The 49,341-nt window shown below is 63.6% G+C and carries 44 protein-coding genes, 1 tRNA gene and 1 pseudogene (1 of these 46 only partly in view); 20 read left to right on the top strand and 26 right to left on the bottom strand.

Translation table 11 applies throughout. The features are described from left to right. A partial coding sequence (locus tag DRB19_RS30760; RefSeq protein ID WP_210207471.1) for a hypothetical protein occupies positions 1 to 188 on the top strand: 188 nt, incomplete at its 5' end. A gap of 10 nt (positions 189 to 198) precedes the next feature. On the opposite strand, the gene pheT is transcribed toward DRB19_RS30760, so the two are convergent. From pheT to DRB19_RS13280, 7 genes are all read right to left on the bottom strand, one after another. Then, positions 199 to 2,622 (bottom strand): phenylalanine--tRNA ligase subunit beta, encoded by a 2,424-nt coding sequence (gene pheT / locus DRB19_RS13310; protein ID WP_114186511.1) that lies wholly within the window; start codon positions 2,620 to 2,622, stop codon positions 199 to 201. 33 nt (positions 2,623 to 2,655) lie between these two features. Further along, on the bottom strand, positions 2,656 to 3,066 hold the full coding sequence (locus tag DRB19_RS13305; RefSeq protein ID WP_245439485.1) for an integron: 411 nt from the start codon (positions 3,064 to 3,066) through the stop codon (positions 2,656 to 2,658). Positions 3,067 to 3,077: 11 nt separating this feature from the next. Beyond that, positions 3,078 to 4,160, bottom strand: coding sequence for a phenylalanine--tRNA ligase subunit alpha (gene pheS / locus DRB19_RS13300; RefSeq protein ID WP_114186510.1), 1,083 nt, complete (start codon positions 4,158 to 4,160; stop codon positions 3,078 to 3,080). A 175-nt stretch (positions 4,161 to 4,335) separates the two neighbouring features. After that, on the bottom strand, positions 4,336 to 4,707 hold the full coding sequence (gene rplT, locus DRB19_RS13295) for a 50S ribosomal protein L20 (protein ID WP_114186509.1): 372 nt from the start codon (positions 4,705 to 4,707) through the stop codon (positions 4,336 to 4,338). Positions 4,708 to 4,746: 39 nt separating this feature from the next. Next, positions 4,747 to 4,947: a 50S ribosomal protein L35 gene (gene rpmI, locus DRB19_RS13290; RefSeq protein ID WP_091138934.1), complete on the bottom strand. Its 201-nt coding sequence runs from the start codon at positions 4,945 to 4,947 to the stop codon at positions 4,747 to 4,749. 200 nt (positions 4,948 to 5,147) lie between these two features. Continuing rightward, positions 5,148 to 5,669, bottom strand: a complete 522-nt coding sequence (gene infC, locus DRB19_RS13285; RefSeq protein ID WP_245439483.1) for a translation initiation factor IF-3 — start codon at positions 5,667 to 5,669, stop codon at positions 5,148 to 5,150. A 138-nt stretch (positions 5,670 to 5,807) separates the two neighbouring features. Beyond that, a complete protein-coding gene (locus DRB19_RS13280; protein WP_114186507.1) occupies positions 5,808 to 7,022 on the bottom strand; it encodes a glycosyltransferase family 4 protein in 1,215 nt (404 codons plus the stop codon). 99 nt (positions 7,023 to 7,121) lie between these two features. Here DRB19_RS13280 and DRB19_RS13275 point away from each other — a divergent pair, with 99 nt between their 5' ends. Continuing rightward, positions 7,122 to 7,886, top strand: coding sequence for an alpha/beta hydrolase (locus tag DRB19_RS13275; protein WP_114186506.1), 765 nt, complete (start codon positions 7,122 to 7,124; stop codon positions 7,884 to 7,886). A gap of 49 nt (positions 7,887 to 7,935) precedes the next feature. Here the strand turns inward: DRB19_RS13275 and DRB19_RS13270 are convergent, their stop codons facing one another. The 3 genes from DRB19_RS13270 to argH all read right to left on the bottom strand — a co-directional run bounded on the left by DRB19_RS13270 (position 7,936) and on the right by argH (position 10,210). After that, positions 7,936 to 8,190, bottom strand: coding sequence for a BQ00720 family protein (locus DRB19_RS13270; protein WP_114186505.1), 255 nt, complete (start codon positions 8,188 to 8,190; stop codon positions 7,936 to 7,938). 23 nt (positions 8,191 to 8,213) lie between these two features. Further along, a complete protein-coding gene (locus DRB19_RS13265) occupies positions 8,214 to 8,648 on the bottom strand; it encodes an Hsp20 family protein (RefSeq protein WP_114186504.1) in 435 nt (144 codons plus the stop codon). Between the two features lie 161 nt (positions 8,649 to 8,809). Beyond that, positions 8,810 to 10,210: an argininosuccinate lyase gene (argH, locus tag DRB19_RS13260; protein WP_373867352.1), complete on the bottom strand. Its 1,401-nt coding sequence runs from the start codon at positions 10,208 to 10,210 to the stop codon at positions 8,810 to 8,812. Between the two features lie 199 nt (positions 10,211 to 10,409). Here argH and DRB19_RS13255 point away from each other — a divergent pair, with 199 nt between their 5' ends. The 6 genes from DRB19_RS13255 to DRB19_RS13230 are packed head-to-tail and all read left to right on the top strand — an operon-like array spanning position 10,410 to position 16,731. Further along, a complete protein-coding gene (locus DRB19_RS13255) occupies positions 10,410 to 12,005 on the top strand; it encodes an ABC transporter substrate-binding protein (protein WP_114186503.1) in 1,596 nt (531 codons plus the stop codon). 23 nt (positions 12,006 to 12,028) lie between these two features. Further along, positions 12,029 to 13,069 carry an ABC transporter permease gene (locus DRB19_RS13250; protein ID WP_114186502.1) on the top strand — a complete coding sequence of 347 codons (1,041 nt, stop codon included), beginning with the start codon at positions 12,029 to 12,031 and terminating at the stop codon, positions 13,067 to 13,069. After that, on the top strand, positions 13,069 to 14,001 hold the full coding sequence (locus DRB19_RS13245) for an ABC transporter permease (RefSeq protein ID WP_114186501.1): 933 nt from the start codon (positions 13,069 to 13,071) through the stop codon (positions 13,999 to 14,001). Before DRB19_RS13250 ends, DRB19_RS13245 begins: the two co-directional genes overlap by 1 nt. Next, the gene (locus DRB19_RS13240; RefSeq protein ID WP_114186500.1) at positions 13,998 to 14,834 is read left to right on the top strand and encodes an ABC transporter ATP-binding protein; all 837 of its coding nucleotides are present in this window, start codon (positions 13,998 to 14,000) and stop codon (positions 14,832 to 14,834) included. Before DRB19_RS13245 ends, DRB19_RS13240 begins: the two co-directional genes overlap by 4 nt. An 8-nt stretch (positions 14,835 to 14,842) precedes the next feature. After that, entirely contained in the window at positions 14,843 to 15,622 is a 780-nt protein-coding gene (locus DRB19_RS13235; RefSeq protein ID WP_114186499.1) for an ABC transporter ATP-binding protein, read from the top strand. A gap of 35 nt (positions 15,623 to 15,657) precedes the next feature. Next, positions 15,658 to 16,731: a dipeptidase gene (locus DRB19_RS13230; protein WP_114186498.1), complete on the top strand. Its 1,074-nt coding sequence runs from the start codon at positions 15,658 to 15,660 to the stop codon at positions 16,729 to 16,731. Between the two features lie 11 nt (positions 16,732 to 16,742). Here DRB19_RS13230 and DRB19_RS13225 read toward each other — a convergent pair whose 3' ends face one another. The 4 genes from DRB19_RS13225 to DRB19_RS13210 all read right to left on the bottom strand — a co-directional run bounded on the left by DRB19_RS13225 (position 16,743) and on the right by DRB19_RS13210 (position 20,670). Then, positions 16,743 to 17,582 carry an ABC transporter permease gene (locus tag DRB19_RS13225; protein ID WP_114186497.1) on the bottom strand — a complete coding sequence of 280 codons (840 nt, stop codon included), beginning with the start codon at positions 17,580 to 17,582 and terminating at the stop codon, positions 16,743 to 16,745. Positions 17,583 to 17,585: 3 nt separating this feature from the next. Next, positions 17,586 to 18,449, bottom strand: coding sequence for an ABC transporter permease (locus DRB19_RS13220; protein ID WP_114186496.1), 864 nt, complete (start codon positions 18,447 to 18,449; stop codon positions 17,586 to 17,588). After that, positions 18,446 to 19,531, bottom strand: a complete 1,086-nt coding sequence (locus DRB19_RS13215) for an ABC transporter ATP-binding protein (protein ID WP_114186495.1) — start codon at positions 19,529 to 19,531, stop codon at positions 18,446 to 18,448. The genes DRB19_RS13220 and DRB19_RS13215 overlap by 4 nt, the downstream gene beginning before the upstream one ends. 65 nt (positions 19,532 to 19,596) lie before the next feature. Further along, positions 19,597 to 20,670: an extracellular solute-binding protein gene (locus DRB19_RS13210; RefSeq protein WP_114186494.1), complete on the bottom strand. Its 1,074-nt coding sequence runs from the start codon at positions 20,668 to 20,670 to the stop codon at positions 19,597 to 19,599. Between the two features lie 341 nt (positions 20,671 to 21,011). On the opposite strand from DRB19_RS13210, the gene pip reads away from it, so the two are divergent. Further along, the gene (gene pip, locus DRB19_RS13205) at positions 21,012 to 21,956 is read left to right on the top strand and encodes a prolyl aminopeptidase (RefSeq protein WP_114186519.1); all 945 of its coding nucleotides are present in this window, start codon (positions 21,012 to 21,014) and stop codon (positions 21,954 to 21,956) included. 17 nt (positions 21,957 to 21,973) lie between these two features. Here pip and DRB19_RS13200 read toward each other — a convergent pair whose 3' ends face one another. Beyond that, positions 21,974 to 22,759, bottom strand: coding sequence for a 3-hydroxybutyrate dehydrogenase (locus DRB19_RS13200; RefSeq protein WP_114186493.1), 786 nt, complete (start codon positions 22,757 to 22,759; stop codon positions 21,974 to 21,976). A 222-nt stretch (positions 22,760 to 22,981) separates the two neighbouring features. Here DRB19_RS13200 and pxpB point away from each other — a divergent pair, with 222 nt between their 5' ends. Together pxpB and DRB19_RS13190 are read left to right on the top strand one after the other, a co-directional pair. Continuing rightward, a complete protein-coding gene (pxpB, locus tag DRB19_RS13195; RefSeq protein WP_114186492.1) occupies positions 22,982 to 23,716 on the top strand; it encodes a 5-oxoprolinase subunit PxpB in 735 nt (244 codons plus the stop codon). Further along, entirely contained in the window at positions 23,713 to 24,747 is a 1,035-nt protein-coding gene (locus DRB19_RS13190; RefSeq protein ID WP_114186491.1) for a 5-oxoprolinase subunit C family protein, read from the top strand. Before pxpB ends, DRB19_RS13190 begins: the two co-directional genes overlap by 4 nt. Before the next feature lie 78 nt (positions 24,748 to 24,825). Here the strand turns inward: DRB19_RS13190 and DRB19_RS13185 are convergent, their stop codons facing one another. Together DRB19_RS13185 and DRB19_RS13180 are read right to left on the bottom strand one after the other, a co-directional pair. Further along, positions 24,826 to 26,793 carry a PhoX family protein gene (locus DRB19_RS13185; RefSeq protein ID WP_114186490.1) on the bottom strand — a complete coding sequence of 656 codons (1,968 nt, stop codon included), beginning with the start codon at positions 26,791 to 26,793 and terminating at the stop codon, positions 24,826 to 24,828. A 126-nt stretch (positions 26,794 to 26,919) separates the two neighbouring features. Next, entirely contained in the window at positions 26,920 to 29,121 is a 2,202-nt protein-coding gene (locus DRB19_RS13180) for a malate synthase G (RefSeq protein WP_114186489.1), read from the bottom strand. Positions 29,122 to 29,442: 321 nt separating this feature from the next. On the opposite strand from DRB19_RS13180, the gene DRB19_RS13175 reads away from it, so the two are divergent. After that, positions 29,443 to 30,039, top strand: a complete 597-nt coding sequence (locus DRB19_RS13175) for a hypothetical protein (protein WP_114186488.1) — start codon at positions 29,443 to 29,445, stop codon at positions 30,037 to 30,039. A 316-nt stretch (positions 30,040 to 30,355) separates the two neighbouring features. After that, positions 30,356 to 31,153 carry an outer membrane protein gene (locus DRB19_RS13170; protein WP_308494278.1) on the top strand — a complete coding sequence of 266 codons (798 nt, stop codon included), beginning with the start codon at positions 30,356 to 30,358 and terminating at the stop codon, positions 31,151 to 31,153. Between the two features lie 133 nt (positions 31,154 to 31,286). On the opposite strand, the gene DRB19_RS13165 is transcribed toward DRB19_RS13170, so the two are convergent. Both DRB19_RS13165 and DRB19_RS13160 read right to left on the bottom strand, forming a co-directional pair. Continuing rightward, positions 31,287 to 31,362: transfer RNA gene (locus DRB19_RS13165), tRNA-Ala, on the bottom strand. A gap of 82 nt (positions 31,363 to 31,444) precedes the next feature. Next, the gene (locus DRB19_RS13160) at positions 31,445 to 31,831 is read right to left on the bottom strand and encodes a TIGR02300 family protein (RefSeq protein WP_114186487.1); all 387 of its coding nucleotides are present in this window, start codon (positions 31,829 to 31,831) and stop codon (positions 31,445 to 31,447) included. A 167-nt stretch (positions 31,832 to 31,998) separates the two neighbouring features. Between DRB19_RS13160 and aroA the strand changes: the two genes are divergently transcribed. From aroA to DRB19_RS13140, 4 genes are read left to right on the top strand one after another with little or no spacing between them, the layout of a single operon-like run. Then, positions 31,999 to 33,348 (top strand): 3-phosphoshikimate 1-carboxyvinyltransferase, encoded by a 1,350-nt coding sequence (aroA, locus tag DRB19_RS13155; protein WP_114186486.1) that lies wholly within the window; start codon positions 31,999 to 32,001, stop codon positions 33,346 to 33,348. A gap of 7 nt (positions 33,349 to 33,355) precedes the next feature. Then, positions 33,356 to 34,003 (top strand): (d)CMP kinase, encoded by a 648-nt coding sequence (gene cmk / locus DRB19_RS13150; protein ID WP_114186485.1) that lies wholly within the window; start codon positions 33,356 to 33,358, stop codon positions 34,001 to 34,003. Between the two features lie 46 nt (positions 34,004 to 34,049). Continuing rightward, positions 34,050 to 34,856, top strand: coding sequence for a DUF1194 domain-containing protein (locus tag DRB19_RS13145; RefSeq protein ID WP_308494277.1), 807 nt, complete (start codon positions 34,050 to 34,052; stop codon positions 34,854 to 34,856). Positions 34,857 to 34,863: 7 nt separating this feature from the next. Next, positions 34,864 to 35,259, top strand: coding sequence for a methylglyoxal synthase (locus DRB19_RS13140; RefSeq protein WP_114186483.1), 396 nt, complete (start codon positions 34,864 to 34,866; stop codon positions 35,257 to 35,259). Positions 35,260 to 35,261: 2 nt separating this feature from the next. Here DRB19_RS13140 and hrpB read toward each other — a convergent pair whose 3' ends face one another. The 3 genes from hrpB to DRB19_RS13125 all read right to left on the bottom strand — a co-directional run bounded on the left by hrpB (position 35,262) and on the right by DRB19_RS13125 (position 40,834). Continuing rightward, complete coding sequence (gene hrpB, locus DRB19_RS13135) at positions 35,262 to 37,730, bottom strand: ATP-dependent helicase HrpB (RefSeq protein ID WP_114186482.1); 2,469 nt, start codon at positions 37,728 to 37,730, stop codon at positions 35,262 to 35,264. Positions 37,731 to 37,774: 44 nt separating this feature from the next. After that, entirely contained in the window at positions 37,775 to 38,386 is a 612-nt protein-coding gene (locus DRB19_RS13130; protein WP_114186481.1) for an HAD family hydrolase, read from the bottom strand. Positions 38,387 to 38,545: 159 nt separating this feature from the next. Next, the gene (locus DRB19_RS13125; RefSeq protein WP_114186480.1) at positions 38,546 to 40,834 is read right to left on the bottom strand and encodes an NADP-dependent malic enzyme; all 2,289 of its coding nucleotides are present in this window, start codon (positions 40,832 to 40,834) and stop codon (positions 38,546 to 38,548) included. 151 nt (positions 40,835 to 40,985) lie between these two features. Here DRB19_RS13125 and mutS point away from each other — a divergent pair, with 151 nt between their 5' ends. Next, positions 40,986 to 43,709, top strand: a complete 2,724-nt coding sequence (gene mutS, locus DRB19_RS13120; protein WP_114186479.1) for a DNA mismatch repair protein MutS — start codon at positions 40,986 to 40,988, stop codon at positions 43,707 to 43,709. Between the two features lie 83 nt (positions 43,710 to 43,792). Here mutS and DRB19_RS13115 read toward each other — a convergent pair whose 3' ends face one another. After that, the gene (locus DRB19_RS13115) at positions 43,793 to 44,242 is read right to left on the bottom strand and encodes a response regulator (RefSeq protein ID WP_114186478.1); all 450 of its coding nucleotides are present in this window, start codon (positions 44,240 to 44,242) and stop codon (positions 43,793 to 43,795) included. Then, the gene (locus tag DRB19_RS13110) at positions 44,232 to 44,642 is read right to left on the bottom strand and encodes a hypothetical protein (RefSeq protein WP_114186477.1); all 411 of its coding nucleotides are present in this window, start codon (positions 44,640 to 44,642) and stop codon (positions 44,232 to 44,234) included. The genes DRB19_RS13115 and DRB19_RS13110 overlap by 11 nt, the downstream gene beginning before the upstream one ends. Before the next feature lie 220 nt (positions 44,643 to 44,862). Between DRB19_RS13110 and DRB19_RS13105 the strand changes: the two are divergent. Then, positions 44,863 to 46,400, top strand: a pseudogene (locus tag DRB19_RS13105) (YifB family Mg chelatase-like AAA ATPase). Positions 46,401 to 46,544: 144 nt separating this feature from the next. Beyond that, the gene (gene olsB, locus DRB19_RS13100; protein ID WP_114186476.1) at positions 46,545 to 47,486 is read left to right on the top strand and encodes a l-ornithine N(alpha)-acyltransferase; all 942 of its coding nucleotides are present in this window, start codon (positions 46,545 to 46,547) and stop codon (positions 47,484 to 47,486) included. Here olsB and DRB19_RS13095 read toward each other — a convergent pair. Continuing rightward, complete coding sequence (locus tag DRB19_RS13095) at positions 47,453 to 48,334, bottom strand: SDR family oxidoreductase (protein ID WP_114186517.1); 882 nt, start codon at positions 48,332 to 48,334, stop codon at positions 47,453 to 47,455. The two genes, olsB and DRB19_RS13095, sit on opposite strands and share 34 nt — an antisense overlap. Further along, positions 48,331 to 49,341, bottom strand: partial view of a tRNA epoxyqueuosine(34) reductase QueG gene (gene queG, locus DRB19_RS13090; protein ID WP_245439481.1) — the 3' portion only. Its footprint extends 240 nt past the window's final position; only the last 1,011 of its 1,251 coding nucleotides appear in the window; its start codon lies off the right edge, out of view; the stop codon is at positions 48,331 to 48,333. Before queG ends, DRB19_RS13095 begins: the two co-directional genes overlap by 4 nt.

Here is a 49,341-nt window from a genome sequence, read left to right as displayed (position 1 = left end):
TGGGACGCCTCCCGACCGACTACAACCAGCCCAATGGAATCAGCGATCCCGATTCCACGCAACCGCTGCACGCTCTAGCCCCAAGCTGTCATCCCGGACGCGGCAAAGCCGCGATCCGGGATGACAGGACGAGAAAAGCGCCCTATTCGGAGAACGATCCCGGGTCTCGCTGCGCTCGCCCGGGATGACCATTCCAAATCAGCTACGCAACACCGCGCCGGTCTTCTTCGCAACTTCACCGACGATCTTGGTCGAAACGGCTTCGATTTCCGTGTCGGTCAGGGTCTTCTCGGTAGGCTGCAACGTCACCGCGATGGCGACGGACTTCTTGTCCGGGTCGATGCCTGCGCCCTCGTAGATGTCGAACACGTCGACGCTCACGACCAGCTGACGCTCCGCCGCTTGCGCCGCCTTGACGATGTCGCCAGCCTGCACCTGCCGCCCCACCACAAAGGCAAAGTCGCGGGTGATGGGCTGGAAGTCGGACAAGGCCAGCTTCGGCTTCATCTTGGTGGGCTTGGCCTTCGGCGGTGGGAGAGCATCAAGGTTGATCTCGAAGGCGACGAGCGGCCCCTTGAGATCGAGCGCTTTCAGCACCTTCGGGTGGATCTCGCCGAAGGCTCCGACCACGTTCTTGGGTCCGAACTGTAGGGTGGCCGAACGCCCAGGGTGAAACCAGGCCGGCCCACCGGCCACCACTTGTAGGCCTCCGGCCGGAATGCCGAGGGTAGCGAGCAACGCCATGACGTCCGCCTTGGCATCGAAGGCATCGACGCTCTCAGCGCCCCCGTCCCAATGACGACCAACGCCTTCCGCCCGCGCGGTGCCACGACGGACGGCCGCCGCCTTGATGTTTTGGCCTTCAGGCCTGTCGGACGCGAAGGTCTGGCCGACCTCGAACAAAGCCACATCACCGAAGCCGCGATCCGCGTTGCGCTGAGCCGCTTTGAGGAGGCCCGGCAGCAGGCTTGGGCGCATGTCCGAGAGATCGGACGCGATGGGATTGGCAAGCGCCAGCGCAGCATCGCCGCCGCCGAACAGTTCCGCCTCGGTCTTGGCGATGAACGACCAGGTGACGGCCTCCACCAGCCCGCGCACCGCTAGGGAGCGCTTGGCAAGACGGGTCCGCTTCTGAATCAGGGTCAGGATGGGCTTTGCCACCGTGGCCTCCAGACGCGGCAGGGGCTTCGGCTCGATGCGGTCGACGCCTGCGATGCGGATGACCTCCTCGACCAGATCGGCCTTGCCCTCGATGTCGGGACGCCAGGACGGCGCCTTGACGCTGACACGCTCCCCAGAGCCGGAAACCGCGAAGCCGAGCTTCTCGAGGATCTGCTTGGACTCAGGCGGCTGAACATCAAGGCCGGACAAGCGCGAGACCTCAGACCAGGGGAACTCGATGACAAGGTCGGACTGAGGCACGGAACCTGCGACAATCGCCTGGGTCGGCTCGCCGCCGCAGAGATCGACGACCAGCTTGGTCGCCAGTTCGAGCCCTGGGACCGTGAACGCCGGATCGACGCCGCGCTCGAACCGGTAGCGCGCATCGGTGATGATTCCGAGCTTGCGGCCGCTTTGCGCGATGTTGAGCGGATCCCAGAGAGCGGACTCGATCAGCACATCGGTCGTGTTCTCGTCGCAGCCCGAATGCTCGCCGCCCATGATGCCCGCAATCGACTCGACGCCGTTTTCGTCCGCGATCACAACCGTGCCGGGATCGAGCTTGTAGGTACGCCCGTCGAGCGCCAGCACCTCCTCGCCCTCCTTGGCGCGACGAACGGTGAGGTTGCCCTTCACCTTCTTGGCGTCGAACACGTGGAGCGGACGGCCCTGATCGAAAGTCATGTAGTTGGTGATGTCGACCAGCGCGTTGATGGGGCGCAGGCCGATGGAGAGGAGCCGGCGCTGCATCCATTCCGGCGATGGGCCATTCTTGACGCCGCGCACGAGACGAAGAGCGAAAGCCGGGCACAGATGCTCGTCACCGGCAGCGAAGTCGAGCGTCACGGAAACGGGGCACGCGCCTTCGCCGGAGACGGACGGAGCCGCATCGTTCTTGAGCGTGCCGAGGCCCGCCGCCGCGAGGTCGCGGGCGATGCCGTGGATGGAGGTACAATCGGGCCGGTTCGGCGTGAGGTTGATCTCGATCACCGGATCATCCAACCCGGCATAGGCCGCGTAGGCCTGGCCGACAGGCGCATCTTCGGGCAGGTCGATGATTCCGTCGTGATCGTCGGAGATCTCGAGCTCCGCCGCCGAGCACAGCATGCCCCGGCTCTCGACGCCGCGGATCGTGCCGACGCCGAGCGTGATGTTCTTGCCCGGAATGTAGGTGCCCGGAGGCGCGAACACGCTCTTCATGCCGGTGCGGGCGTTCGGTGCGCCGCACACGACCTGGATCGGCGCGCCCTCGCCCGTGTCGACCACGCAGATGCGCAGGCGATCGGCGTTGGGGTGCTGCTCGGCCGACACCACATAGGCGACCGTGTAGGGCGCCAGCGTTTTGGCCTTGTCCTCGACGCCCTCGACCTCGAGGCCGATGCGGGTGAGCGTCTCGACGATCTCGTCGAGGGGGGCTGTGGTGTCGAGGTGATCCTTGAGCCAGGAGAGGGTGAATTTCATTGTTACACTCGTGTGCCTTGCAGGCTTGTTCGGCTATCCAGCAACGATCTGGACATAACGGGAGTGGATCCAGCCTGAACGGCAGGGTCCGGTATAAGGCTGACGAACCGGCCAGGGCGTACTGACACCGCATGTTCCATCGGCCGACTGACCGTATACGACCGCGAGCCAGGGGCCCTTGTCGTGGCAGACGAAAACCTGGTTGCCGTTGTAGAGGCGGTCGATCTCACGGTACGGCTTTCCACCGGGTCCACTTCTGACGGACAGGAATCCGTCACCGCGTGGATCGAGCCCAATGATCTGGCCCACGGAGGCGCATCCGTCGAGGACGCCCGTACCGCCGACCATCACCGGGACATCGATGCGAGCCCTAGGTTGCGCCAAGGCATCCAAAGCCGAAACCGAGACGGCGCATCCCAGAAGCACGGCGGAGAAGTACCGCATGACCAGAGCCCTTAGCTCGTCAGACCACCAACAAGGGACGGAATGTCCAGTGGACGGAACCCATAGTGGTTCAGCCAGCGCACATCGGCCTCGAAGAAGGGGCGCAGGTCCGGCATGCCGTATTTGAGCATGGCGATACGGTCGATGCCCATGCCCCAGGCAAAGCCCTGGTACTCATCGGGATCGAGGCCGCAATTGCGCAGCACGTTCGGGTGGACCATGCCGCAGCCCAGGATCTCGAGCCAATCCTCGCCCTCGCCGAAGCGGATCTCACCGCCTTTGCGCGAGCACTGGATATCCACCTCGGCCGAGGGCTCCGTGAAGGGGAAGAAGGACGGGCGGAACCGCATCTTCACCTGATCGACCTCGAAGAAGGTCTTGCAGAACTCTTCCAGGATCCACTTGAGGTGCGCGATGTTGGCCTGCTTGTCGATGACGAGGCCTTCCACCTGGTGGAACATGGGCGTGTGGGTCTGGTCCGAGTCATGACGATAGGTCCGGCCCGGAATGATGACCCGGATCGGAGGCTTCTGAGACGTCATGGTGCGGATCTGGACCGGCGAGGTGTGGGTGCGCAGCACCTTGCGCTCGCCCTTCTCGTCAGGGGCAAGGAAGAAGGTGTCGTGCATCTCGCGGGCCGGGTGGCCGACCGGGAAGTTGAGCGCCGTGAAGTTGAGGTAGTCGGTCTCCACATCTGGCCCTTCGGCGACCGAGAAACCCATATCGGCGAAGATCGCCGTCAGTTCCTCGATGACCTGGCTGATGGGATGAATCCGGCCGCGGGTCTCGGGCCCCTCCTGCACGGGAAGGGTGACGTCCACCCGTTCAGCGGAAAGCCTGGCGTCGAGGGCGGCCTCGGCCAGGGTTTCCTTCTTGGCCACAATTGCCGTCTGCACTTTGTCGCGCAGGCCGTTGATGAGGGGGCCACGTTCCTTCCGCTCCTCCGGCGTCATGGCGCCGAGGGTCTTGAGCAGTTCGGAGACGGAGCCCTTCTTGCCGAGCGCCGATACGCGCACGGTTTCCAGAGCCGCTTCGTCGCCGGCGGCTTCGACCTGGTTGAGCAGGTCATGTTCGAGATGGTTGAGATCGGTCATCGGTCCCTTGCCCAGATGCAAGCGCTTGAGTGATGCGCGGCGCGGGAACCGTCAAGCCTACCGAGCCGCAAAAAGGCCATCGACAGCCTGAAAAGCCGTCGGCGCGGATGGTCTCGGAAGCGGGAATGGGGCCGGCGCGGTTGGTTGAACCAGCCGCGCCGAAGCCAGGTTGTCCTTAGGCGGCCTGCTGCTGCGGCAGCGAAGCCTTGGCGCGCTCCACGTAAGCGGCGAAAGCAGCCGGCTCGTGGATGGCCATTTCGGACAGGACCTTGCGATCCACCTCGATCCCAGCCTTGCCGAGACCGTCGATAAATCGGGAATAGGTCAGGCCGTGCAGGCGGACAGCAGCGTTGAGGCGCTGGATCCAGAGAGCGCGGAAAACGCGCTTCTTGTTCTTACGGTCGCGGTAAGCATACTGCATGCTCTTCTCGACCGCCTGCTTGGCGATACGGATCGTGTTCTTGCGGCGGCCGTAGAAACCCCTGGCGGCCTTCAGAACCTTCTTGTGCTTGGCGTGGGCGGTAACGCCCCGTTTAACGCGGGCCATAGAAAAACTCCTTCAAAATCCGGGATGTGAGAGACCGCCTTAGCCGTTAGGCAGGAAGTACTTCTTCACGTTGTACGCATCACCCTCGAACATGGTCGTGGTGCCGCGCAGGTTGCGGATCTGCTTGTTGGTCCGCTTGATCATCCCGTGGCGCTTACCGGCCTGGGCGTAAACGACCTTTCCGGTGCCGGTGATCTTGAAGCGCTTTTTCGCGCCCGACTTCGTCTTTAGCTTGGGCATTTTGCTCTCCTTTGGACAGGCATCGGGGCGGCGAGCCGCCCTTTGGCCTTTTCATTGCTGCTATGAGCAAAACAAACCGCCACGGCAGCCCTTAATCAGCCGGGCGGTTTGATGAAGGGCGGCTTATGGCAGAAGGCCGCCCAAAAAGCAATGGCCGCCGGACACCCAGCGGCCAAGAATTCCAACCCGAAAGCGCAGCCTTAGCGCGGGGCCAGGACCATGACGACCTGACGGCCCTCGAAATTCGGCTCCTGCTCGACCTTAGCGAGATCGCCCACATCGGACTTGACCCGGTCCAGAACCTTCAAGCCGAGATCCTGGTGCGCCATCTCGCGGCCGCGGAAGCGCAGGGTAATCTTGACCTTGTTGCCTTCCTCGAAGAAGCCCTTCATGGCCCGCATCTTGACGTCGTAATCGTGATCATCGATGCCCGGACGCAGTTTGACTTCCTTGACCTCGACGGTCTTCTGCTTCTTGCGGGCCTCGTTGGCCTTTTTCTGCTCAAGAAAGCGGTATTTGCCGTAATCGAGGATCTTGCAGACGGGTGGAGTGGCGTTGGGCGAAATCTCCACGAGATCGAGACCAGCGTCTTCGGCAATCCGGAGGGCATCAAAGAAAGCCATCACTCCGCGATTCTGCCCGGTGTCATCGATCAACTGCACTTCGCGGACGCCGCGAATGTCTCGGTTGGCGCGCGGTCCGTCCTTTTGCGGCACCGGCATGGGTCTCATTGGTCGGCGAATGGCTCGTATCTCCTGTTTAAGGGCTCAGTTGAGACCGGCGGCCCCTGATAGGGTCTGCTGATGTCTGCTCAACTAATGCCACGAATAATCTGACATTTCGCGCAAAAACGCCCGAAGTCAACTTGTTCTGCGTGGGAAACGCCCTTCAAGCTGGGCAGAATAGACATCGAGGGTGCTCGATACCATCCGTTCCAGCGAGAAGTGTTGCTCCACATGGGCTCTTGCCCGCGCCCCGAGGGCTATCCTGGCGCTGGCTCCAAGGCCGAGCGCCTCGCCGAGCGCCTGGGCCAGGGCATCCGCGTCTCCGGGCGAGATCCGCCACCCCGTCCGCTCATGGGGCGCGACCGCAGGCGGAGACAGGACGGTTTCGGGAACGGCTCCCAGATCCGAGACGACGACCGGGGTCCCCATGGCCTGGGCCTCCACGGCCGAGCGGCCAAAGGCTTCCGGTTCCGTGGACGGGACGGTCACCAGCGAGGCGGCCAGGAAGGCGGCCGGCATGTCGGTGCAGTGCCCGACCCGGCGCACGATCCCCTCGAGCTTCTTGGCCTCGATCATTCCGTCAAGATCGCGCACGTAGGAATCCCTACCCTGGGGATCGCCGGCCAGGATATAGGCCACGTCCGTAACACCCGCGTCGCGCAGCTTGGCGGCTGCCTCGATCAGAACCCTCTGACCTTTCCAGCCAGTCAAACGGGCTGCCAGGAGGACGACGCGCTCATGGGGCGCCACATTCCAAGACCGCCTCAACGCCTCGACCCGATCCGGCGCGATCGCCGAGGGAGAGAACACCGAAAAGTCGGTTCCCCGGTGGATGACCCGGACCCGCTCGCTGGCCTGCGGATAGAGGGAGCGGATCAGATCGCCGGTATAATGGGAATTGGCGATGACCGTATCGCCGCGAGCCATGACAGAATTATACAGAACCTTCACGGACGAGCGGCCCGCATAGGAACCGTGATACGTGGTCACGAAAGGAATGTTGAGGGAGCGGGCCGCCCCCAGCGCCACCCAGGCGGGAGCCCGGGAGCGTGCGTGAATCAAGGCCACGCCCTCGTTATGGCAGATCCGGGCAAGCCTGCGTACGTTGACCACCATGGAGAAAGGGTTCTTGGTCGCGGCCGGGAAGGGAATCCAGACGCCGCCCTTGGCCTGGAGCTCGCCCACGAGACGCCCACCTTCCGTCGCCACGAGGGCGCGCGCGCCGAGATGAGCTAGGCCCTCGGCAATGTCGACCGTGGTGCGCTCGGCGCCACCGGCCTCAAGTTCGGGAATGATCTGGAGGATGGTTCGACCTGCCAGCGGATGGAACTGGGAGGTCGGAAAGGCCATCCCTCCGCCAGGTCGCGTTGAAAAACTCACAGAATCAAGAGCCTTTTTGGTCGAATCATGCGCAAAGCGTTGCGTTAAAGCAGTTGAGGATGAGTTACCATGCCGCAAAGTCATAGTGTGGGCCAGGGGCCTGATGCGCGTCACATTGCTGTTCTGTCACGGGACGGCAAGGGCCCGCCAGTGGTCTGGCTCGGCGGCTTCAAGTCCGACATGCGCTCCACCAAGGCGGCCGTGATCGACGAATGGGCGGAGCGAACCGGGCGGGCTTTCCTGCGCTTCGACTATAGCGGTCACGGGGAGTCGGAAGGCGCCTTCGAGGCAGGAACGATTTCCCGCTGGCTCGAGGAGACCGTCAGCGTCATGGAAGGCTTTGTCACGAGCCGCCCTATCCTGGTCGGCTCATCCATGGGAGGCTGGATTTCCCTTCTGGCGGCGCGGCGCCTGACGGAAACCCGCCCTGATCTGGCTCCGGCCGGCATTATCCTGATTGCCCCTGCGGTGGACATGACCGAGCGGCTGATGTGGGACCGCTTCCCGGAGGAGATCAGGAAAACCGTGGAGGAAACCGGTGTTTATCACCGACCATCCGCCTATTCGCCGGAAGAGCCCTACCCTATCACCAAGAAACTGATCGAAGACGGGCGCAGCCACCTGCTTTTTGGCCGGCCCGTTCAGACAGGCTGCCCCGTCCATATTCTTCAGGGGATGGAAGATCCGGATGTACCTTGGAGCCATGCGCTCCAACTCGTTGAGCATCTGCCGGGGGACAGCGTGTCCCTGACGCTCATCAAGGATGGGGACCACCGCCTCTCCCGCCCGGAGGATCTTGAGCGATTGATCCAGGCAATCGAGGCGATTGCTTGAGAGAAGGCGGATCCCAAAAGTGGTGGTCACCGCTTTTGGGATCCGGACTTTAATGCAGGCTCACCGTCTCGAGGTCGTGGGCCCAGGCATTCGCCACCGCCGCGTCGCGGGTGTCGGTCAGGACGATCGGCTCGCCGCTGGCGGACAGGAGAGCGAAAAGCTGCAATCCCGGCTGGATCTTCGGAGCCTGGGGGAAGAGTCTTGCGACATCGTCCGAGCGCAGGGGCTTCACGTAGGCCATCTGGCCCTCGCCCAAAGCCGCGAGTTCCGTCGGGTTGAGGGGAAAATCGTTATTGTGGTTCATGGTCCTCTCCTTTGCGGATGTCGTCACGCCTTGTCCGGAGCCACGATGTCGATCTTGCGGACGATCCGCTCCGGCTCCGGACGAGCCAGATCGATCGACAGAAGTCCGTTGGACAGATCAGCCCCCAGAACCTCCATGCCATCGACGAGGAGGAATGCGCGCTGAAACTGGCGAGCGGCGATGCCGCGATGCAGAAAGTGCCTTGTCTTGTCGTCGGTTTGCCGACCCCGGATGACGAGCTGGTTTTCTTCCAGGGTCACCTCCAGCTGATCCCGGGTGAAGCCCGCAACAGCTAGGGTGATCCGAAGACGCTCGGGAGCATGCTCGGTGCGGGCCAGACGCTCGATATTATATGGAGGATATCCATCCCCGGCGGCCTTTGCGACCCGGTCGAGCGCCTGCTCGATCTCGTCGAAGCCTAACAGAAACGGATGCCCGAAGGGCGACTGACGCGACATATTCGAAGCCCAAGGTTAGAGGCACTTCGGTTGGTTTTGAGCCCGCTCATGCGGCACTCAAGCGACCATGACAGGTACGCTAAAGGCAATATGGAGACGGCTCGGCCGCCTATCAAGACCTCGGCCAAGCGGCCCCAGCGCTTATGGAAAACGAATGGTTGTCAGACCCGCTCCCGCCACCAGGCGATCTGCTCGGCAACCCGCACGGGCGAGGTGCCGCCAAAACTCATCCGCGAACGAACCGAGTTCTCCACCCCCAGGACCTCATAGATGCCCTGGTGGATGCGAGGCTCGACCGCCTGCATCACCTCAAGGGGCAAATCTTCGAGCGTCGTGCCACGCTTCTCCGCTTCGGAGACGATGCGCCCCGTCACGTGGTGCGCATCCCGGAACGGGATGTTGAGGCTGCGCACGAGCCAGTCGGCGAGATCGGTCGCCGTGGAGAAACCAGCGCCAGCGACGGCCGCCATGCGGTCCGGCACGGGCTCCAGGTCCTGGATCATGCCCGTCATGGCCGCGAGCACGATCTCGATCGTGTCGGCGGCGTCGAAGAGCTGCTCCTTGTCCTCCTGCATGTCCTTGGAATAGGTCAGCGGAAGGCCTTTCATCATGGTCAGGACCGCGACGAGCGAGCCGACGATGCGCCCAGTCTTGCCGCGCACCAGCTCCGCCGCATCCGGATTGCGCTTCTGCGGCATCATGCTCGAACCGGTGGTCCAGCGATCGGGCAGGCGCACGAAACCGAAAGGAGCTGACATCCAGATGATGATCTCCTCCGCCAGCCGCGACAGGTGCATGGCGCAGATCGATGCCGCAGACAGGAACTCCAGGATGCTGTCGCGATCCGACACGGAGTCGAGGGAATTGCGGGTCGGGCCATCAAAGCCCAGCGCCTTCGCGGTCATGTGCCGGTCGATCGGAAAGGAGGTTCCGGCGAGCGCGCCTGCGCCGAGCGGGCTCTCGTTCAGACGCTTGCGGGAATCCCGGATGCGGCTGCGGTCACGCGCGAACATCTCCACATAGGCCATCAGATGATGACCGAAGGTGACCGGCTGGGCGCTCTGGAGATGGGTGAAGCCCGGCATGACGGTGGCCGCATGGGGCTCGGCCTTGTCGAGGAGCGCCTTCAGAAGGCTCGTCAGCTGCTCGTCGGTGCGGTCATGGGCATCGCGCACCCAGAGGCGGACATCAACCGCCACCTGATCGTTGCGGCTGCGGGCCGTGTGCAGGCGCGCCGCCGGATCGCCAGTGATCTCGCGCAGGCGGCTTTCCACATTCATATGGATGTCTTCCAACGTCGTCGAGAAGGTGAACCCGCCGCCCTCGATCTCGCCCAGCACCCGTTGGAGGCCGGCGTGGATCGCATCCCGGTCGCTTTCGGCGATGATGCCCTGCTTCGCCAGCATGGCGCTGTGTGCGATGGAGCCTTGGATGTCCTGCGACGCCAATCGCTTGTCGAACCCGATCGAGGCATTGATGGCCTCCATGAGCGCGCTCGGGGACGAGGAGAACCTCCCTCCCCACATGGTATTGGCAGCGGGTTTCTTGGCTTCTTCGGACACGTTGTTTCATCCAGGATTGAGACCCATGAGCCTTTGCCACAGGAAGACCCGGAGGCCAAGCGGGATTGGCGCTGCCCGCCCGTTGGGCACCGTGCGAATTGTTTGCCAGTTTAAAACCAGTTGATAGACTCGACAGGTCGGTTTTGATCTGCCTTCATACCGGCGCAAGGCGCAGATAGCGCCGCAAGGGAACTGGCCAATGAAGCAACTTCCGAAATTCCTCCTGTCCGCCGCCATGGTCGCCACCATGGCAACATCGTTCTCGGCCGTCGAGGCGGCAACGCCGCCGGACACCCTGGTCCAGGCCTGGCAGATCGATGACATCATCTCGCTCGATCCGGCCGAGATCTTCGAGTTCACGACCTCCGAGATCGCCGGCAACACCTATGAGCGCCTGATCAACTACGACTACAAGGACGTGTCTAAGATCTACGGCGAGGTCGCCGAGTCCTGGTCCGTGTCTCCCGACGGCAAGACGTTCACGTTCAAGATCCGCCAAGGCAAGAAGTTCGCCTCCGGCAACCCGATCACCGCCGAGGACGTGGCGTTCTCGCTGCAGCGCGCGGTCCTTCTCGACAAGTCACCGGCCTTTATCATCGGCCAGTTCGGCCTGACGAAGGATAACGTCAAGGACAAGATCAAGCAGACGGGACCTTTCGAACTCACCATGGAGCTCGACAAGGCCTATGCGCCGACCTTCGTTCTCTACTGCCTGACCTCGACCGTCGCATCGGTGGTCGACAAGAAGCTGGTGTTGCAGAACGAGAAGGAGGGCGATCTGGGCTATGCCTGGCTCAAGACCAAGTATGCCGGCTCCGGCCCGTTCTCGATCCGCGACTGGAAGGCGAACGAGGTCGTGGTGCTTGAGCGCAACCCGAACTATGACAAGAAGGCTCCTCTCGCCCGCGTGATCTACCGTCACATCAAGGAAACGGCGACACAGCGTCTCCTGCTCGAAAAGGGCGACGTTGACATCGCCCGCAACCTGAACCCTGAAGAGCTGGCAGCCGTTTCGAAGAGCGCGGACATCAAGATCGATTCCGGCCCGAAAGGCGGCGTCTGGTATCTGGGCTTGAACCAGAAGAACCCGACCCTCGCTAAGCCCGAAGTTCGCAAGGCCCTGAAGTATCTTGTCGACTACTCCGCCATTGCCGACACGATCATGAAGAGCAAGGGCGAGGTGCACCAAGCCTTCCTGCCCAAGGGCTTCCTGGGCGCCGTCAACGACAACCCCTACAAGCTTGATGTCGCTAAGGCCAAGGAGCTGCTGGAGAAGGCCGGCTTGAAGGACGGTTTCACGGTTACGATGGATACCCGTTCGACCGCTGACACCACCGGTATGGCTCAGGCGATCCAGCAAACCTTCGCACAGGCTGGCGTGAAGCTCGAAATCATCCCGGGTGACGGCAAGCAGACCCTGACCAAGTATCGCGAACGCCGGCACGACATCTATATCGGACGCTGGGGCGCGGACTATCAGGATCCGAACACCAATGCGGACACATTTGCGGCCAACGACGACAACTCGGACAATGCCAAGGCCAAGCCCCTCTCCTGGCGCAATGCCTGGGATCCGGGCCCGCTCACGGCAAAGACCCGCGCCGCCGTTCTCGAGAAGGATGCCGAGAAGCGCGCCGAGATGTACAAGGAACTGCAGCAGGCAGTTCTCGATGATGGGCCCTACGTGATCATGCTTCAGGAGATCGAAGTCATGGCGTCCCGCAAGAATGTTGAAGGTGTCGTCATCGGCCCATCCTTCGACACCAACAGCGTGGCTCAGGCAAAGAAGAACTGATCTGATCGATGGCTTCAGCAGCGATGCAGCGGGGCGGAGGGCATGAAGCTCTCCGCTTCTTCCTTAAAAGGATAGCGCAGTTCCTCATCGTCCTCGCGACGACGCTCCTGGGGCTGGTCGCTGTCACCTTCTTCATCGGCCGCATTGTGCCGATCGATCCGGTCATCGCCATCGTGGGCGATCGGGCTCCGCCTCATGTGTATGAACGCGTCCGTCAGGAACTCGGCCTCGACCTGCCGATGATCCAGCAGTTCTGGATCTACCTGAAGAAAGCCGTGACAGGCGATTTCGGCAACTCGGTTCTGACCACCAATCCGGTGATGACCGACATCGCCAATGTTTTTCCTGCGACTCTCGAACTGGCGACCCTCGGCACGGTTATCGGCACTCTCGTCGGGATCCCGCTCGGCGTCCTGGCGGCTGTGAAGCGCGGCACCTTCATCGATCAGCTCGTGCGGCTGCTCGGCCTCGTCGGCTATTCCATCCCGATCTTCTGGCTTGGCCTCATGGCGCTGCTGTTGTTTTACGCCAAGCTCGGCTGGGTGGCAGGGCCTGGTCGGATCGACGTGACCTACTCGTATCTCTACACCCCCGTCACCGGAATCGTTCTTTTCGACACAGCCATGCAGGGGCAGTGGGACGCATTCTGGGATGCAGTCTCCCACATCATCCTGCCCACCTGTCTTCTCGGGTATTTCTCGCTTGCCTACATCAGCCGCATGACCCGCTCGTTCATGCTCAATGAACTGGCTCAGGAATATGTCATTGCGGCGCGTGTGAAGGGCCTGTCGGAAATGCGCGTGATCTGGCGTCATGCCTTGCGCAATGCGGCCGTGCCGCTGGTCACCGTGATCGCCCTCTCCTACGCCAACCTTTTGGAAGGCTCGGTGCTTACAGAGACCGTCTTTGCCTGGCCTGGACTTGGCCAGTACATCACCAATTCCCTGCAGAATGCGGATATGAATGCGGTGCTCGGCGGCACGCTCGTCATCGGCGCCGTCTTCGTGCTTCTCAATCTGGTGTCCGATTTGCTTTATCGCCTGCTCGACCCGAGGACACGTTGATGGCCGGCGCACCGTCTCTCTCTCAACCTTCCGGCTGGCGTGCTTGGCTGCTCTCGCCGGAGCCCGGCTCCCGCTGGCAGGCGCGCCTCGGCCGCTTCTATCTGGGCTGGCGCTCCTTCACCAGGAACCCGCTTGCCGTGATGGGGCTCGGCGTCGTGGTGCTGTTGATCCTCGTCGCCATCTTCGCGGATTTCATCGCGCCCTATTCGCCGGTCATCGGAGGGGACCTTCGCACCCAGCGTCTCCTCCCCCCGAGCGAAACCTATTGGTTCGGTACCGACGATCAGGCGCGCGACATCTTTTCACGCGTGATCTACGGCTCGCGCATCACCCTTTGGGTCATTGTGCTCGTGGCCTTGATCGCAACCCCCATCGGCCTGCTCGTCGGCACCGTGGCAGGCTATCTCGGCGGTTGGGTCGACACCGTCCTCATGCGGATCACCGATATCTTCCTGGCCTTCCCGCGCCTGATCCTGGCGCTCGCCTTCGTGGCGGCTCTTGGTCCAGGCATCGAGAACGCCGTCATCGCCATCGCGATTACATCCTGGCCACCTTACGCTCGTATTGCCCGTGCCGAGACGCTGACGATCCGCAACAGCGATTTCATCGCGGCCGTGAAGCTCCAGGGCGCTTCCACGCCGCGGATCATCCTGGGGCATGTGGTGCCCCTGTGCCTCTCATCGCTCATCGTGCGCGTGACCCTCGATATGGCGGGCATCATCCTCACGGCGGCCGGCCTGGGCTTCCTGGGGCTGGGCGCGCAGCCGCCCATGCCGGAATGGGGCGCGATGGTCGCCACAGGCCGCAACTACCTCATCGATCAATGGTGGGTCGCCGCCATGCCGGGCCTTGCCATCTTCGTGGTGAGTCTAGGTTTCAATCTGCTCGGCGACGGCCTGCGCGACGTGCTCGATCCGAAGGCTGCGAAATGACGAAGCCGCTTCTCGAAGTCGAGGACCTGCGGGTCCGCTTTCATCTGCGCACCGGCACCGTGGAAGCCGTGCGGGGCGTATCCTTTCAGCTCGGCCGCGAGCGGCTTGGCATCGTAGGCGAGTCCGGCTCCGGCAAATCGCAGACCGGCCGTGCGATCCTGGGCCTCACTCCGCCGCCGGGCGAGGTCCTGGCCAAACGTCTGACCTTCGACGGCATCGATCTTCTTACCGCGTCGAAGCGCACGCTCCGCACTTTGCGCGGTGGGCGCATCAGCATGGTAATGCAGGACCCGAAATACTCGCTGAACCCCGTCATGACGATCGGCGAGCAGATCATCGAAGCGTACCAAGCTCATGTGAAGGCAAGCCGCGCCGAGGCCCACGACAGGGCGCTCGCCATGCTGGAAGCCGTGAAGATGCGCGACCCCGGCCGTGTTTTTGCGCTCTATCCGCACGAGGTTTCGGGCGGTATGGGCCAGCGCGCCATGATCGCCATGATGCTTGTCACCGAGCCTGATCTCTTGATTGCCGACGAGCCGACTTCGGCCCTCGACGTGACGGTCTCGATGGAGATCCTGCGCATCCTTGACGAGTTCGTCTCCGAGCGCGGGATGGGCCTGATCTTCATCTCGCACGATCTGAAGCTGGTCTCCTCATTCTGCAACCGGGTGCTCGTCATGTATGCGGGCCGGGTGGTGGAAGAACTCGAGGCGAAGCATCTGCGGGAGGCCAAGCATCCCTATACGCAAGGGCTGATGCGCTGTCTGCCGACCCTCGCCGACGATGTGCACCCGCTCCCTACCCTGAACCGCGATCCAAGCTGGGCATTGTGACAGATCCGATGCTGGATATTCAGAATCTTCAAGTCATCTTCGGAACGGGCCGTCTTCAGGTCCAGGCGGTCAAGAACGCCAGCTTTCATGTGGAGGCGGGCGAATCCTACGGGCTTGTGGGCGAGTCCGGCTCCGGAAAATCGACTGTCCTGCGCGCCATCTGCGGCCTTGCGCCGATTTCCGGCGGACATGTCCGGGTTGACGGCAAGGAGGTCACGACGCCACGCGGCAAGGCCTTCTACCGCACGATCCAAATGGTCTTCCAGGATCCTTACGCCTCGCTCCACCCGCGCCACACCGTCGACCGAACCCTCTCCGAGCCCCTCGCCATCCATGGCGTGAAGGATGCCGAGACCCGCATCCTCCAGGCCTTGCGCGAGGTTGGCCTTGGCCCTTCGTTCCGGTTTCGCTACCCGCACCAGCTCTCGGGCGGACAGCGCCAGCGCATCGCCATCGCCCGAGCACTCATCCTGCGCCCGAAGGTGTTGCTCCTCGACGAGCCGACCTCGGCGCTCGATGCCTCCGTACAGGCTGAAGTGCTGAACCTCCTCGAGGATCTGCGCCACAAGATGGGGCTCACTTACATTCTCGTAAGCCACGATCTCGCGGTGGTGGCGCATCTGTGCCAACGGCTTCTCGTGATGCGCAATGGGGAGAGCATCGAGGAGACCACGTCTGCCGCCCTACGCTCGGGCCAAGCCTCGAACAGCTACACTCAGTCCCTCATCGAGGCGAGCCAGGGATTTTCGAGAGACGCCCCTCAACCTGCTTCGTCCCTGGCCACATAGCCACCACTTCAGTTTTCAACCTCTTCGTGAGTCTCATGTCCCGCTCCAGCCTGATGCCGGTCTTCGATGGTCATAACGACGTTCTTCTTCGCCTGATCCGGGGAAAGACCCAACCCGAACGCGATTTTCTCAAAGGCGACAATATCGGTCATCTCGACTGGCCGCGCATGAAGCAGGGCGGCTTCGTAGGCGGTTTCTTTGCCGTTTACGTGCCATCCGAGAGCACGAGCGGCGGAGTCGATGTGGATGCCCTGATGGCGAGACCGCAATACGACGTGCCGCTCCCGCCTCAGCTGGAACTCGGCGCCAGCCAGCGCATCACCCTGCATATGACATCGCTGCTCCTGCGGATCGAGCGCGCCTCCCAGGGTGAGGTGAAGATCTGCCGCACGGCCGGCGACATTCGCACCTGCATCGATTCAGGCAAGCTCGCGGCCATCCTGCATATCGAAGGCGCGGAAGGGATCGATCCGGACCTGCACATCCTCGACGTGCTCTACGAAAGCGGGCTGCGGTCCATCGGGCCGGTTTGGAGTCGTCCCAACATTTTCGGCCATGGCGTGCCGTTTCGCTATCCATCGTCACCCGATACCGGGCCCGGTTTGACGGAGCGCGGCAAGGATCTCGTCAGGGCCTGCAACCGTCTCAAGATCATGGTTGATCTGTCGCACCTGAACGAGAAGGGTTTTTGGGACGTGGCGCAGCTCACGGACGCACCCCTCGTGGCAACCCACTCCAACGCTCACGCCATCTGCCCGCACTCGCGCAACCTCACCGACAAGCAGCTTGCGGCCATTCGCGAGAGCCGCGGCATGGTGGGGGTCAATTTCGCGACGTCCTTTATCCGCCCCGACGGGATGCGCAACGACAACACGCCGCTTGAAGAGATGATCCGCCACATGGATTACTTGATCGAGCATGTGGGCGTCGATGGCGTAGGCCTGGGCTCCGATTTCGATGGCGCAACGATCCCGGCCGAGATCGGCGACGTGCGCGGCCTGCCGCGGCTGGTCGACGCCATGCGCCGGCACGGTTATGACGAGGCCATCCTGCGCAAGCTCTGCTACGAGAACTGGGTTAACGCGCTGGAGCGGACCTGGGGGCGGTAAACTCCCAGGCTTCAGACTTCGGCCTTCGAGGTCAATGCAAACAGGCTCGCGATCCCGCCCACCGCCAACATCAGGAACAAGCTCACGGCGTTGATGGCGGGCGTCGCGCCTTCGCGCATCTGACCATACATGGTGATCGGCAGCGGCGCGTCGGAGCCTACGAGCATCAAGGTCGTGTTGAAGTTCTCGAACGACATGAGAAGCGCCACGAGCCCTGCTCCAATCAAAGCTGGCTTCAGGAACGGCAGCGTCACCGTCCGCAGCACCCGGGCGCGGCTCGCGCCGAGATCGAGCGCAGCCTCTTCCAACGAGCGGTCGAACTTGCGCAGGCGCGCGGCGATGATCAGCGTCGATATGGTGAGGATAAACGACAGCTGCCCCAGAACCACGAGGGAAAGACCCGGCCGCAGGAAATCGAGATCCCTCTGAAGCCACTCCTCGAGCCCGTTGGCCACGCGGGAGAAGAACGCCAGGATCGAAATGCCGAGCACGACGCCCGGAATGACGAGGGGCCAGAGCATCATCATGGCCAGCAGGGTCTTCCCGCGAAACTCGGCGCGCTCCAGCACCCAGGCATTCACCGTGCCGATGAGAACCGCGAGCAGCGCCACCGGCACCGCCACCTTCAAGCTGTTGCCGATGCTAGTGAGCCAAATCGGATCCATCAGCACGCCGGGCTTGCCAAAGACGGCTCCGGTGCCTGTGAACCATTCGAGCGTGAAGCCGCGCCAGGGTGGTGAAGGGAACGGGCTCGCATTGAAGGCGAAGATCGCCACGACTAGGAGCGGCGCGAACAGGAAGACATAGAACGCCGCGATGTAAAGCTTCCAGAGAAGGGACGGACGGTTCATGGCTCAAGCCTGCCTCAGGGTCGTGCCCAGGCTCTGACGGGTCAGGCGCAGGCCCGCCCAGACGATGATGGACGACAGCAACAGCAACAGCATGCCGAAGGCGGCTCCCTGCGGCCAGTTGAAGCGCGTGATGAACTGCGCGTAGATCTGCTCGGTGAACCACAGGCCGTTCTTGCCTCCCAGCAGAACCGGGGTCGCGAAGTTGCCCACCGTCAGCATGAAGACGATGATGGAGCCCGCGACGATGCCCGGCATTGCGTGCGGGATGACGATGCGGCGCAGGACCGTCCAGCGGCTTCCGCCAAGATCGAAGCCAGCTTCCACGACGGACGGCTCCAGGCTCTCCAGTGCATTGGCCAGGGGCACGATCATGAAAAGAAGCCCGCCATAGACGAGCCCGAGGATGACCGCCCCATCGTTGTAGAGAAGCTCCACCGGCTGGTCGGCGAGACCCATGGCGCGCAGCAGGTAGGAAACCACTCCGGTTTCGCGCAGCAGCATCATCCAGCCCAATGTGCGCACCAGCTCCGACACCCAGAACGGCAGCAGGCACAACAGCAGAAGCATGGCCTTCGTGCGCCCCTGCGCCACCCGGGCGATGTACAGCGCGATCGGAAAAGCCAGCACGAGGGTTATCGCCGTGACGAAGATCGACATGATCGCCGTGCGGGCAAAGGTGCGCCAATAGAGGGGTTCGGTGAAGAATTCTAGATAGTTCCCGGCCCCGTAAGCATAAACCCGCGGCGCCACCCTCTCGCTGAACGACAGGATCAGGATTTCCACGTGCGGCAGGACGATGAGCAGACCCAGCCAGAGAATGGCCGGAGCGAGGAGCAGATAGAGAGTGAGGCGCTGCGCCGATTTCATGCGGCAAAGACCTTCATGGCGTCGGCCGCCCACCCCAGATGAACCGGCGCGCCGACCTCGATCCCAGCCAGCGGCCCCGCCTGCGGCAGCACCGCCCGGATGGGCTCTTCGAATCCGGGAGTTGTGATGAGCAGGCTGGAATTCGCGCCATCGAACAATACAGCGGAGACACGGCCCTCGAAACGGTTCGGAAGTCCGCCCAGACCAACCTCGCCCTGCGCCAGGGCAATGGCTTCCGGGCGCACGAAGGCAAGCGCGGTCGGCTGTGAGGCAGTTCCTCGCCCTTGAAGGACTGCCCCGGAAGGCAGCCGCACGGAAGTTGTCCCGGCGGTTTCCCCGACGGTCTCACCCTGCCAGCGGTTTGTTTCGCCCACGAAGCTCGCCACGAAGGGTGTTGTCGGATTGTGATAGAGCTCGCGCGGGCTTCCCACCTGCTCGAATCGGCCTTGGTTCATGACGGCGATCCTGTCCGACATGACGAGCGCCTCGGACTGGTCGTGGGTGATGTACGCGAAGGTGGTGTTGAAGGTGCCCTGAAGTTGCTTGAGCTCGATCTTCATGTGCTCCCGCAGCTTGAGGTCGAGCGCGCCGAGGGGCTCATCGAGAAGAACGAGGGTTGGCTCGAGGACCAGGCACCGGGCGATGGCGACACGCTGGCGCTGGCCGCCGGAAAGCGCCGTGACCCGACGCTCGCCGAAACCTTTGAGCCCAACGCGCTCCAGCACGCGGTTGGCGCGCTCCTCGGCGTCTGCCCGGTTCACGCCGCGGCAGGTCAAGCCATAAGCGACGTTCTCACCCACGCTCATCATGGGAAAGAGCGCAAGGCTCTGGAACACCATGTTGACCGGGCGGCGGTTGGCCGGAACTCCGATCATCGACTTGCCCCGAATTCGGATGTCGCCCGAACTGGGATGCTCGAAGCCGGCGATCATGCGCATCAAGGTGGTCTTGCCGCAGCCGGAGGGTCCGAGGATCGAGAAGAACTCTCCGGGGGCTACGCTAAAAGTCACGTCGTCCACCGCCGCATGCGAGCCGAAGCGCTTGGTGACGTTGACGATATCGAGATCGGTGGAAGGTGCCATGGACGCTGTACACAAAAGGTCATCCCCCGGGCGAGCCGGGGGATGATGATCGATCGAGGGATGGATTAAGAGCCTGCTTTCAGGCGGTCGAGAATCTTGCCCTCGATTTCCTCGATGCCCGCCGGCACGGCCGGGTACCACTTGATGTTGTCGATGGCGGCTTTCGGGAAGCTTTCGGCGAACTGATCCTTCAGCTTGCCCTGCATCAGTTTGTCAGCCCCATTGGAGGCCGTGAAGTTGCCGGCTGCGGCTGCCACCTTCGCGGCGATCTCGGGCCGCATGTTGAAGTTGATCCACTTGTAGGCGGCGTCGTCATTGCGGCCCTTGGCGGGAATCGCGAACGTGTCGACCCAGCCCAGCGCACCGGACTTCGGAGCCACGAACTTGATCTCGGGGTTCTCGGAGTTGAGCTTCCAGCCGCCCGTGTCCCACGCCATCGCGGCCACGATCTCACCGGAGCGCAGGGAGTTGAGAAGTTGCTCCTTACCGTCCCAGAAGTACTTCACGTTCTTTTTGCACTCGGCCAGCTTGGCGCCCACCTTCTCCATCATGGCCGTATAAGCCTTCGGGTCGTTGTAGGACGCGAAGGGATCCATGCCGTTTGCGAACGCGAAGGCGATCAGGGTTGGGCGCTTGGCGCGGAAGCTTGCCTTGCCGGAAATCGCAGCGCTGCAGAGATCGTTATAATCGGCAACGTTGGGAGCCGTCTTGGTGTTCACAATCAGGCCGTCTGTGCCCCAGATGTGGGGAACGCCGTAAACCTTGCCGTCAAGGGTGGTGTTCTTCTTGGTTGCTTCGAGCATCGAAGCGATGAACAGATCCGACTTCAGCTTCGAGACATCCAGCGGCTTGTAAATACCGAATTCCTGCTGAGGGCCGGCGATCCGGTCCTGGCTGGGCTGGACGAGGTCGAAGCCCGCCCCTTGCGTGGCGCGCAGCTTGGAGATCATCTCCTCGTTGTTCGAGAGCGTGATCTCGACCTCGATGCCCGTTTCCTTCGTGAATTGCTGGACGATATCGGCCGGAGCGTAATCCGCCCAGGTCAGGAGCCGCAGCTTCTCGGCGGCGCTGGCCGTGCCGGCCACCATGAGAGCGGCGAAAGCCGTAGCCAGCTTCAAGCCGGCGCGTTTGGTCAACATCTTCATCCTCCGTTGTGGTCCGGGTTCGGCCCGTGTTCCCCAGTTGCAAAACTATATGACACTCACACGACGCGCCACTGATTTTAAGGAAGTTATCCTGCACTTCCGCGCGCCTAGCCCATAGGCGGCAATCGACGCCTGAGCCCTCATCCCGAGGAGGTGCGCAGCACTATCACCAAGCACGGTTCGGTTACCCCCATATGATTCTGCAAGACGCCGCGCTCCTCAGGATAAGGCTGAGAGGGGAGCCAGCCTCGCGTGACACTGACCGAAGAATGATATGGCTGACAGCGGCTTGGGCCCCGGCTATCAACCGGCATTCATTCCTGGAGCTTTTTGCCATGCGCACCTTCTATCCCGAGATCGAACCTTACGACCATGGCATGCTCGACGTTGGCGATGGGCACCGGGTTTACTGGGAGCTCTGCGGCAATCCCAGCGGCAAGCCTGTGGTCTTTCTTCATGGGGGACCGGGCGGTGGCTGCTCGCCATCTCAACGCCGCCTTTTCGATCGGGAGAAATACCGCATCCTCCTCTTCGATCAGCGCGGCTGCGGCCGCTCGACGCCTCACGCAAGCTTGGACGCCAATACGACTTGGCATCTCGTGGCCGACATCGAGCGTCTTCGCGAAATGCTGGAGGTCGAGAAATGGATGGTGTTCGGTGGCTCCTGGGGCAGCACCCTGGCGCTTGCCTATGCGGAAACCCATCCGGAGCACGTCAGCGAACTGGTGCTGCGCGGTATCTTCGCGTTACGTCGCGCGGAGTTGCACTGGTATTATCAGGAAGGGGCCTCCTGGCTGTTTCCGGAAAAGTGGGAACGCTTTCTCGCGCCCATCCCGGTGGAGGAGCGCGGCGATCTGATGGCTGCCTACCATAAACGCCTGATCCATGAGGATCCGGCCGTGCAGCAGGAGGCGGCTCGCGCCTGGAGCCTTTGGGAGGGCGAAACCATCACCCTTTTGCCCAACCAGGAGTTCACGGATCAATTCGGTGAGGATCACTACGCCCTCGCCTTCGCAAGGATCGAAAACCACTATTTCGTCAACGAGGGCTTCTTCGAAGAAGGTCAGCTCATTCGGGATGTCCACCGCCTGCGGAACATCCCTGGGGTCATCGTGCAGGGTCGCTACGATGTGGCGACGCCCCCGCGAACCGCATGGGACCTGCACAAAGCCTGGCCCGAGGCAGAATTCATCATGGTGCCGGATGCGGGCCACGCCTTCACGGAGCCCGGCATCACTCATCATCTCATTGAGGCGACGGATCGTTTCGCGAAGGCGTGAGACCCTTGCGAAGACCGTTACTTGGCGGTCCAGCCACCATCCATCGACAGGTTGGCGCCGGTGATCTGGCTCGCGGCATCCGACGAGAGGAAAACGGCGAGTGCCGCCACCTGGTCGACCGTCACGAACTGCTTGGTCGGCTGCGCCTCCAGCATCACGTCGTTGATGACCTGTTCCTTGGTCAACCCACGGGCCTTCATGGTATCGGGGATCTGCTTCTCCACCAGCGGGGTCCACACATAACCGGGGCTGATGCAGTTGACCGTGATGCCATGGGTTGCCAACTCAAGCGCCACCGTCTTCGTCAGACCGGTGATTCCATGTTTCGCGGCCACGTATGCGGCCTTGTAGGGCGACGCCACAAGGGAATGGGCGGAGGCCGTGTTGATGATGCGTCCCCATTTCCGCGCTTTCATGCCCGGCACCGCTGCCCGGATGGAGTGGAAGGCGGAGTTCAGGTTGATGGCGATGATCTGGTCCCACTTCTCGACCGGAAAATCCTCGATCGGCGAAACGAACTGAATGCCCGCGTTGTTGACCAGGATATCGACGCTGCCGAAGGTCGTCTCGCCGAGGCGAACCATTTCCTCGATCTGATCCGGCTTGGTCATGTCGGCCGGGGAATACACGGCCTTGACGCCGAACTCACTCTCGATGCCGGCGCGCGCCTTCTCGATCTCGTCCGGCGCTCCCAGACCGTTGATGACGATGGATGCGCCCTCCTTGGCAAAGGCGCGGGCGATGGCAAGGCCGATTCCGCTCGTTGATCCCGTGACGACGGCGGTCTTAGACTTCAAGTTCATAGGCAGCTCCGGGTACGCCCCAAATTCAGGCATTGTTCGTGATGGCATAACATGGGGCGGGCGTGAGAGTTAAGTCCAGCTCCAGCGCGCGGCAAAGATTGACGGGCAGGTCCCTCCCCGTGCATGCCTTTTGCACAAGCTTTGGGCGCACACCTTCATTGAGCCCCTGCGGTTGTAGGATTATCCTCGATGTGAGATGGGCTTGTCGCCTGGTTCCAGCACATGAGCGGGTGCATCGTGCAGACACCGAGAATCCTTCCCTGCGGCGATGGCGCGCTTTCGGTCGATTTCGGAAACGTCATCGACCCGGACGTGAACGGCAGGGTGCTGGCGCTGGACGACGCTCTGCGTCTTCGTGCGCCGGCAGGACTTCTGGAAACGGTGCCGACCTATCGGTCGCTCATGATCCAGTTCGATCCGACACTGACCGACTATGACGCTCTCGAAAGGCTTCTGACGGACGAGGCGCAGAATGTCGCGCCGCAGAGCACCCTGGGCAAGCGCTGGCGTGTGCCGGTCGTCTATGGCGGCCCCTTCGGGATCGATCTTGAGGATGTGGCGCAACGGCATGGCCTCTCGGCCCATCAGGTGATCGATCTCCATGCGCAGGCGGTCTACCGGGTTTACATGATCGGCTTCCTGCCGGGTTTTGCGTATCTGGGCGGCCTCGATCCGCGCCTCGCTACGCCGCGGCGGACGAAGCCGCGCGCAAAAATTCCCGCAAGCTCCATCATCATCGGTGGTCAGCAGGCTGGCGTAGCCTCCATCGAATGCCCCAGCGGTTGGCATATCCTGGGGCGTACCCCGGTCCGGAGCTACGATCCTGGTCGCGATCCCACCTTCCTGTTGGCCGCAGGCGACGAGGTGGTGTTTCAGCCGATCGATGCCTCGCGCTGGGACGAGCTGGAGCGCGCCGCTGAGGCTGGCGAACCGGTGGCCGAGCAGGTGAGCCCATGACGGAACTCGTGGTGAAAGCCTGCGGGCCGATGACCAGCCTGCAGGATCGGGGACGTTCGGGCTATCAGCGTTTCGGTGTGTCCCCATCGGGCGCGATGGATATGCGATCCTTGGCGATGGCGAATGTCCTGGTGGGCAATGCTCCCGGCGTGGCCGCGATCGAGTTCGTGAATCTCGGCGGCTCATTCACATGCGCAGGCGGCGATCTTCGCATTGCGCTCGTGGGAGCAGGCTGCGCTTTGAGTATTGATGGCACGCCCGTTCCCCCTCGGACGTCGGCGATCCTTAAGGAGGGTCAGACGGCGCAGGTCGGGCATACCCGGACGGGGACGTTTGCGTATCTCGCCGTCGCAGGAGGATTCGCCATCAAGCCCCAGCTCGGCAGCCTGTCGTTTCATCTTCGATCACGCCTCGGCGGACTGAACGGCGCCGCCCTTCAGGCTGATGACCGGCTGCCCTGCATCATTCAAGCGCAAGATGGCGCGCCGGTGCATTTGCCGGTCAACGAAGACGACCGGGACAGCCCGGTCCGCGTCATGCTCGGGCCGCAGGACGACTACTTTACGCCTGATGCCATCCGTACGTTTCTGGACAGCGAGTTCACGGTCACCCCGCAGGCCGACCGTATGGGCTTCCAGCTTTCCGGCCCGGCGATCGAGCACGCAAAAGGCTTCAACATCGTGTCCGACGGGATAGCAACCGGACACATCCAAATCCCTGGCAACGGTCAACCCATCGTTCTCATGCGCGACCGGCAGACGGCTGGAGGCTACCCGAAAATCGCCACGGTGATCAGCGCCGATCTCGATCGCTTTGCTCAAGTGCGGCCGGGCTCTGCGGTGCGTTTCAGCGCCGTGCGGCGAGACGAAGCCGTTGCGGCCGCTCGCGCGCTCAAGGAGCAGATCGCCTCACTTCCCGACGCCTTGGTGCCCGTGCGTTTCAGCCTGACGACGGAACATCTGCTGAGCACCAACCTGATCGGCGGCGCGGTGAACGCGCTGGCGCCAAAGATGTCCGATCTCGCGCCGTAAAAGCTGATCTATACTCACCGGCGCGAAATAGAAAAAGGGCGGCCCGTTGGCCGCCCTCGTTCGTAACGGAACGACGGATTATGCGATCTTGCCGCCGCCGTTTTTCGTCACCACGAGCACCGACGGACGCGGGGGCATGCCGTCCTTGAAGTCCGGCCAGCGGGTGATGGGATTGTCGAAGCTTGCGGGCGAACCCTCGTCCGCTTCTCCAGGATGCTGAACGGCCAAGAAGAGCGACTCGTCGTTCGGCGTGAAGAACGGGCCACACATCTCGGCGCCGATCGGGACGCGGAAGAAGTGCCGCGAGGTGCCGCGCATCTCGCCTTCGGTCTCAAGCGCCCAGAGGCCGTCCGCCCGGCCTGTCGCCTTCGCGCTGTTGCCGTCGGTGGAAATCCAGAGACGGCCCTGACTATCAACGGCGCAATTATCCGGCATGCCGAACCAGCCGTTCTTCGTCGTTTCCGACGAGAAGGTCGCACCCACGGACGCCACCGAAGGGTCGCCGCACTTCACCAGCACTTCCCAGGTGAACGCCGTGGCCGTGTGGTCGCCGCCTTCCGGCATCATTTCCACGATGTGCCCGAAGGCGTTGTTGGCGCGCGGATTCGCGGGATCGACCTGCTCATCCTTGCGGCGCGTGTTGTTCGTCAACATCACATAGACACGGTTCGTGGCCGGGTTAGCCTCGATATCCTCCGGGCGGTCCATCTTGGTGGCGCCGAGAAGGTCGGCGGCCCGCCGGGTCTCGATCAGAACATCGGCCTGGCTCCTGAACCCGTTGGCTTCCGTGAGCGGCCCTTGGCCATGCACCAGGGGCAGCCAGGTTCCTTTTCCGTCGGCGTCGTACTTGGCCACGTAGAGGGTGCCCTCGTCGAGAAGACCCAGATTGGCCGCGCGGTTCGCCGGGTCGACCTTTCCGGCCGTGACGAACTTGTAGACATAGTCGAAGCGCTCGTCGTCGCCGAGATAGATCACATACCGGCCATCTTGGTTGGTGATGCCGGCCGCGCCCTCATGCTTCGTACGCCCAAGCGCCGTGCGCTTCCTTGGGACGAAGGTGGGATCGAACGGATCGATCTCGACCACCCACCCGAAGCGATTAGGCTCGTTCGGCTCCTTGGCAAGGTCGAAGCGGTCATGGAACTTGCCCCAGGCATAAGCCGGAGAGCCGAGACCATAGCGCTTGTAGTTGCGGGCCTCCGCGTGATTGTCCGCGAGCTTGCCTTGGAAGTAGCCGTTGAAGTTCTCCTCGCAGCTGAGCCAGGTGCCCCAGGGCGTCACGCCGCCAGCGCAGTTGTTGATCATGCCCAGCACCTTTCGGCCGGCCGGGTCGGCAACAGTTTTCATTCGGTCATGTCCGGCGGCCGGGCCGGTGATGTCCATCGGAGTATCGGCCGTGATGCGGCGATTGTATTTGGAATTCTTCACGACCTCCCATCGACCGTTCCGGCGCTGGATCTCCACGACGGCGCCGCCATGGGCGGCAATTTCGATATCGACCAGTTCCCTGGTCATACCGGAGAAATTGACGTCCTTGATGTCCTGGACGCCGACGCCCGGGAACATCAGTTCCTCATTGGTGTATTCATGGTTCACGACGAGCAGGCCGTGATCGCTGGATCCATCGATCGGGACGTAGCCGACAAAGTCGCTGTTGTATCCGAACTGCCGGCGCTGCTTATCCGCGCTTTGCGAAGCAGGATCGAATTCGGGCGCATCGGGAAAGATCGGATCGCCCCAGCGCAGGAGCACCTGAGCGTCATACCCTTCGGCGACATGGTGGGTGTGATCGACACCGGCCTCGATTTCCTTGAAGTCGAAGGATGGCGCCAAGCCTTTCTTGGCCGGCTGTTCGTTGGCCGCCAGCGCACGGTTTCCGACCGTCGCCGAAATTGCCGCGACGGCCAGGGCCCCGCGAAGGAGATCGCGCCGGTTGAACCGCGTCGCGATGACTTCGCCCATGGTGAGATTTTCCGTCGGGTTGCACCCGACATCGCCCGAATCTTCCAGATCGCTCGCGCGAAGACGGGTCGTTGTGTCGTTCATGTTCCGCCTCTCCATCCTTGGCGGTCAGCGGTTTAGAACGGTTCTATGTAAGCTGAATGACAGTGCTGCCGTTATGTGGCCGCCTTCGCTTCGGCGGCCACACGTCTTGATGTTCGATGCCGACGCCTATGCGGTCTTGACGCCGCTCTCCTCGATCTGGTCCGGCGCACCCGCAGCCTTCGCCTCGCGACGGCGTTCATGCAGGATCCATTCGGTGTAGCCATTCGGTTGCTCGCGGCCCTTGAAGATCAGATCGCAAGCGGCATGGAAAGCCGGACCGTCGAAGCCGGGCGCCATCGGGCTGTAGAGCGGATCGCCCGCATTCTGCCGGTCCACCACTTGCGCCATGCGACGCAGGGTCTCCATCACCTGATCCTCGGTCACGATGCGGTGGCGCAGCCAATTGGCGAGGTGCTGGCTGGAGATGCGCAAGGTCGCGCGGTCCTCCATGAGTCCGACATCATGAATGTCCGGCACCTTGGAGCAGCCGACGCCCTGATCGACCCAGCGCACCACATAACCCAGGATGCCCTGGCAGTTATTGTCGAGTTCCTGCTGCACCGCATCGGGCGCCCAATTCGACTGGGATACGGGGATGGTCAGGATATCCGAGATCTTCGCAGCAGATCGCTGCTTCAGTTCGCCCTGGCGCGCCTGCACGTCGACCTGATGGTAGTGGAGCGCATGCAGGGTTGCGGCCGTCGGCGACGGCACCCAGGCCGTGTTGGCGCCTGATTGCGGATGGCCGATTTTCTGCGACAGCATATCGGCCATCTTGTCGGGTGCGGCCCACATGCCCTTGCCGATCTGCGCGTGGCCCGGCAGGCCGCAAGCAAGCCCGACATCCACGTTGTTGTCCTCGTAGGCCTTGATCCAGGGGGTCGCCTTCATGTCGTTCTTGCGAACCATGGGGCCGGCTTCCATCGAGGTGTGGATTTCATCGCCCGTGCGGTCGAGGAAGCCCGTATTGATGAAGAAGATGCGCTCGGCCGCCGCCTGAATGCAGGCTTTCAGGTTGATGGTGGTGCGACGCTCCTCGTCCATGATGCCCATCTTGAGGGTGTTGCGGGCCAATCCCAACATGGCCTCGACGGCCCCGAAAAGATCATTGGCGAACGCAACCTCGTCAGGCCCGTGCATCTTGGGCTTTACGATGTAGACCGAGCCGGTGCGGCTGTTTCGCGCCCCGCTCGCACCGCGCAGGTCGTGGATGGCGATGAGCGACGTGATGGCGGCGTCGAGAATGGTCTCGGGGATCTCCCGCCCCGTCTCGCCGAGCACCGCGTCGGTGAACATGTGGTGCCCGACGTTGCGCACGAGCATGAGGCTGCGTCCGTGGAGGCAAAGCTCGCCGCCGGTCAGCGCCGTGTAAACGCGGTCCGGGTTGAGGCGGCGCTCGACTGTCTTTCCGCCCTTCTCGAAGCGCTCCGACAGATCGCCCTTCATGAGCCCGAGCCAGTTGCGGTAGACCACCACCTTGTCGTCCGCATCGACGGCCGCGACGCTGTCCTCCAGGTCCATGATCGTGGACAGCGCCGACTCGATCACGAGATCTGCAACGCCGGCTGGATCGTCTGCTCCAATGGGGCTTGCACGATCGATCTTGATTTCCACGTGAAGGCCATTGTGGCGCAAAAGCAGGGCGGATGGATTGGACACATCGCCCCGATAACCGACGAACTGCGCGGGATCGGCCAGCCCCGTCTGCTGCCCACTCTCTAAACGGACCAGCAGGGCGCCGGCTTCGATCACGTAAGCAACGGAATCCTTGTGGCTGCCCTGGGCCAGGGGAGCAGCCTGATCCAGGAACTCGCGGGCGCGCGCAACCACCTTCTGGCCACGCGCCTTGTTGTATCCGCCGCTGCGCGCGGCGTTCTCGTCTTCCGGAATTGCGTCAGTGCCATACAGGGCGTCGTAGAGACTGCCCCAGCGAGCATTGGCGGCATTCAGGGCATAGCGCGCGTTGGAGATTGGCACCACGAGCTGCGGTCCCGCCATCCTGGCGATCTCGTCATCGACGTTCTGCGTTGCGACCGCGAAATTCTCCGGCTCCGGCCGAAGGTAGCCGATCTCGCGCAGGAAGCTCTCGTAACCCGCGCGGTCGAACGCCTTGCTTCCTTGCGAACGATGATACTCGTCGATCTTGTTCTGAAGCTGATCGCGGTGCTGCAGCAGCTCCCGGTTGCGCGGCGCGAATTCCCGCACCAGGGAGGCGAAGCCTGTCCAGAATGCGTCAGACGAGACGCCTGTTCCGTCCAGGGCCTCCCGTTGAATAAAGTCATGAAGAACCGGTGCAATCTGGAGGCCGCTCGTCTGGACGCGTTTCATCGTTCCCGCTTTCGTGGATCAGTCTTGATCGTACCATAGGGCCGGCGGGCGAAAATTGAAGACGAATTCCCTTTCCGCCCCACATGCCCATGGTCCTGCCCCAGCGCCCCAAACGCCAGTGTCGCAAGCCCTCGATAGGATCTAGAAGCATTCGGCCTTTTGAAGCAGGATGGACAGAGGTTCTCATCAAGAACAAAGATAAAATTACTCGGTATCACATAGTTTTTGATCAATCGATGAGTTGGGAACTTGAGTATGACCGGAGTTATTTTCAAACCATCGCGGAATAGATTCTGTCGAACCGTCCTGCTAAGCTTTCTCTTGATCTCGGCGCTGTCCAATTTCGCCCATGCCCAGCCCGGCGAGCGGATGTTGCACCTGACCGGCTATGTCGGGCGTTGGGCGAATACCGACCTGCTTGACGTTCCGGAGCGCTCCTTCAGGAGCAACCTGACGTTTGAGGACTCGAACTTCGCCGGCCTCGGTGTGAGCAGGGTTCTCATCCCGTCGTTTTCGATCCCGGTCATCGGAACCGATCAAGCGTTTCATGGCAATAAGGTCGAGATCGAGGGGCAGGCCCTGCGCCATTTCGGCGATCAGAACCATTGGGAAGGAACTCTCGCTCTGATGTTCCGGACCGGGCAGATCCCGCTCTTCCGCGGATTGAGTGTCAATCTCGCCGTTGGAGAAGGGCTATCCTATGCGTCTGAGCGGCCGCGGCTGGAGGGGAGCTTCCGCGTCGAGCCGACGCGCTTTCTCAACTACCTTGCCTTCGAGGCGGAATTCTCTCACCCGTCCCTTCCCGGCGTGTCCTTCGTATCCCGCATCCATCATCGTTCGGGCATCTTTGGGGTGATTGCCCCCAAGGAGTCAGGATCGAACTTCATCGGCGCGGGCCTCAGGGTCAGCTTGCCCTGAGACGCTCCGGCGCTTGGCCACAAAAAACCCTGCCCAATGGGCAGGGTCGAAGTTATCTCCTCGCCTTCGGAAGATCCGAAAACATGAGGATTACGACACAGAGGCAATGACCTGTCAATCAACGCAATGTATTTGCTAAAATTATACCTAAGGTAGGTTAGATTTCATATCATTGATTACTTATTTCTCCGAAGTAGTACCCCGTCGGATAGTCATCTTGAGGCCAACAAACACAGGGGTGTTGCAGCCATACAATAGATTTACTGCGTCGACACCTCATACAGTATCATGGCGACTTATCGCACAAGGGATGACGATGATGAGAAAATACATTCTCAGTCTTCTTGCGGGTACAGCAACGACCGCCCTTGCAGTCTCCGCCGCATCAGCTGCGGATCTGCCAGTACGGGCCGCCCCGCCGGCTCCGATGATCGCACCGGTACCAATCTTCACATGGACAGGTTTCTATGCCGGTGTGAATGCAGGTTGGGGATGGCGCGAGGACGACGAAGAATCCGTGGTTCTGACGCCTGGGCCCGCCACGCCAGGCCTGGCAGGCACGCTTCTCTTCCAGAACAACAATGAAGGCGGCTTCACCGGCGGCGGACAGATCGGCTACAACTACCAAATCGGCTCGTTCGTGGTCGGTGTCGAGACCGACATTCAATGGGCCGACACCGATGAGGGCCAGAATGCCGTGTTCCTGCCGGCTCCAGGGTTTGCCGGCACCTTCACGCCCGGCGTCTTCGAGAGCAATGCGCCGGAATGGTGGGGCTCGGTTCGCGCCCGACTTGGCGTGGCGTTCGGTCAGGTTCTGGTCTACGGCACCGGCGGTCTTGCCTATACGGAGGACAACACCGGATGGACTCTTGGCGGCGGCGTCGAGTGGGCGCTGCCGGTGAACTGGTTCGGCTCCTCGGCCGTCACCTTCGGGCTTGAAGGTCTGTGGATCAGCTTCGACGACGACGATGATGATTCCAATGGCCTCATTGGAACATTCACGCCGGTCGGAGGAGGAGCGCCCGTGGACGTATTCAGGCCTGCCATTGGCAACGACGAAAGCGAGTTCTTCGTGGCTCGCGCCAAGCTGAACTTCAAGTTCGGCACCTACTGAAAATCGGCTTTTCCGCCGTTGAACAGGCCCGGGGCAACCCGGGCCTGTTTCGTTGTCCGCGGGGCTCCGCCGACAGCCAAACAAAAAGCCGCCCTGAGGCGGCTATTTTCGGCGGAATGTCCTCGAGAGAATTTGGTGGAGCCAGGCGGAATCGAACCGCCGACCTCTTGAATGCCATTCAAGCGCTCTCCCAACTGAGCTATGGCCCCACGCTGGCCGCGATGTTGGGGCATCGCGGAAAGGGTCGCCGCCGAAGCAGCGGCGTCTCTATAGTCGTGTCCGGCGAGAGACTCAAGCCTCTTCGTCGTCCTCCAGATCGCCATCGATCAGGTCGGACACGTCGTCGTCACCTTCTTCTTCGTCCTCGAGGAACGTATCGTCGTCGGCGACGTCATCGCCCACATCGATATCGTCGTCGGTCGGCAGATCCTTCTCGGCCTCGCCGGCCTCGACCTCATCGAGGGAGACCATCTCCGGGCCGGCCACCTCGAGCTCTGCCTCGTCGTCGTCCGGAGCGGCGGCGGCGCGCGCCACCACCGGCGGGGCAGCGCGGCTCATGGCGACGGCCTGGAAGACCGTGCCGCATTTCGGGCAGACCGCCGGGTCCTTGGTGAGGTCGTAGAATTTCGCGCCGCAGCTCATGCACTGGCGCTTCAAGCCGAGTTCCGGTTTGGCCACGGGTGACTGCCTTCATGGTGGATAGATGGGAACGCTCCGTTAGTCATGAGCGCATGCCTTGTCAAATGGGAAATTGCAACACATGACCGAAGTCGCGCCAGCTTCGGGATGACGGCATCGAAAGCCCGTGTTAGGAGCCGCCCCTATCAAGGCGAAGGAATGCTAGAATGTCGCACGCGCACGGCCCGGCCTCACCGGTCACGAGCAAGCCCGGAGAAGCTCTCAAGGGGCGGATCCGCGTCCCGGGCGACAAGTCGATCTCCCACCGCTCCATGATCTTCGGCCTTCTGGCGATTGGCGAAACCCGAGTCGAGGGCCTCTTGGAAGGCGAGGACGTGCTGCGCACCGCCGAGGCCTGCAGGGCTCTGGGGGCGAATATCACCCGCGACGCACCGGGCCGCTGGCGCATCCAGGGGGTCGGAATCGGCGGGCTCACCGAGCCGTCGGGCGTTCTCGATTTCGGCAATGCGGGCACCGGCTCGCGCCTGATGATGGGCGTTGCCGGCAGCCATCCGATCACCACGACCTTCGATGGGGATGCTTCCCTGCGCAAGCGGCCCATGCGCCGGATCCTCGACCCTCTGGCCCGGATGGGCGTAACAGTCGTCAGCGAGGCGGAGGGTGGACGGGTTCCCCTGACCCTCCGCGGCCCCCGTGAGACCATCCCCGTCACCTATGAAACCCCGGCCGCCTCGGCGCAAATCAAGTCCGCCATTCTGCTGGCAGGCTTGAACTCCCCCGGCCGCACGACCGTCATCGAGCGTGAGGCGACCCGCGACCACACGGAGCGCATGCTCAGGCATTTCGGCGCGAAGGTCGAGGTGGCGCCTCACCGGGAGGATGGACGCGCCATCACGCTCCACGGCCAGCCCGAGCTTCGCGGCTCCACCGTCGTGGTGCCCACTGACCCCTCGTCGGCCGCCTTCCCGCTGGTGGCAGCCTTGATCACGCCGGGCTCCGACGTGGTGATCGAAGGCGTGATGATGAATCCCCTGCGCACGGGCCTGATCACCACGCTCCTCGAAATGGGCGCATCGATCGAGCGCCTGAACGAGCGGGACGAAGGCGGAGAAACCGTGGCGGACCTGCGCGTGCGAGCAAGCCGCCTGACCGGCGTCACGGTTCCGGCCGCAAGGGCTCCTGCGATGATCGATGAGTACCCGATTCTCGCCGTGGCGGCCTCGTACGCCGAGGGTACGACCCGGATGCAAGGTCTCCACGAATTGCGCGTCAAGGAATCGGATCGTCTGGCGGCCGTGGCGGCGGGTCTCGCCGAGGCCGGCGTCCCGCACGAGATCGAGGGGGACGATCTCATCGTCCACGGATCGGGCGGCAAGGTTCGCGGCGGCGGCAAGCCTGTCGCGACGCATCTGGACCACCGCATCGCCATGTCGTTCCTCGTTCTCGGACTGGCGAGCCAGGAACCGATGACCGTGGACGACGGCGCGATGATCGCCACCAGCTTCCCGTCCTTCATCCCGCTGATGCGGGAGCTCGGCGCCACCATTCACGACTGAGACGTTCATGATCATCGCGATCGACGGGCCCGCAGCGTCGGGCAAAGGCACCCTGGGCAAGCGGCTCGCGGACCATTTCGGCCTGGAGCATCTGGACACGGGCCTCCTGTATCGGGCCGTGGCCCGCGTCCTTCTGGACCAGGGTACGCCCCTGACGGATCGGGACGCGGCGACCGTCGCGGCAGAGAACCTCGATGTTTCTCACCTGGACGACCCGCGTCTGCGGGGCGCCGAGATGGGGGAAGCCGCCTCGGTCGTGTCGGCCTACCAGCCTGTTCGGGATGCGCTTCTGGCGTTCCAACGGCAATTCGGCGTCCAGGAGCCCGGAGCCGTGCTCGACGGACGGGACATCGGAACCGTTGTGTGCCCTCAGGCAGACGTGAAACTCTTCATTACCGCATCGGCCGAGGAGAGGGCCAGGCGCCGCCACCGGGAACTCCTGAACCGGGGCGAGGAGACCGACTACGAGACGATCCTGCGCGATATCCGTCGCCGGGACGAGCGGGACATCAACCGAAGCACCGCGCCGTTGAAGGCTGCGGAGGACGCCCTGACCCTCGACACCACCCACCTGGACGCGGACGAGACCTTCCAGGCCGCCCTGGTCCTGGTGGAGGGCAGAATTCCCAGAAATCAAGACCTTGCTTCGAGATAAGTTACTGGCACACTTCTAGAACCGACCCGGCTCCCAAGAGGAGACTATGATGGTTCGTCGAGGCCTTGCCCATCTTGCTGCGGGACTAGCGTTACTCCTGGGTCTGCTGGGGGCTTCGGTTCAGGCCCGGGCGCAGACCGAGGTCGACCTCGCCCTCGTGCTGGCGGTGGACATCTCCTTCTCCATGGACACCGAGGAGCAGGCCCTGCAGCGTGAGGGCTTTGCCCAGGCCTTTCGATCCCAATTGGTCCATGATGCGATCCGGGGCGGAATGCTGGGCAAGATCGCCGTCACATACATGGAATGGGCCGGCTCGGCGGACCAGAAGGTCATCGTCCCCTGGACGGTTCTCGACAATCCCGAGAGCCTGATGGCCTTTGCGGACAGGATCGCCACGACGCCTCTGCGGCGGGCGCAGCGAACCTCCATCGCCAGCGCCATCGATTTCAGCGTGAAGCTTTTGGACGAGAGCGGCGTCGAGGCCACCCGACAGGTGATCGACGTGTCCGGCGACGGGCCGAACAATCAGGGCCGGGGGGTGGTGCAGGCCCGGGACGACGCCGTTGCAAAGGGCATCACCGTCAATGGGCTGCCGATCATGCTGCGCAGGCCCGGCTACCTCGATATCCCCGAGCTCGACGTCTATTTCAAGGAATGCGTGATCGGCGGACAGGGCGCTTTCATGGTCCCGGTTCGGGAGCGCGATCAGTTCATCGAGGCCATCAAGACGAAGATTCTTCTTGAAATCGCCAATCTGACACCTTCCGAACCGCTGCTGAAACGTGTTCAGAATACTCCGCGGGCCAATTGCCTCTCTGGTGAGATGCAATGGCGCGATCGCTGGAGCAACTGACGTCAACATGGACAAGCTTACATTGGCGCTCGTCGCGCACGACGCCAAGAAGGACGACATGGCTCGCTTCGCAGCCATGCACGAGGCCACGCTTCGGCCCTTCGCCATCTTTGCGACCGGAACTACTGGCGCGCGCGTCATGGAGCATTGCCCCACCCTTTCCGTCACGCGCCTCAAGAGCGGCCCCTTGGGCGGCGACCAGCAGATCGGAGCCATGATCGCAGACGGCAAGATCGATGCCTTGTTCTTCTTCGTCGACCCTCTCTCGCCCCACCCGCACGATGTGGACGTGAAGGCGCTGATGCGCCTCGCCCTGGTCTATGACATTCCGATGGCCCTCAACCCCGCCACCGCCGAACGGCTGATCGAGACGTTCAAGGCTCACATCGCGCAGGAAGCATAAACTCAGGTCCCTCTGGGTTTGGCGCGCCGCGTGGGCGGGGCGGTCAGCGGATCCTCGGGCCAGGGATGCTTCGGGTATTGCCCACGCATATCCGCCCTCACCGCAGCCCAGGAGCCGCGCCAGAAACCCGGAAGGTCGCGGGTAATCTGGATCGGGCGCTGCGCGGGCGAAAGCAGATGCAGGATCAGGGGCACCCGGCCTGCCGCGATGGTGGGATGCTTATCCAGTCCGAAGAGTTCCTGCACCCGCACGGCTAGGACCGGGCCCTCCCCGTCTCCGTAATCCACCGGGACCTGCGAGCCGGTCGGCACTTCGATATGGGTCGGCGCCTCCGCGTCGAGCCGCCGCTGAAGGTTCCACGGGAGAAGACTTCGCAGCGCATCGCTCAAGAGGTCCGGCCCGATCTCGCTAAGGCTGCTCTTGCCAACGAGATGGGGAGCGAGCCACTCCGCCGCCGTTGCAGCCAGCGCCTCGTCGGACAGATCGGGCCATTCATCCCCTTCGGCCATGCGCAGGAACATCACACGCTCGCGCCATTGCGCGAGGGCCTTGGAGAAAGGCAGCGCCTCGAGGCCGAGGGACACGAGGCCCGACGCGAGTGCGCGCGCAGCATCTTCCGTCGCCGGAACCCTTAAGGGATGCTCGTTCAGCACGAGCGCGCCGTACCGGCGAACGGCCCGTGCGCGCAAGGCCCGGGCCTGACGGTCGAAGGTGATCTCGTCGCGCTGCTCGACGTCGTTGCCGAAAGACGCTTCGATTTCCTCCAGGCCAATGGGAGCCGCAGCCAGGATCCGCGCGGAGGCGGCTCCTCCGGCAATCTCAGCAATGGCCAGATAGGGCTCCTTCGCCAGCCTCTCGTGAGGTTCAACCGCCGCGCCGCGTCCGTTGGCCATCACGTATTCCCCGGTCTTGCCGCGCGCTTTGGCGAGGCGGTCCGGGAAGGCCAGCGTCAGCAGCGAACCGATGGAGCGCGATTCACCCGTGAGGGCATTGCCGGAGGCCGCCTTGGCCCATCCATCCGCCAGACGGCGCATGTCCTCCGCCCGCTTCGAGCGCTCCCGCCGGAAGCGTTCGACCCGCTCGGTCAGATCCACCGCATCCCCGCCAAGACCGCGCTCTACTAGAACGGCCCCGAGATCGGCGGCATCCCGGGCTTGCCCCCGTTCTCCCGCGGCCAGAACCATGCGGGCTAGGCGCGGCGGCAGCGGGAGATTGCGCAGCCTACGGCCAGTCTCGGTGATGCGGCCATCGTCATCGAGCGCGTGAAGCTGGCGGAGCAGCGCCCCGGCCTCCTTGAGGGCTGGCGCGGGCGGCGGATCGAGGAAGGACAGGGTTGTCGGATCCGTCACGCCCCATGCGGCGCAATCCAACAGAAGAGGCGCGAGGTCGGCCGACAGGATTTCCGGTCGTGCGTAAGCCTCCAAGGCTCCGCTCGCGGCCTCCTCCCAGAGCCGATACGCAGTGCCTGGCTCCGTTCGTCCCGCGCGGCCCCGGCGCTGATCGGCGGCGGCGCGGGAAACGCGCACGGTCTCCAGTCGCGTCAGGCCGATATTCGGCTCGTAGACGGGCACGCGGGCGAGACCTGAATCGATGACGACTCGCACGCCCTCGATCGTGAGCGACGTCTCGGCAATGGAGGTGGCGAGCACCACCTTGCGGCGGCCGGGCCTGGCGGGACCGACGGCAAGATCCTGCTCGGCCCGGTCGAGCGCCCCATAGAGCGGCGCGATATCGACACTGGGATCACCGATGCGCTCACGCAGCATGGTGTCGACCCGGCGGATCTCGCCCTGCCCTGGCAGGAAGACCAGGATGGAGCCCGGCTCCGCCCGGAGGGCGCGGGTGATCGCCTCCGCAACCTGCTCCTCGATGCGCCGGTTCGGATCGCGGCCGAGATAGCGGGTTTCCACCGGATAGGCGCGCCCCTCCGATTCGATGACCGGAGCATCGTTCAACAGCCTCGCGACTCGCGCTCCGTCGAGGGTCGCCGACATGACGAGAAGGCGCAAATCCTCGCGAAGACCGCCTTGCGCATCAAGCGCAAGGGCAAGGCCGAGATCCGCATCGAGGGAGCGCTCATGAAACTCGTCGAAGAGCACGGCCGCAACGCCTTCGAGCGCCGGGTCGTCGAGGATCATACGGGCGAACACGCCCTCGGTGACCACCTCGATCCGGGTCTTGCGGCTGATCTTGGAGCCGAGACGCACACGCAAGCCAACCGTCTCGCCGACCGTTTCGCCAAGCGTCCTGGCCATCCGGTCCGCCGCAGCCCGGGCTGCGAGACGGCGGGGCTCCAGAAGGATGATCTTGCGGCCTTCCGTCCACGCCTCATCGAGAAGAACAAGCGGCACGCGGGTGGTCTTGCCGGCGCCGGGCGGCGCGACGAGAACCGCATTGGGGCGGTTCGCCAGGCTCGCCGTCAGATCGGCGAGCACCGCGTCGATGGGGAGGGAGGCTTCGAAAGCGCGCATGCCGCCTGATGGCTCATGCGCGACCGGAGGGCAAGCGGGGCCTTTTAAGCCTCGATGCCGTAACGGCGAAGTTCGGCCGCGAGATCCATGGGTTCGTTGAAGTGGATCGCGTGCATTCCAACCGCTCGGGCTCCCTCCACGTTGTCTCGGGAATCGTCGATGAAGATGCAGTCCCCGGCCGTCAGTCCATAGCGGGAGAGCAGAAGATTATAGATTTCCGGCTGCGGCTTCAGGAGGCGCTCGTCGCCTGACACGATCGCGTCGTCGAACCCGGCCAGGAACGGATACAGCTTCTGGGCCAGAACGAATTTCGGACCGGAAAAATTGGTGATGGCGTAATTCGGCACCCCGGCTTCGCGCAGCCGCTCGAGAAGAGCCACGTTCTCCTCGATGACGCCGGAGACCGTCTCCTCCCAACGCTCGTGAAAGGCCCGGATGGGGGTCTCGTGATCCGGATAATCCTTGACCAGGAGAGCGACCGCCTCGTCCCAGTCGCGGCCGCGATCCTGCTCAATGTTCCAATGCGGCGTGCAGACCGTGGAGAGAAACCACTCCATCTGCGTCTCATCGCTGAAAATCTTGCGGTAGAGATTGCGCGGATCCCAGCGCAGCAGAACGTTGCCGATATCGAACACGACAATATGTGGCTTCCCCATCGTCACAAGTCTTCTCCTGATATGGTCCGGAGAGGCCTTTAACTTCTTTGGAGCCGCAAAGCCATTCTTGGAAGACGATGGCGCGCCAAGATCGCGTGGCCTGATCAGCGAAGCGGAAGCAGGCTCTCTCGACGCACCAGCGTCGAGAGAGCCCAAGGATTATCCACCGATATTATAAGCCGCGAGCGCTGCCATGTTGACGATGTCGGCATCCGTCGCCCCGAGCGAGACGATCTGAATCGGCTTGTCGAGGCCAACCACCATGGGGCCCAGCACCATCGCGCCGCCGAGTTCCTGCAGCATCTTGGTGGAGATCGACGCGGAGTGGAAAGCCGGCATGACAAGGACGTTAGCCGGGCCCTTGAGGCGGCTGAACGGGTACTGCGCCATCAGATCCCGATTCAAGGCCACGTCGGCCGCCATCTCGCCGTCGTACTCGAAATCGACCCGCATATCGTCGAGGATCTGAACCGCCTGCTGGATCTTTTCCGCGCGCTCCGCAGGGGGATGCCCGAAACTCGAGAAGGACAGGAGCGCCACCCTTGGCTCGTAGCCGAGGCGTCGCGCGACCCCGGCCGACTCGATCGCGATCTCGGCAAGTTCCTCGGCGCTTGGCATCTCGTGGATGGCCGTGTCTGCCACCAGAACCGTATGGCCGCGGGCAAGGCACAGGGAAACGCCGATCACCCGGTGTCCGGGCTTGGCGTCGATCACATGCCTGACATCGGCCATGGCGGTTGAGTAGTTGCGGGTGGCGCCCGTCACCATGGCGTCGGCGTCGCCGAGCGCCACCATGGAGGCGGCGAAGTGATTGCGGTCCTGGTTGATCAGGCGCTGACAGTCGCGGAACAGATAGCCCTTGCGCTGCAAGCGCTCGTACAGGAACTGCGCATAGGTGCTGTTGCGGTTCGACAGCCGCGCATTGTGAATCTCGACACCCTCGCGGCCCTCCAGGTCGATGCCGGCTGCCGTCGCAGTCTCATGAATGCGATCCTCGCGCCCGACGAGGATCGCCGTGCCGAGATCCTGATTGACGAACGAGATTGCCGCGCGAATGACCTGCTCCTCCTCGCCCTCCGCGAAGACGACGCGCTTCGGAAACTTGCGCACGCGCTCGAAGATGCGGTTGAGGGTGCCGGCCACCGGATCGCGGCGAGCGGACAATTGCGCCTTGTAGGCCCGCGTGTCCACGATGGGGCGGCGGGCCACCCCTGAATCCATCGCCGATTTCGCGACCGCCGGCGGGATGGTGTGGATCAGCCGCGGATCGAACGGCACGGGGATGATGTAGTCGTTCCCGAATCGCGGGCGTGAGCCCTGGTAGGCGGCCGCCACCTCATCCGGAACGTCTTCGCGGGCGAGTTCGGCCAACGCCTGAGCGGCGGCGATCTTCATTTCCATGTTGATGGTGGTGGCCTGCACGTCGAGGGCCCCGCGAAAGATGTACGGGAAACCGAGAACGTTGTTCACCTGGTTTGGGTAATCGGAGCGACCCGTGGCGATGATCACGTCGTCGCGGATGCGGGCCACCTCCTCCGGGGTGATTTCCGGATCCGGGTTGGCCATGGCGAAGATGATGGGGTTGGGCGCCATGGAGCGGATCATGTCGTCGGTGAACGCTCCCTTGGCCGAAAGCCCGAACACTGCATCGGCCCCGTTGAGGGCGTCCGCCAGGGTGCGGTCGTCGGTTTCGGCCGCATGAGCCGATTTCCACTGATTCATGCCCTCGGTGCGCCCGCGATAGATCACGCCCTTCGTGTCGCACAGGATCACGTTGTTGGGCGCAAATCCCATGGCCTTGAGAAGCTCCGTGCAAGCGATGCCGGCAGCGCCTGCACCGTTGACCACGAGCTTCGTCTTGGCCATGTCGCGCCCAGTGAGATGCAGCGCGTTGATGAGGCCGGCCGCCGCAATGATGGCCGTGCCGTGCTGGTCGTCGTGGAACACGGGAATGTCCATGATCTCACGCAGGCGCTCTTCGATGATGAAGCACTCGGGCGCCTTGATGTCCTCCAGATTGATGCCGCCGAAGGAAGGCCCGAGATAGCGCACGCAGTTGATGAAGGCGTCGGCGTCTTCCGTGTCGACCTCGAGGTCGATCGAATCCACATCCGCGAAGCGCTTGAACAGGACCGACTTGCCCTCCATCACGGGCTTGGAGGCCAGCGCGCCGAGATTGCCAAGGCCCAGGATGGCGGTTCCGTTCGAAATCACCGCCACCATGTTGGACCGGGTGGTGTAGTCGAAGGCGAGCGACGGGTTTTCCGCGATGGCCAGCACCGGAACCGCAACGCCCGGAGAATAGGCCAGCGACAGGTCACGCTGGGTTGCCATCGGCTTCGTGGGGACGACCTCGAGTTTTCCGGGGCGGCCTTGCGCGTGGAATTGCAGTGCCTCCTGGTCCGTGAAGGTCGGGCGGCTGCGACGGCTCGGAGGCTGATCGTTCATCTGTTTTATCGCTGTTTTTGTGGCGGGGCGTTTCCGTTAGGACCTGCGACCTTAAGGCATGCACGCCCCTCCCCTCAAGACTTGTCCACACCCTTTCGGGGGACCCTGTGACACGGGTGAAAGGACCAAGCAGCTTTGCTAAGACAAGAGGATGTCATCACAAGCCCTGTACCAGCCCGCCGAGTCCCCCGCGACGCCCGAGACCTCCGCATCGAAGACGGTGCCGGACAACCGCGTCACGCCCATGATGGCACAGTATATCGAGATCAAGGCGGCGAATCCGGATAGCCTCCTGTTCTACCGGATGGGGGATTTCTACGAGCTCTTCTTCGAAGATGCGGAAATCGCCAGCCAGTCCCTCGGCATCGTGCTCACCAAGCGCGGCAAGCACCAGGGACAGGACATCCCCATGTGCGGGGTGCCCGTGGACCGGGCGGACGACTACCTCCAGCGCCTGATCGGCCTGGGGCATCGGGTGGCGGTCTGCGAACAGACCGAGGATCCGGCCGAGGCCAAGAAGCGGGGAGCGAAATCCGTGGTGCGCCGCGACGTGGTGCGCCTCGTCACGCCGGGCACCATCACGGAGGAACGCCTCCTCGAACCGGGCCGCGCCAATTACTTCCTGGCTATTGCGCGCCGCCGCGTCTCCGATACGCAATGGTGCTACGCCTTGGCGGCCGTGGATATTTCCACAGGACATTTCGTCCTGAGCGAGACGGATGGGGCGGGCCTTTCGGCCGAGATCGCCCGTTTCGAGCCGCGCGAGATCCTGGTGCCCGACGTCATCCACGACGACCCCGAACTCGCGGCCTTCTGGCGGGAGACCAGGGCCTCCATCACGCCCCTGTCCCGCGAGGGCCTCGATCCCGCATCGGCCGAGCGGCGGCTCAAGGAGCATTTCGGCGTCGCAACCCTGGACGCGTTCGGCTCCTTCAGCCGGGCCGAGATCACGGCGGCCGGCAGCGCCCTGTTCTATATCGAGAAGACGCAGATCGGCAGCCGCCCGGTCCTCAACCCACCCGTGCGGGACAATGCGGGAGCGGCGCTCGCCATCGACTCCGCCACCCGGGCCAACCTCGAGCTCACGCGGACCCTCTCGGGCGAGCGGTCCGGCAGCCTGCTCGCCACCATCGATTGCACGGTGACGCCCGGCGGCGCGCGGCTGCTTGCGGACCGGTTGGCCGGCCCCCTCACCCATCCGGGCCTGATCCACGACAGACAGGACGCGGTTGCGTCCCTGGTGGAAAACGGAGACCTGCGCGACCGGCTGCGACGCATCCTCAAACGCTCGCCCGATCTGGCGCGAGCCCTCTCGCGCCTCGGCCTGGGACGCGGCGGGCCGCGGGATCTAGCCTGCGTGCGCGATGGCCTGTTCGCCGCGCGGGATCTGGGGCTCGAACTCGCCATTACGCCCAACCTGCCGAAAGAGCTCTCGGGCGCGGCGGAACTGCTGCAATCCCTGCGGACGGACGTGGCCGAGCGGCTCGCGGTGGCGCTTGCCGAGGACCTGCCGCTCCTGAAGCGCGACGGCGGCTTCGTTCGCGCAGGGTTCGATCAGAGCCTCGATGAATTGCGCGAGCTGCAGCAGGATTCCCGTCGCTTCATCGCGGCGCTCCAGGCTCGTTACGCGGCGGAGACGGGCTGCCGCACCTTGCGCGTCAAGCACAACCACATGATCGGCTACTTCGTGGAGGTGCCGCAGAACGTGGGCGAGGACCTGCTCAAGGAGCCCTGGAAAGACACTTTCGTCCACCGCCAGACTATGGCGGGCGCCATGCGCTTCTCCACTCTGGAGCTCGGCGAACTCGAATCGAAGATCGCTTCCGCATCCGACCGGGCGCTTCGGATCGAGCTTGGTCTGTTCGACACCCTGGCGCAGGACCTCATCGACCTATCGGCCGACATCGCCCGCGCGGCCGAGGCCATCGCGGTGGTGGACGTGACGGCGGCGCTGGCGGACCTCGCCGTGCGCCTCGATTGGAGGCGGCCCACCATCGACACCGGGCTGACCTTCCACATCAGGGGCGGTCGCCACCCGGTCGTGGAAGCAGCCCTCAAACGCGAAGGCGCTGCCTTCATTGCGAACGACTCGAACCTTTCAGGCAAGGATGCCGGGCACATTCTCCTGATCACCGGCCCCAACATGGGCGGTAAATCAACGTATCTGCGCCAGAACGCCCTGATTGTGGTGCTGGCCCAGATGGGATCGTTCGTGCCTGCCCGGGAGGCGCATATCGGAATCGTCGACCGGCTTTTCTCCCGTGTCGGCGCAGCGGACGATCTGGCGCGCGGGCGATCCACGTTCATGGTCGAGATGGTGGAGACGGCGGCGATCCTGAACCAGGCCACGTCCCGCTCCCTCGTCATCCTCGACGAGATCGGCCGCGGCACCGCCACCTTCGACGGCTTGTCCATCGCCTGGGCGGCCATCGAGCACCTGCACGAGGCAAACCGCTGCCGCGCCCTCTTCGCCACCCACTTCCACGAACTGACAGCCCTCGCCGACCGCATGCCGCGCATCGCCAACGCGACCCTGAAGGTCACGGAATGGAATGGCGAGGTGGTGTTCCTGCACGAGGTCGTGCCAGGCGCGGCGGACCGGTCCTATGGCCTGCAGGTGGCGCGCCTCGCTGGCCTGCCCTTGGCCGTGGTGGAGCGTGCCAAGACGATCTTGAGCGAGTTGGAGCGGTCCGACAGGGAAAGCCCGAAACGCGCCCTGGTGGACGATCTGCCGCTTTTCGCGGCTCCCGTTCGGACGCAACCGACGCAACCGAAGCGGGACCCGCTGCGGGAAGCGCTAGACGGCATCGATCCCGACCAGATGACGCCTCGGGAAGCCCTGGAAGCGCTCTACCGCCTGAAGGCGCAGCAGTGAACTTTCCGGCCCGGTCCTTCGAGACGGCCTGACAGCCTCCTCAGGATGAGGCCTATGGGCGATGTCTGTCATGAGCCAGGATCTCAGGACAGCGAGGAACTGTCCTCTCGTGAAAGAGCGCCGAACGGAACGAACGTCATGGTCCGGTTTGGCTGCTCCTCGTCCTGCTCTGCCATCACATAGGCCAGAGCCTCTCTGACGCCGCGCTCCGTATAGGGTTTGGCAATCACGCCCCGGGCGCCGGCGCAATCGTCCGGGATGCGCTTGGCGTTGGCCGTCATGAAGAGCACGGTGATGCCAAGCTCATTAGTGAAGTGGCGCGCGACGTCGACTCCCGTGGGCCCATCGGCGAGGTGGATATCGACGAAAGCAAGATCCGGGGTGAGATCCCTGCCAAGGGTCAGGGCCTGCTTGCTGGACGCGGCCATGCCGACGACGTCATGCCCCTCGTCTTGGAGCAGGTTCTCCAACTCCAGGGCAATCAGTATTTCGTCCTCGACAATGAGGATGCGCAGGGACTTCTCAGCGCTCAACCTGAACCTCCTCAGCGTCCATGGGCATGACCGTTTCCGCGCGGTCTGGCCGGATGAACATACCAGCCGAGGATTGATAGAAACCTCCCGTGTTCAGGGAGGGTGCCCGAGTCCGGGCCACGAAGGTGATCCTGCGGCCGATCTGGGTCGCCGCAGTCTGCTCGTCCAGGCTGTTGAATAGTTCGGCGACGCCCTTGGGCGTGGACTCATCACGGCTCGAACGCTGCTTCCGGCAGGAGCGGCTCGTCAGCATGGACATTCGGGATGATCGGAAGGCCGCTCCGAGGATTTGTCGCGGCGTCGTGTCATGGAGGCAGGACTTCACTTTTATCATGCTCTGAACGTGCTCAACCCCGATAGCCGCCGGAGCAGCCACGCAGGCGAATGAGTGGGCAAGCATGAACCAGCCTGCTTCATGGCTTGTCTCCTCCCGCCCCAAAGGGCTCGATCCCCTGTCGCCACTGCAGTGTGGTTCTAGGACAGTGGGACTCAACGCAAAGGACGGCTCAGGGTTCCGGCCTTTTCAGAGGTTGCGGCATTGTTCACCACATCATTTTTAGCAACTCTATACCATTGCGCCGCATCGCGTTAGAGTCGCGCACCTGCCGGAGGTCGAGCTAATGGTGATGCGTATTGCGACGGTCGCGTTCGAGGGCATCGACGCGAGGGCGGTCGATGTCCAGGTTCAGATCTCGCCGGGCAATGTGGCCTTCGCGGTCGTCCGCCTTCCCGACAAGGCGGTGGCCGAGTCCCGTGAGCGCGTCCGCTCGGCCCTGATCGCCTCGGGCCTGGCGCTGCCGGCCAAAAGGATCACGGTCAATCTCGCGCCCGCCGATCTTCCCAAGGTAGGCAGCCATTACGACCTGCCCATCGCGCTGGGCATCATGGCGGCGATCGGAGCCATTCCTTCCGATGCCCTGAACGGTTTCACGGTGTTGGGAGAACTTGCCCTCGACGGATCGATCACTCCGGTGGCCGGCGTCCTTCCGGCCGCCATGGCGGCCGTCGAGCGTCAGCATGGGCTGATCTGCCCGGAGGCCAGCGGCTCGGAAGCCGCATGGGCGAGCCGCGACATCGACATCCTGGCGCCCCAATCCCTGATCCAGCTCGCCAACCACTTCAAGGGGACTCAGGTGATGGCTAGGCCTGAGCCCGCCATCATGCGGGCCTCCGGTTCCTTGCCGGATCTGCGCGACATCAAGGGACAGGAGAGCGCCAAACGGACGCTCGAGATCGCGGCGGCCGGCGCGCATAACCTCCTGATGAATGGGCCGCCCGGCGCCGGCAAATCCATGCTGGCCCAGCGCCTCCCGTCGATCCTGCCGCCGCTTTCGCCACGGGAACTGCTCGAAGTCTCGATGATCCAATCCGTGGCAGGGCTATTGGCGAACGGCGCCTTGTCCAACCGCCGCCCGTTTCGCGCGCCCCACCACTCCGCCTCCATGGCCGCCCTGGTGGGTGGGGGCCTCAACGCCCGGCCGGGCGAAGCCTCCCTTGCCCATCACGGCGTCCTGTTCCTCGACGAGTTGCCCGAGTTCCAGCCCCAGGTGCTCGATTCCCTGCGGCAGCCCTCGAAGCAGGGGAAATTCTCATCGCGCGGGCCAATCATCGTGTCACCTACCCGGCGCGCTTCCAGCTCGTGGCCGCCATGAATCCCTGCCGCTGCGGACAGGCGACCGAACCCGGCTATGTCTGCCGTCGCCAGCCGAACGAGCGCTGCATCGCCCAGTATCAGGCCCGGCTGTCAGGCCCTCTCCTCGACCGGATCGACCTGGTCATCGACGTGCCGGCCGTCACGGCGGCGGACCTGATCCTGCCGCCGCTCGTCGAGGGATCGGCGGACGTGGCGGCCCGGGTAGCCGCAGCCCGGGAGCGGCAGGCGCAACGCTACGGCGCTCTCAACCTCGACGGCATTTCCACCAATGCGGCCTACCCGGCCCCTATCCTGGAGGAGGTCGCGCAACCGGATGCGGAAGGCCTGTCCCTGATCCGGGACGCGGCGAACGCCATGCGGCTCTCGGCACGGGGCTTCCACCGGGTCCTGAAGGTCGCACGCACCCTCGCCGATCTCGACGGAGAGGAGAAGGTCCGGCGCATTCATCTGGCGGAGGCGCTCTCCTACCGGGCGCACGCGGACAGGCGGCCGGCCGCGGCGTGACACTCCGGTCAATCCTTGATAAGGCCTCCCGTCTCCTTGATATTTCCTGTCACGAAACCGTTCGAAAAGAGCGTTATGTCCCAACGCAAGGCAGTTGGATCGAATTCCAACAGAAGACCAGGAACGCGTTCGAGCGAGGCTTCTATGATTTCGTCTCCGTTGACCGAGGCCCCGCAGGCTCCGGGCGCCCTGGACGGGACCGGCCTGCATGAGACCGTGGCCGGTCTCCTCCCGGAGCGTCCGAGGCAGGTTTGCGATCACGGCGGCCTGGGTCCGGTCCTTGGCCGCATCGGCTCCCTGGAGGTTCGGCTAGCTACGGGCGCGGAGGAGATCAGGCAGGCGCAGAAGCTGCGCTTCGAGGTCTTCTTCGAGGAGATGTCGGCGGCTCCGCGCGGAGCGTCCCTGCTCACGCGCCAGGACGTCGATGACTACGACGCCGTCTGCGACCATCTCCTGGTCCTCGACCACGAGACCGGATCGGAACCGCAGGTCGTCGGCACCTATCGTCTCCTGCGCCAGGAGGTGGCGGAGGGAAGTCTGGGCTTCTACACGGCGGGCGAATACGACATCGCTCCCCTGATCGACACGCATCCGAGCTTGCGTTTCCTGGAGCTTGGGCGCTCCTGCGTGCTCAAGCCCTATCGCAACAAGCGCACGGTGGAATTGCTGTGGCACGGGATCTGGACCTACGTGCTCCACCACCGGATCGACGTGATGATCGGCTGTGCCAGCCTAGAGGGCACCGACCCTCGGGCGCTTGCTCTGCCCTTGAGCTTCCTGCACCACTACGCCGCTGCGCCGCCGGAATGGCAGGCCAGCGCCGTTCCTGAGCGCTACACCCCCATGGACCTCCTGCCCAAGGCGGCGGTGGATCCCAAGGCGGCTCTGCATGCCCTGCCGCCGATGATCAAGGGATACCTGCGCCTTGGCGCCAGTTTCGGCCGGGGCGCGGTGGTGGACCATGAATTCGGCACCACGGACGTGCTCGTGATCCTGCCGGTCTCGGCCATCAATCCGCGCTACATCGACCACTTCGGACCGGCCGCGAACCGTCACGCCACGGGAGCATATTCTCCAGCCTCATAGAGGGCCTGCAATCCCTCCCGGTAAGTAGGATAGCTGAGCCGCACCCCCAGTTCCTCCTTGATCAGGCGATTCGAGACCCGCTTGTTCTCGGCGTAGAAGCTCCGGGCCATGGGGCTCAGGTCAGCTGTCTCATAGGGGACTTCCGGGGGTGGCGCGACGTTTGCAAGATGCGCCGCATAGGTGACCACATCCTGAGGCGGCGCGGGCTCGTCGTCGGCGACATTGTAGACCGCGCCTTGCCGGCTCCGCTGCATCGAGGCCCAAAGGACGGCCGCGATGTCGTCCACGTGAATGCGGCTGAACACCTGGCCAGGCTTGACGATGCGGTGGGCCTTGCCTTGGGCGAGGCTCACCAGGGGGTTGCGCCCCGGGCCATAGATGCCGGACAGGCGAAAGACTTGGACGGGCTTCCCCGCGTCCCGGCTGAATGTCCGCCAGTCCTGCTCTGCGGCAAGCCGCTCCACCGAGCGGGTGCTTTGCGGCGACGGAGGGGTTCGTTCATCGATCCAGGCGCCGCCGTGGTCGCCGTAAATTCCGGTCGTGGACAGATATCCAATCCAGCGGAGGTTATCGGCCGACGCGATGATCTCCCTGAATCGGCCAAGGCAAGGGTCTCCGTCATTGGAGGGCGGGGCGGAGACCAAGAGCGCATCGGCCGAGCGGATGTCCGCCGCGAGACCTGACGCATCGAACTCCTCCATCAACGGGTAAGCCTGAATGCCTGCGAGCTGCAATTGTCTGGCCTTGTCGGCATGCCGCACCGTTCCGCTGATCCGCGACCACTGGGCATGTTTGAACCGGATGAAGGCCTGGGCCGTGTAACTGAGCCCGAAGACGAACAGCTTCATGCGGCTGCCTCGGCGCGAGATGCGGCCGGTGCGATGCGCCGCCACTCCTCGCGCACATCCGCATCGTCCTCGCGCTCCCACCGGCCGTTGCGATGCGCCGCAACCGTCTCGGATGGCAGCAGCCGGCCGATAGCCCAGACGGCCATGGCCCGCACGAGCGGCGACGCATCGTCGAGCAGGCGCACGGCCTCCCCGGCCAGGGCGGGATCGCCCGAATTGCCGATAGCGATCAGAATGTTGCGGATGAACCGGTCGCGACCCGTGCGCTTGATCGGTGTGCCGGCAAACCGAACCCGGAAAGCCGGGTCGTCGAGGCGGGCAAGCTCCGCCAGCGGCAGGGCCGCGAGGTCGTCCCGCTGCACCAGCCGCGCCTCCCGCCCGGCCTGGGCGAACTTGTTCCAGGGGCAGACCGCCAGGCAATCGTCGCAGCCGAAGACCCGGTTGCCGACTCCCTCCCGCAGATCCGCCGGGATATGCCCCTTGTGCTCGATGGTCAGGTACGAGATGCAGCGCCGGGCATCGAGCTGATACGGAGCCGGGAAGGCCTTGGTGGGGCACACGTCGAGGCAGCGGCGGCAGGAGCCGCAATGGTCCCGCTCCGGCGCGTCCGCCGGCAGCTCCGCTGTCGTGAAGATCGCCCCGAGGAAGAGCCAGTTCCCGAACTCGCGGGAGACGATGACCGTGTGCTTGCCCTGCCAGCCGAGGCCTGCGGCCTCCGCCAGGGGCTTCTCCATGACCGGGGCCGTGTCCACGAACACCTTCACGTCGGACGAGGCTCGGGACGCCAGGAAGCCCGCGGCCTCCTTCAGCTTGCCCTTGATCACGTCATGGTAATCGCGGTTGCGGGCGTAGACCGAGATCGAGGCCCGGTCCTTCTGGCCGAGGGTTGCGAGCGGGTCGTCCACGGGGCCGTAATTGAGCCCGAGCAGGATGACGCTGCGCACCTCGGGCCAGAGCGCCTGAGGGTCGGCCCGGCGCTCCGCCGTCTCGGCCATCCAGTCCATGGA

This window comes from Microvirga aerophila (assembly GCF_003332305.1).
Classification (GTDB): Bacteria; Pseudomonadota; Alphaproteobacteria; order Rhizobiales; family Beijerinckiaceae; genus Microvirga; species Microvirga aerophila.
The sequence above is the reverse complement of the archived record's forward strand: the minus strand, read 5'-3'. Positions and strand labels throughout refer to the sequence as shown.

What these genes read in the sequence shown, in the direction of transcription:
- DRB19_RS13185 (WP_114186490.1), bottom strand. Translation starts at nt 26,793, where the DNA reads ATGAACGACACAACGACCCGTCTTCGCGCGAGCGATCTGGAAGATTCG.
- DRB19_RS13220 (WP_114186496.1), bottom strand. Translation starts at nt 18,449, where the DNA reads ATGAAATCGGCGCAGCGCCTCACTCTCTATCTGCTCCTCGCTCCGGCC.
- mutS (WP_114186479.1), top strand. Translation starts at nt 40,986, where the DNA reads ATGTCATCACAAGCCCTGTACCAGCCCGCCGAGTCCCCCGCGACGCCC.
- pip (WP_114186519.1), top strand. Translation starts at nt 21,012, where the DNA reads ATGCGCACCTTCTATCCCGAGATCGAACCTTACGACCATGGCATGCTC.
- DRB19_RS13095 (WP_114186517.1), bottom strand. Translation starts at nt 48,334, where the DNA reads ATGAAGCTGTTCGTCTTCGGGCTCAGTTACACGGCCCAGGCCTTCATC.
- DRB19_RS13230 (WP_114186498.1), top strand. Translation starts at nt 15,658, where the DNA reads ATGTCCCGCTCCAGCCTGATGCCGGTCTTCGATGGTCATAACGACGTT.
- DRB19_RS13235 (WP_114186499.1), top strand. Translation starts at nt 14,843, where the DNA reads ATGCTGGATATTCAGAATCTTCAAGTCATCTTCGGAACGGGCCGTCTT.
- pheS (WP_114186510.1), bottom strand. Translation starts at nt 4,160, where the DNA reads ATGACCGATCTCAACCATCTCGAACATGACCTGCTCAACCAGGTCGAA.
- DRB19_RS13305 (WP_245439485.1), bottom strand. Translation starts at nt 3,066, where the DNA reads ATGCGGTACTTCTCCGCCGTGCTTCTGGGATGCGCCGTCTCGGTTTCG.
- pxpB (WP_114186492.1), top strand. Translation starts at nt 22,982, where the DNA reads ATGAGCGGGTGCATCGTGCAGACACCGAGAATCCTTCCCTGCGGCGAT.
- cmk (WP_114186485.1), top strand. Translation starts at nt 33,356, where the DNA reads ATGATCATCGCGATCGACGGGCCCGCAGCGTCGGGCAAAGGCACCCTG.
- DRB19_RS13250 (WP_114186502.1), top strand. Translation starts at nt 12,029, where the DNA reads ATGCAGCGGGGCGGAGGGCATGAAGCTCTCCGCTTCTTCCTTAAAAGG.
- rpmI (WP_091138934.1), bottom strand. Translation starts at nt 4,947, where the DNA reads ATGCCCAAGCTAAAGACGAAGTCGGGCGCGAAAAAGCGCTTCAAGATC.
- DRB19_RS13255 (WP_114186503.1), top strand. Translation starts at nt 10,410, where the DNA reads ATGAAGCAACTTCCGAAATTCCTCCTGTCCGCCGCCATGGTCGCCACC.
- hrpB (WP_114186482.1), bottom strand. Translation starts at nt 37,730, where the DNA reads ATGCGCGCTTTCGAAGCCTCCCTCCCCATCGACGCGGTGCTCGCCGAT.
- DRB19_RS13190 (WP_114186491.1), top strand. Translation starts at nt 23,713, where the DNA reads ATGACGGAACTCGTGGTGAAAGCCTGCGGGCCGATGACCAGCCTGCAG.
- olsB (WP_114186476.1), top strand. Translation starts at nt 46,545, where the DNA reads ATGATTTCGTCTCCGTTGACCGAGGCCCCGCAGGCTCCGGGCGCCCTG.
- DRB19_RS13245 (WP_114186501.1), top strand. Translation starts at nt 13,069, where the DNA reads ATGGCCGGCGCACCGTCTCTCTCTCAACCTTCCGGCTGGCGTGCTTGG.
- rplT (WP_114186509.1), bottom strand. Translation starts at nt 4,707, where the DNA reads ATGGCCCGCGTTAAACGGGGCGTTACCGCCCACGCCAAGCACAAGAAG.
- DRB19_RS13200 (WP_114186493.1), bottom strand. Translation starts at nt 22,759, where the DNA reads ATGAACTTGAAGTCTAAGACCGCCGTCGTCACGGGATCAACGAGCGGA.
- DRB19_RS13240 (WP_114186500.1), top strand. Translation starts at nt 13,998, where the DNA reads ATGACGAAGCCGCTTCTCGAAGTCGAGGACCTGCGGGTCCGCTTTCAT.
- DRB19_RS13145 (WP_308494277.1), top strand. Translation starts at nt 34,050, where the DNA reads ATGATGGTTCGTCGAGGCCTTGCCCATCTTGCTGCGGGACTAGCGTTA.
- DRB19_RS13215 (WP_114186495.1), bottom strand. Translation starts at nt 19,531, where the DNA reads ATGGCACCTTCCACCGATCTCGATATCGTCAACGTCACCAAGCGCTTC.
- pheT (WP_114186511.1), bottom strand. Translation starts at nt 2,622, where the DNA reads ATGAAATTCACCCTCTCCTGGCTCAAGGATCACCTCGACACCACAGCC.
- DRB19_RS13180 (WP_114186489.1), bottom strand. Translation starts at nt 29,121, where the DNA reads ATGAAACGCGTCCAGACGAGCGGCCTCCAGATTGCACCGGTTCTTCAT.
- aroA (WP_114186486.1), top strand. Translation starts at nt 31,999, where the DNA reads ATGTCGCACGCGCACGGCCCGGCCTCACCGGTCACGAGCAAGCCCGGA.
- DRB19_RS13225 (WP_114186497.1), bottom strand. Translation starts at nt 17,582, where the DNA reads ATGAACCGTCCGTCCCTTCTCTGGAAGCTTTACATCGCGGCGTTCTAT.
- DRB19_RS13280 (WP_114186507.1), bottom strand. Translation starts at nt 7,022, where the DNA reads ATGGCCTTTCCGACCTCCCAGTTCCATCCGCTGGCAGGTCGAACCATC.
- DRB19_RS13265 (WP_114186504.1), bottom strand. Translation starts at nt 8,648, where the DNA reads ATGTCGCGTCAGTCGCCCTTCGGGCATCCGTTTCTGTTAGGCTTCGAC.
- DRB19_RS13110 (WP_114186477.1), bottom strand. Translation starts at nt 44,642, where the DNA reads ATGCTTGCCCACTCATTCGCCTGCGTGGCTGCTCCGGCGGCTATCGGG.
- DRB19_RS13170 (WP_308494278.1), top strand. Translation starts at nt 30,356, where the DNA reads ATGATGAGAAAATACATTCTCAGTCTTCTTGCGGGTACAGCAACGACC.
- DRB19_RS13130 (WP_114186481.1), bottom strand. Translation starts at nt 38,386, where the DNA reads ATGGGGAAGCCACATATTGTCGTGTTCGATATCGGCAACGTTCTGCTG.
- infC (WP_245439483.1), bottom strand. Translation starts at nt 5,669, where the DNA reads ATGCCGGTGCCGCAAAAGGACGGACCGCGCGCCAACCGAGACATTCGC.
- DRB19_RS13275 (WP_114186506.1), top strand. Translation starts at nt 7,122, where the DNA reads ATGCCGCAAAGTCATAGTGTGGGCCAGGGGCCTGATGCGCGTCACATT.
- DRB19_RS13210 (WP_114186494.1), bottom strand. Translation starts at nt 20,670, where the DNA reads ATGTTGACCAAACGCGCCGGCTTGAAGCTGGCTACGGCTTTCGCCGCT.
- DRB19_RS13270 (WP_114186505.1), bottom strand. Translation starts at nt 8,190, where the DNA reads ATGAACCACAATAACGATTTTCCCCTCAACCCGACGGAACTCGCGGCT.
- DRB19_RS13140 (WP_114186483.1), top strand. Translation starts at nt 34,864, where the DNA reads ATGGACAAGCTTACATTGGCGCTCGTCGCGCACGACGCCAAGAAGGAC.
- DRB19_RS13125 (WP_114186480.1), bottom strand. Translation starts at nt 40,834, where the DNA reads ATGAACGATCAGCCTCCGAGCCGTCGCAGCCGCCCGACCTTCACGGAC.